Consider the following 56,075-nt stretch of genomic DNA (forward strand, 5'->3'; position numbering starts at 1 on the left):
TATGCTAACCGGTCAGAAGAGGACCAAAACCTGAACAGTGCTAACTTATAAACACGGACTCTCAGGGGAGCAGGTCAGTAACTGTCCGCTTACGTTCGCCCGGTCTGCGAATGGTTGCCCCTTGTTCGTGATAGAACCTGAACGCAAATCGATGGTTTCGGCGGAGCGCGTTATCATCAACGCCGATGAGTGAGATGAGACATGGGTAGCCCTTGATTTGCAATAAAGCTAGGTGCGCCAATTGCAGACTCATCAGGCGTGACGATACGGCGACCTGGGATCCAGAGCCAAACTGATCCACGCTGACAAGGTGGCCAAGTTTATCGAAGAATACGACCGGGAGCGAAGACGCTTGGCGCGAGAGGTGATGTCAGATCGAATGGCCTTCGAGGCGGGCCTGACAAAGGCGACCCAACAAATCGAACAGATCGTGACGAACATCACCGAGGGGGCGTTCGACAGTTCGATGAAAAATGATCTGGAAGTGCGCAAAGCACAGTCAGAGGGCGAACTTGCAGCCCTTCCTCCCGGGAACACCGCTATCCCGCATTCGGTGCTGGCCGCGATCTTGGAGTCATCAGGCCCAAAACGACGAACCCCGCCGTTTTACGGGCGGGGTGTCGGTTTTTGGTTGCGGGAGTAGGATTTGAACCTACGACCTTCAGGTTATGAGCCTGACGAGCTACCGGGCTGCTCCATCCCGCGCCAGTTGGTGGAGTGCGTTTAGTCCGAGTCGGAGGGGACTGCAAGGGGATCAAATCGGTTTGCGCCGCGAAAGTGATATTCTTCGTGGCTGAGGCGCTTGCGACTCTTGAAACCACCGATGGCTCAGGTTTGGGTTTCGCGGACCACCTCGGCGATCTCGCGCAGGGCGTTGCCCATCGGATTTGCCTTGCGCCAGATCAGCCCGATGGTGCGGGTTGGCGCAGGGGGGGCGAAGCGGGACACGTGTACCGACGTTGCGCGCGTTTCGACCCCAATGGCCATTTCGGGAATGAGCGTCGCCCCGATCCCGGCCCCCACCATCTGCACAAGTGTCGACAAAGAGCTGCCGTCCAGCCCGTCACGCCGCCGCGCCGCGTTTATGTTGCAAAATGACAGGGCTTGGTCGCGAAAGCAGTGTCCTTCTTCAAGCAACAGCAGGCGCATATCACTCAGTGCATCGGTACTGAGGGGGGTGGGCGGATCTGGTGCGCCGCTGCGGACCAACACCATTTCTTCGGTGAAAAGCGGTACTTCGATCAGGCTTGGTTCCTCAACGGGCAAGGCGACGATAGCGGCATCAAGGCGGCCATCCATCAGTTCCTCAAGCAGGCGGGGGGTGATCGTCTCGCGGACGTCGATGTCCATCTTGGGAAAGCGCGCAGTCAGATCGCCAATCAACCGCGGCAACAGATAGGGCGCGATGGTCGGGATAACGCCAAGGCGCAACCGCTCAAGCAGGCCGCCCCGCACGGCCTCGGCCCACTCGCCCATCTGCTGCACTTCATCCAGCACCACGCGGGCGCGCGCGGCAAAGGCGACCCCGGACGGGGTCAATCGCACCTGTTTCGGGGCCCGCTCAAAAAGTTGCAGGCCAAGCGTCTCCTCGAGCTCCCTGATCTGCACCGACAAGGCAGGTTGAGAGATGGCGCAACTGTCCGCAGCGTTGCCAAAATGGCCTTCGCGGGCGAGCGCTTCGAAATAGCGCAATTGCCGTAGGGTGATGTTCTTCATAATGCAAGGCTATCGATGCTATCGGAAAATGTAACTTAGATTTATCGCGCGAGATCGGTAACAATTGGCCAATGCGACAAAGCCAGAGCAAGATTCGGATAGAAACGAAGATGTTTCGGCGTGCATAAACGACCTATGATGCGCATCTGGAATGATTCCAATCTGGGCTCAATTCCAGCGCGGACAACCAATGATCGGAGATGATGATGGATGGAAATGATGGCGGCAAGTGCCCGGTGATCCACGGGGTAAACCTGCACACCTTTGGCGTGCAATCCAACAGCGATTGGTGGCCCAATCAGTTGAATCTGAAAGTCTTGCACCAGAATGCTCCGACCCTTGACCCGATGGGCGGCGACTTTGATTATGCGGAGGCGTTCAACAAGGTCGATCTAAAGGCCCTCAAAGCGGATATTTTTGCGCTGATGACCGACAGTCAGGACTGGTGGCCTGCGGATTACGGACATTACGGGCCGTTTTTCATCCGCATGGCGTGGCACTCGGCGGGAACATATCGTGTGGCGGACGGCCGTGGCGGAGCGACGTCCGGCACGCAGCGATTTGCGCCACTCAACTCGTGGCCCGATAACGGCAACCTTGACAAGGCCCGCCGCCTGCTCTGGCCGATCAAGGAGAAATACGGCAACGGCATCTCTTGGGCCGACCTCATGATTTTGACAGGTAACTGTGCGCTGGAGTCCATGGGGTTCAAGACCTTCGGCTTTGGCGGCGGTCGCCCCGACGTGTGGGAGCCCGAGGAAGACATCTATTGGGGTGCCGAAAAGGAATGGCTGGAAGAATCAGGCGGCCCCAACAGTCGCTACTCCGGCGACCGCGTTCTTGAAAACCCGCTGGCTGCCGTTGAAATGGGCCTGATCTACGTGAACCCCGAAGGGCCCGACGGCAACCCGGACCCGCTTGGCTCGGGCCGCGACATCCGCGAGACATTTGCCCGTATGGCCATGAATGACGAGGAAACCGTTGCCCTGGTTGCGGGTGGCCACACCTTTGGCAAGGCGCACGGGAATGGTGACGCGGCATTGGTCGGCACCGAACCCGAAGGCTCGCCCATCGAAAATCAGGGCCTCGGCTGGCTGTCCACCCACAAGTCCGGCAAGGGCGTGGATGCGATCACATCCGGCATCGAGGGGCCTTGGACCCCGACGCCAACGCAATGGGATATGTCCTATTTTGATGTGCTGTTTGGATATGAGTGGGAGCTGACCAAAAGCCCCGCAGGTGCAAACCAGTGGCAGGCCAAAGGGCTGTCCGAGGACGATCACGCCCCCCAAGTCGACGGCAATGGCAACGTCAAATTGATGATGACCACGGCAGACATGGCGATGCGTATGGACCCGGCCTACGAAAAGATCAGCCGCGATTTCCATGCCAATCCCGACAAGTTTGCGGATGCCTTTGCGCGTGCGTGGTTTAAGCTGACGCACCGCGATATGGGCCCGATCAAATGCTATCACGGCCCCGAGGTACCGGAGGAAACGCTGATCTGGCAGGATCCGGTGCCGACGCCCGATCACCCGCTGGTGGATGACGCGGATGTGGCGGCCCTCAAGGCGGCTGTGATGGATGCGGGTCTGAGCACGTCCGAACTGGTGGGTGCTGCATGGGCATCGGCGTCGACCTATCGTGGGTCGGATCGCCGTGGCGGTGCCAACGGTGCCCGTGTGCGCCTTGCCCCGCAAAAGGATTGGGACGTCAACCAACCTGCGCAACTGGCCAAAGTGCTGAGCGCGCTGGAAGGGATCAAAGCCGACTTCGACGCCAAGGGCGACAAGAAAATCTCGCTGGCGGACTTGATCGTGCTGGCAGGTGGTGCCGCGGTCGAGGCTGCGGCGAGGGCCGGTGGTCACGACGTGACTGTGCCCTTCACCCCCGGTCGTGGGGACGCCACGCAAGAGTGGACGGACGCCGACAGCTTTGAGCCGCTTGAGCCCAAAGCCGACGGTTTCCGCAACTACATGTCGCAGGATTTCAGCATGTCTGCTGAGGAATTGCTGGTGGATCGCGCGCAGTTGCTGACCCTGACCACACCGGAAATGACGGTACTTGTTGGTGGTCTGAGGATGATGGAGGCCAATCACGGCGGCTCGTCCCATGGTGTATTCACGGACACGCCCGGCGCGCTCAGCAACGATTTCTTCAAGGTTCTCATGGATATGGGGATCAAGTGGAAACCGAAAACCGACGATGGCAACACGTTCGAAGGTCGTGACCGTCAAACGGAAGAGGTCAAGTGGACCGGCACCCGCGTCGATCTCGTCTTTGGCTCGAACTCGCAGCTGCGCGCTGTGGCGGAGTTCTATGCGCAGGACGATGCGAAGTCGAAATTCGTGAACGACTTTGTAGCCGCATGGGTCAAGGTGATGGAGTTGGATCGGTTCGATCTGGCCTGAGCCTGACACAGTAATGTAGCAAAGCGCGGGGCATCACACCCCGCGCTTTCTTCATGCTCAGACGTCGAAAAAGATCGTCTCGTCGGGCCCCTGCAGGTGAATGTCGAACTTGAATGTGCCGGGTGTCGTTTCCTGCGCGATCAGGGTCGGCACACGGTTCTGATGCTCGATGCGGGTCAGCCATGGATCGTCGCCCAGCATCGGATCACCGGGAAAATACATCCGCGTTTGCAATCCGATATTGATGCCGCGCGCCACCAGCCAGATCGAGATGTGCGGGGCCATCATGCGCCCATCGGTGAAGGGCACCGGGCCGGGCCGGACCGTTTCCATCGACCATTGGCCCGTCTCCGCATCGCCAGCGGTGCGGCCCCACCCGGTGAAGGTCGGGTCAGCCCCATCACGGCCCGGATAGAGGCCTTGCGCGTCCGCTTGCCACAGCTCCATCATCGCATCGCGCAGGGGCGTCCCCGTGCCGTCAAAGACGGTGCCGGTGACGGTGATCCGCTCTCCCTTGGTGTTATCGGTGACCATCGCGGCGCCCAGATCTGCCTCATAGACATCCGTAATCCCTGCGAAATTCGGAACGCATCCGATGTGGACGTAAGGCCCTGCGGTCTGCGAGGGGCTTTCGTGCAAATGGGTCAGACGTTGCATCAGTTCCCCTCAATCCGGTTTTCAAACATGGTCGAACGCCGCCCGCGCAGCACGATGTCAAAGTGATAGGCGCGCGCATCCATCGGAACCGTGTTGTTCATATCAAGTGGCGCAACCAGCTGGCTGACGGCCTCCGCATCGGTGATCGTGCGCACAATGGGGCAGAGCGGGATCAGCGGATCGCCTTCGAAATACATCTGCGTGATCAACCGCTGGCCAAAGCTGTGACCGAAGACGGAAAAATGGATGTGGGCGGGTCGCCAGTCGTTGACACCGTTGGGCCAAGGATAGGCACCGGGCTTGATCGTGCGAAAGCTGTAGCCGCCCTGATCGTCGGTGATCGTGCGCCCGCAGCCCCCGAAATTGGGATCGAGCGGGGCGATGTAACCCTCCTTGGCATGGCGATAGCGCCCACCTGCATTGGCCTGCCACACCTCGATCAATGCGTTGGGCACCCCGCGCCCGTTCTCATCCAAGACGCGGCCATGCACGATGATCCGCTGCCCGATCGCCATCTCGCCAGCGGCTGCATAGTTCACGATCAGGTCGTTGTCGTGCGCGCCTATGATGTCATGGCCAAAGACCGGCCCCGCCTCTTCCGACAATGTGGTCGGCATCGACAGCAGCGCCTTTTGCGGGGACCGCACGACACTCGTTTTGTAGTCAGGCGTCAGCGCCTTGGGATGACGGTCGCGGTTGCGGTGAAACAGGGGGCCGTCGCTCATGCCTCGGCCTCCATCTCGGCAAAGGTTTGTTTCGCGAGTTTGAGCGCGTGGTTGGCGCGCGGGACGCCTGCGTAGATCGCCACGTGCTGAAACGCTTCGGCCACATCTTGCGGGGACGCTCCGGTCCGGGCACAGGCGCGGATATGCATGGGGATTTCGTCAAAATTGCCTGTCGCGGCGAGCAATGCCAGTGTCAGCATCGAGCGTTCACGCAACGAAATCGCGTCACTGGCCCAGACCGTGCCCCACGCGCCTTCGGTGATGAGGTCCTGAAAGGGGGCGTCAAACGGCGTTTTCGCAGCCTCCGCGCGGTCCACATGCGCGTCGCCCAAGACGGTGCGGCGCACGGCCATGCCCTTTGATTGTTTGTCGCTCATCACGCGCCCCTCGCTTTTTGCCCGTATTAGCATGGGTGCGCAGGCTTTGTCGCCTTGACTTTCCACCCCTCGCCCGGTGTATCTGCGCCGATCTTGACACGCCCGAAGGGACCATTCCGATGCATGCTTACCGCTCTCATTCCTGTGCCGCGCTGACCTCGGCCAATGTGGGTGATACCGTGCGCCTGTCGGGCTGGGTGCACCGGGTGCGCGACCATGGCGGCGTGCTGTTCATCGACCTGCGCGACCACTACGGCATGACGCAGTTGCTGTGCGACCCCGACAGCCCGGTCTTTGCCGAGGTGGAAAAGGTGCGCAGCGAGTGGTGCATTCGCATCGACGGGACGGTCAAGGCGCGCGATGCCTCGCTTGTGAACCCCAAGATCCCGACCGGCGAAATCGAAGTCTTCGTGCGCGATCTCGAGGTGCTGGGCACGTCGGCGGAATTGCCGCTGATGGTCTTTGGCGATCAGGAATATCCCGAAGAAACGCGGCTGACCTACCGCTATCTCGATCTGCGCCGTGAAAAGATGCAGGATAACATGAAGCTGCGCAGCGATGTGGTCGCGTCGATCCGCAAGCGCATGTGGGATCGCGATTTCCGCGAGTACCAGACGCCCATCATCACCGCCTCCTCGCCAGAAGGCGCGCGCGATTTCCTCGTGCCGTCGCGCCTGCATCCGGGCAAGTTCTATGCGCTGCCGCAGGCCCCACAGCAGTTCAAGCAGCTGTTGATGGTGTCGGGCTTTGACAAATATTTCCAGATCGCGCCCTGTTTCCGGGACGAAGACCCGCGCGCTGATCGCTCGCCCACCGATTTTTATCAGCTCGACCTCGAGATGTCGTTTGTCACGCAACAGGATGTGTTTGACACAATTGCACCCGTGCTGGCAGGCGTGTTCGAGGAATTCGGCGGTGGCAAATCCGTCGACGCGCCAGACAGTTGGGAGCAGATCAGTTACCGCGATGCGGCGCTCTGGTATGGGTCGGACAAGCCCGACCTGCGCAACCCGATCAAGATGCAGGTGGTGTCGGACCACTTCGCGGGCTCGGGCTTTGCGATCTTTGCCAAACTTCTGGAGCAGGACGGCACCGAAATCCGCGCAATTCCGGCCCCCGGTGGCGGGTCGCGCAAGTTTTGTGATCGGATGAACGCCTATGCGCAAAAGGAAGGGCTGCCCGGGATGGGCTATATCTTCTGGCGCGATCAGGGCGAGGGGATGGAGGCCGCAGGACCACTTGCCAAGAACATCGGCCCCGAGCGGACCGAGGCGATCCGCCTGCAACTGCGCCTGGGCGTGGGGGATGCCGCGTTCTTCCTTGGCGGCAAGCCCAAGACATTCGAGGCCATCGCGGGGCGCGCGCGCAACGTGATCGGCGAGGAATTGAAGCTGATTGACGAAAACCGCTTTGCCTTTGCATGGATCGTCGATTTCCCGATCTACGAACAGGACGCGGAAACCGGCAAGATCGACTTTGAGCACAACCCGTTTTCGATGCCGCAGGGCGGGATGGAGGCTTTGCAGGGCGATCCGCTCGACGTGCTCGGCTTTCAGTATGACCTCGCGTGCAACGGCTATGAACTGGTGTCGGGTGCGATCCGGAACCATCGGCCCGAGATCATGTTCAAGGCGTTCGAGATCGCAGGTTATGACGAGAGCGAAGTGCGCAAGCGGTTCGGCGGCATGGTCAACGCGTTCCAATACGGCGCGCCGCCCCACGGTGGTTGTGCGGCGGGGATCGACCGGATCGTGATGCTGCTGGCGGGCGAACAGAACATCCGCGAGGTGATCCTGTTCCCGATGAACCAGCGCGCCGAAGACTTGATGATGGACGCGCCCTCCGAGCCGACAAGCGATCAGCTGATGGAGCTGGGGCTGCGGGTCATTCCGCAAGACTAGGCGGGCAGGATTTCACGACATTTCAGGGGCGCGCCTTACCAGCAGGGCGCGCCCTTTGTCGTCGATCTGCTGATCGACTCTGCGTGCACCTCGAAAGCGCTTGGCGTTGCGCGGAACTCCGCCTAACGTCCGGCCATGACGGGAATTTACCAGATCAATGATGCGCCCGTGCCCAATTGGACGCCGCCACCTGTACCGGATGCGACCACGGTGCTGACAGGGCAGTACGCCACACTTGAACCGCTGGTGGCGGACACTCATGCCGCGTTGTTATATCAGCCCTTTGTCGGCCACGACCATGTCTGGAATTTCCTGCCCTACGGTCCTTTTTCGTCCTCTGCGCAGTATTATCGGTGGGTCCGCGAGATCGAGATGGGGAAAGACACGCAGTTTTACGCCATCAAGAACCATGACAGCGGCGCCTTCGAGGGTGTTGCGAGTTTTCTGCGCATCGCCCCCGAGGCGGGAAGTATCGAGGTCGGCCACATCAACTTCAGCCCGGCGCTGCAGAGAACGCGCGCCGCGACCGAGGCGCTGTATCTGATGATGGGCTGGGCCTTTGAGGCGGGTTATCGCCGCTTTGAATGGAAGTGCGATGCGATGAACGCAGGCTCGCGCCGGGCAGCGCAGCGCCTTGGGTTCAGTTACGAGGGCGTCTTTCGCCAAGCGGCAGTCGTCAAAGGGCGCAATCGTGACACCGCTTGGTTTGCGGCCATCGACGCGGAGTGGCCTGCGCTCAAGGAAGCGTTTGGCGTTTGGTTGAACCCGGCCAATTTTGATGTGCAAGGCCGACAGAATGAAAGCCTTGCCGACATGACTCAACTGGTCCGTGTGGCGGATGATCCGACCCTCGCCACCTCCTGACAAATCAGATCGCGATTTTCTCAGCCAACCGCTCCTGAACTAGCCCGGCCACCGTCGCGGCCTCTGACGCGGCAGAGTCGCCGCGTGCCCGTTTGGCCGCCAATGCAGCACTGGCCATCATCAGTTCGTCATCGTCTGCACTGCGCGCCACGCCGCTGAGGAATTGCGCAACGTAGTCAAGCGCACGCACATCGCTCGCCCCTTCGAGCACGTCAGCCACATGGGCCATGTCATCGCGGTAGGCAATCGGGTCAGGCTCGACCAAATCGTTGGGCACGGACCGCGGCCCGTTCGGGCGCCGATCCGGCGGCAGATGCGACAGGATCGTGTCCTGAAACACGCCCAACGAGACAACAGGCTTCGCCATAAAACCATCAGCGCCCGCGTCCAACGCGATCCCCTCGCGGTCAATGTCGCCAGACGTGCCCAGAATCACATCCGGGCGATTGCCCGACGCGGACAGCTCGCGGATCAAATCACTGCCGCTGCCGTCCGGCAGACCGATATCCACGATCACGACCGTTGGCCGGTAAACCTGCAAATGGCGGCGCGCCGAGCGCAACGTGTCGGCCCGCCGAATGCGCGCCCCACTGCGCAAACACAACAATCGCAGCGCCTCGCAAGCGAATCGACTGTCTTCGATGACCAAAACGGTCAGACCCAAAAGGGGGCGCATCGCGGTTGGGGCGGGGTAAATTGGCTTGAACGGGTCCGTCGTATCCATCACTTCCTCCGGCTGAACTCTGGACCTGACGTTACGGGCCCTTAGCTAACAGCAAGTTAACGCCTGCTCTTGCGTGATATTCCGTGCTTAGCGATAAGGGCGCAACGCCAAACCAAAGGAGTTCCAGATGATTGGTCGCTTGAACCATGTCGCGATTGCGGTCCCCGATTTGGACGCCGCCGCTGCACAATATCGGGGTGCTTTGGGGGCCGTCGTGGGCGCACCGCAGGATGAACCCGATCACGGCGTGACTGTCATTTTCATCGAACTGCCCAATACCAAGATCGAACTGCTGTATCCCTTGGGTGATGACAGCCCCATCAACGGTTTTCTTGAGAAAAACCCGACAGGTGGCATTCATCACATCTGTTATGAGGTCGATGATATTCTGGCTGCCCGCGATCACCTGCAATCAACCGGCGCGCGTGTTCTGGGGTCGGGTGAGCCCAAGATCGGGGCCCACGGCAAACCCGTTCTTTTCCTGCATCCCAAGGACTTCAACGGCTGCCTTGTTGAGCTTGAGCAAGTCTGATGGGTCTCACATCAGCCCTTGTCCTTTATGCCGTGATCTGGTGGATGTGTTTCCTGATCTCACTGCCCATCAAGGTGCAAACCCAGGGCGATCTGGGGCAGGTGGAACCGGGCACCCATGCGGGCGCGCCCGAACATCACCACACCAAGCGCAAGGCGTGGATCGTGACGTGGGTGGCGCTGGTTTTGTGGATCATCGTGGCCGGCATCATCCTGTCGGGGTGGATTTCCTTCAGCGATATGAGCTGGTTTGACCGGGCGCTTGAGCCTTTGTGATCTTGTGAAAAAGATGGGTGAATGTCGCTGCCCCAATGATCGGGATCAGTAAATTTATCAATGGGATAGACAGTGGAATCGCCATCAGCGTCCCTGCCAGCCAGATAGTGGCAATGTGAGCGCGCCGCAACTCTTTGGCGCGCGCCCGTCCGACCCGGCGCATTGCGGCGAGCGTGAAATATTCGCGGCCCAGCAGGAACCCGTTCAGGCCCCAAAAAATGAAGGGCGCAAGTGGGGCAAAGAACACGTAGAGGATCAGCGCCAGCAGGTTCGCGACGATCAGCACGCCGAGAAAATTGAGCGTGTCCACCACCGCATCGCTAATCGGTACGCTGTTGGCGGGGGCCAAGTGGGGGTAGTGTCGATCCTCGACGGCCTGCGCCACCTCGTCCAAAAACATCGAGGTGATGGCCGAGGCCACTGGCATCATCAGAAAGATCGACAGGCCAAAGAACAGAAAGAATGACCCCCAACTGACGATATCATCCAGCCACGTGATTGTGCCGACCCATGGCACGCTGACACTGTCTGCTGTCAGCGATCCGATCAGCCAGACAAGGCCGGAGGTTGCAGCGATCAACAGCGCAACGGTGAGTGCAACGCCCAGCAACAGCACACGGCGAAACCGGGCATCGCCGATCTGGCCGAGTGCGGCAAAGAAGGAGGTGATGATCATGCCTCGACCCATGTGGTGATGGCGTGGAGGTCGGGGCGTGGCCGATCCGGCGGAGTGCTTGTCTCGGTGCCGATATGGACAAACCCTGCGATCTTTTCGTGTGGCCCGAGGTCAAGCGCCTGCTCCATGAAATCACGATCATGGCTGGGCCAGCCGCTCAGCCAATTGGCCCCCCACCCCGCGGCAAGGGCGGCGTTCAGCAGGGCGAGGCAGACGGCCCCGGCGGAATAGGTTTGTTCCAGCGCCGGAATTTTTTCGGAGGGTTTCTGCACCTCGATCACAGCGATGGCGAGGTTGCCTTGGTCGAATTGCGTGCGCCCCTTGGTGATCTGTTCGTCGTCGAGTCCGAGGGCACGGCCACGTTGCTCTGCGACTTCGGCGAGTCGTGGCATCGCACCTGCGCTCAGGACGATAAAGCGCCATGGCTCCAGCTTGCCATGATCGGGGGTGCGCGCCGCGGCTGTCAGGATCTTCTCGACCATTGCGCGGTCTGGCACGGGTGTGGTCAGCGTCTTGGCCGGGCGCGAGCGGCGGCTGAGCAGGAAATCGAGCGCTTCGGGGTTCGGGCTGGGCATATGTTACGCCTTTTTACATGTTGAAGGTCATGTCGTGGCGATGGGCTGCGACGTCAAGAGGTTAGAGGCCAAGTTGCTCGGCCATGTGGTCGATTTCGCCGCGCAGGAACGCGTCAAAGCGTGGGCCCGGCTGGCGCGCGTCAAGGGCGCGCTTCATAGGGTCGGGCGCGGTGATCCCGCTGCCGGACAGCGCCTCGATCGTGGCGTGACCGCAGAAGGGCACGTAGACTTCGGAATAGCCGCCCTCGTGGCTCAGCACGAGCTTGCCGTCGCAGATGTCTTCGGCCAGTGCGTTGATCTTCAACGTCATTTGGCGGAACGTGTCGGCGGTGGCGAGCATCCGGGCGAGGGGGTCGATTGCGCCCGCATCAAATCCGCAAGCGACGATAATCAGGTCGGGATTGTAGGCCTTGATCGCCGGAACGATGACACGGTCCATCGCGTGCAGGTATGCCGTGTGACCGGCTCCGGCAGGCAGGGGCAGGTTGAGGTTGAACCCTTTGCCCGCGCCCGTGCCGCGATCCGCCAGCGCGCCCGTGTCGAGGGGATAGTTCCCCTCTTGGTGCATCGACAGGGTGAACACATCCGCCCGGTCATAGAAGATCGACTCGGTCCCGTTGCCGTGGTGGACATCCCAGTCGAGGACTGCGACCCGCAGGTCGGGGCGACTGGTCTTTGCGGTCTCAATCGCGATGGCGATGTTGGCCATCAGGCAGAACCCCATCGGCGCGTCCGCGCGGCAGTGATGCCCGGGCGGGCGGGACAGCGCGTAGGCGTTGTCGTGGGTGCCATCCAGGACGCTTTCCACCGCCGCTGTGGTCAGACCGGCAGACAGCGCCGCCAGTTCATAGCCACCTTTTGCGAACGGCGCGTGATGCCCGATCTCGCCGCCGTGGTCGTCGGACAGGGCCTTGAATTTCGACAAATAGCTTTCGGGATGAACGCGGCGCAATTGCGCGTGTGTCGCCTCATGGGCGGAGGATACGTGAAGATCGCCCATCAACCCCGTCACCTCCATCAGGTTCTTGAGGCGGCGCTTGGTTTCGGGGCTTTCCGGCAGACCACCGGCAGCGAGCGGCTGGACCAGACCGCCAAGCGGCACCGTAAAGGCATAGTCGCCGCCTGCATGCCACATGGTCCGTTCGTCATGGAAAAATCCTGTGCGCATGGCGGTCCTCGGTTCAGCCTGCGCGCAAGGTGGCTGAAATCAACGAGGTGGGCAAGATCAGGCCGCCTCGGCCAGCAGCGCCGCGACATCAAGCGGTGCGTTGACCATTTCAAGCGCGCCATCCGCATCGCGCGGCCACTCTGCCGGATCGCGGTCACGGTACAATTCGACCCCATTTCCGTCCGGGTCGCGGACATAGACGGCCTCGGACACGCCATGATCCGCCGCACCATCCAATGGCGTGCCATGATCCAGCACCCGTTGCAGTGCCGCCCCAAGCGAGGCGCGGTCGGGAAACAGGAACGCGCTGTGGTACAGACCCGCCGCCCGCTCGGGCGCAGGTCCAGCCCCCCGCGAGTGCCATGTGTTGAGACCGATGTGGTGGTGATAGTCACCCGCCGCCAGAAATGCCGCCTGATCGCCATAGCGTTGGGTCAAGGTGAAGCCGAGCACATTGCCGTAAAAGTGGATGGCCCGTTCGAGGTCCGTGACCTTGAGGTGGATATGGCCGACGCGCGTGTCGGTGGGAACTTTTGCGGTCATGATGGCCTCTTGCGTGCGAATGCGGCTGTGATCTGAAGGGTAGGTGTCCACAAACGACGCAGCAACATGCACAGGCGCGCATAATTTGTGCGTGTCTGTAGGGGCGTCGCAGAGGAGAGGCTGTGCCGCACCCGGACACTTTCGCCCAAAAGGTTTGCGTTTGACATCCGGGTCGGCCTGCGCCCCTCTTGGGCGCATGGCTCTCCTCATATCCAACCGCCCTTATCGTCTGCTATTCTCGGCCACTGCCATCTCGAACCTTGGCGACGGGGTGTCGGCACTGGCCTTTCCCTGGCTTGCAACGCTCATCACCCGTGACCCGGCGCTGATCGCACTTGTCGCCTTTGCGACCCGGCTGCCATGGCTGCTGCTGTCGATCCCGGCGGGTGTTGTGGTGGATCGCTATGATCGGCGGTTGTTGATGGTGCAGGCAGATGTGTTCCGGCTTTTGCTGACCGGCGCGGTGATCGCGCTGATCCTGTCGGTGCCTGTGCTGCCTCCACCGGGTGATCCGTTGCCATATATCTTGGCGCTGTCGGGTCTTGCGATGCTTTTGGGCTGTGCCGAGGTGATCCGCGACAATGCCGCCCAAACCGTGCTGCCCTCGGTGGTCGCCAAGACGGATCTTGAGGCGGCGAATGGTCAGATGTGGAGCGTTGAGCAGATCATGGGCTCGTTCGTCGGTCCACCGCTGGCCGGGATCCTGATTGCGTTTGCGGTGCCTGCGCCGTTTACGCTGGATGCGATCACCTTCGGGATTGCCGCATGGCTGGTCTGGTGCATCGCGATCCCGCGCCGTGTTGCCCCGCCCCGCAGACGGATCAGGCCCGAAGTGGTGGAAGGCTGGCAATGGATGCGCGGCCATTCCGTCATCTTTCGCCTCGCGATCATGCTGGGGCTGATCAACGCGATTTCGACGATGGCCGTCACCATCCTGATCCTGTTTTCGCAAGAGGTTCTGGGGTTAAGCGCGGTGGGCCATGGCATCCTGCTGACGGCCGGAGCTGCCGGCGGGGTGGTTGGCGGTATTGTCGGTCCGCTCGTCGTCGCGCGGATTGGCGGGCAGCGGGCGGTGATGCTGGCGCTTGCGCTGATACCTGTGCCGTTTCTGGTGATCGCCCTGACCTCAAACCCGTATGTAGTCGCCGTTGCGCTGTTTGTGGAGATGATCGCGGCGCTGCTTTGGAACATCGTGACGGTGTCCTATCGTCAACGGCTGATTCCGGATAATCTGCTAGGCCGGGTCAACTCGCTCTACCGGTTTTTTGGCTGGGGGATGATGCCCGTCGGCGCGCTGGCGGGTGGCTGGATGGTGTCGCTGGCCGAGCCGGAGTTGGGCCGGGAACTCGCCTTGCGCGCGCCTTACATCCTTGGCGCGGTGGGCTCTTGTCTGATGATGCTTTATGGGTGGCGCAAGTTGCGGCTATGACCTGTTGGGCGGGGGTTGCGGCACGGTAAAGGCGCCCCGTTCGGCCAAAGAGGGCGGGCGGAAATCGCAACCGTCAAAGTGGTCATTGATCAGCCCGCAACCTTGCAACACGCCGTACATTGACACGGGGCCGACGAACTTGAAGCCGTGCGCCTTGAGATCCTTAGCCAGCCGCTCGGAATAGACAGATTGGGTGTTCGCGCGCAGCGTTTCGGCTGTTACGGGATCGGGCCGGGTGGCCGGATCGGGTTCGTATTGCCACAGGAAGGCGGCCAGTGAGCCGTACCTTTCCACAAGATCAAGCGCGCATCGGGCGTTGTTGATCACTGCCCCGATCTTGACCTTGTTGCGCACAAGGCGGGCGTCCTGCATCAGCCGGTTCACGTCTGCATCGCCGTAATTGGCGATCACGTTCATATCGAAGCCATCATAGGCCTCGTCGAACATCTCGGCCTTGGTCAGCACGCCGTGAAACGACAGGCCCGAGGCGAAGATCTCGAAACAGATTTTCCGAAAGATATAGGTGTCGTCGGCGGTGGGTCGCGCGAAGGCCGTGTCGTGATAGTGGGTAAATATCGGATCATCGACGCGGAAATTGCACCGCACCTTGCCGTCCGCGCATGTCACCAGATCGCTCATGTGGCTTCCCTGGGGGCGGCACGTGCGTCTATCAGAATTTGGCCCAAAGGGTTATAACCTTTCTCATCGTGATCGCCGATCTTCCAATCGCGCACCTCTGCGCGTTTGGGTTTGCCATATTGGAACGCGTGCTCGGCACTCGGCAGCGTCACCCCGTCAAAGGTCACGTCGCAGGAATACAGCGGGCTGAACATGCCATGCGGCTTTCCATTGGCCTTGCTGAAGGTCATCGTATCCGCGTCCATGACCAGCAGCTAAGGCGGACAAGCGGCATGGCAAGTCAGCTGCCGACCATCCCAACGATCTCATAGGTCTTTTTCAGAATTGGCGCAGTGATCTCGCGCGCCTGCTCGGCACCGCGTGCCAGCACCTTATCGATCTCGCTCACATCATCCATCAGGCGCGCCATCTCGGCCGAGATCGGCGACAGCTTGGCCACGGCGAGATCGGCGAGCGCGGGTTTGAATGTGCCGAATTGCGCGCCACCATGTTCGGCCAGCACCTGATCGACGCTGATATCGGCAAGGGTGGCGTAGATGTTGACGAGGTTGCGGGCCTCCGGGCGATCCTCAAGCCCCTTGGCCTCGGAAGGCAGCGCGTCGGGGTCGGTCTTGGCCTTGCGGATCTTCTTGGCAATCGTGTCAGCATCATCGGTCATGTTGATGCGCGAGGCATCAGATGGGTCGGACTTCGACATCTTCTTGGACCCATCGCGCAGGGACATGACGCGGGTCGCCGCGCCCTCGATCACCGGTTCGGTGATGGGAAAGAAATCCACCCCAAAATCGTGGTTGAACTTGGTTGCGATGTCGCGGGTCAACTCAAGGTGCTGTTTCTGATCCTCACCCACTGGCACATGGGTCGCATGATAGACCAGAATATCCGCCGCCATCAGGGCCGGATATCCAAACAGCCCGAGCGAGGCGTTCTGTGCATTCTTGCCCGCCTTGTCCTTGAACTGGGTCATACGCTGCATCCAGCCCATGCGCGCCACGCAGTTGAAGATCCAGCCCAGTTGCGCATGTTCGGGCACCTGGGACTGATTGATCAGGATCGACTTCTCGGGGCTGATGCCGGACGCAATGAACCCGGCGGCCAACTCGCGCGTGTTGTGCATCAACGCTTTGGGGTCCTGCCACACGGTGATCGCGTGCAGATCGACCATGCAATAGACCGTCTCGTAGTCTTCGTCCTGCATGGACACGAACCGTTTGATCGCGCCCAGATAGTTGCCAAGGGTCAGCCCGCCGGACGGCTGGATGCCGGAAAAGACGCGGGGGATAAAACTGGTGTCGGACATGGGCAACCCTCTGGGCAAATCTGATGGGCTGGCTTACCCATGGGGGCAAGACCCGTCAAGCAGGCGACCTTTATGACCGACTACCACGATCCGAGCCCGATCAATCCCTTGCCGCCCACTGTGTGGCTGCTGTTCATTGCGATGGCGCTGCCCGAGCTCGCATTCTCATTGGGTGAGGCTGGGCTGGTCGGCGGCCCCGGTGCGGTGGGCTGGCGGCTCAATGCGCTCAACACCTATGCGTTTTCGGGTGAGGCGTTTGATTACATGGCCGAGAACGGGCGGCTCCTGCCCGAACACCTGCTCCGCTTTGTCACTTATCCGTTTGTGCATGGGTCCGTCACATCGACGGTCTTTGCCTGCGTCATCCTGCTGGCGATGGGCAAGATGGTGGGTGAGATCATGGGCGGGTGGGCCGTTATCCTGATGTTCATCCTCAGCGGCATTTTCGGGGCGCTGGTGTTCGCACTGCTGACGGATCAGCCATGGCTTATCGGGGCTTACCCGTGCGTCTACGGGCTGATCGGGACCTATACGTTTCTTTACTGGCAGCGGCAGGTGGCAAGCGGGGGGCCGCAAGGGCAGGCTTTCATGCTGATCGGGGTGCTGATGGGGCTGCAACTGATCTTTGGCGCGCTGTTTCAGGTGGGCTGGGCGTGGGTCGGGGAACTGGCAGGTTTTGTGGCGGGGTTTGCGCTGACGGCCTTTGTGATGCCGGGGGGCATGGGCCGCGTGCTGGCAAGTCTGCGCCGCCGTTAACGGCGTACGGCCTGGCGCAGGTCTGATGCACGCAGCGCACCGGTGACTTGGGCCGCTCCGAAATAGGCCGCAGCCCCGATCAGGATCAGCCCAAGCAGCGCGAGATAGCGGACATAATCCGTCCCAAGCGCGGGCTTGAGCATGATTTCCGCAATCCAGAGCACGGCCCCCATGATCAAGGCCGACAGGATGATCCGGGGCAGGCGACTGCGGTAGCGGGCGTCGAGTCGCACGACTTCACCCTTGTCGCGCAATCCCCAATAGAGCAGACCCAGCATAGCCCATCCGGCGACCGTTGTGGCAAGGGCGGGCGCGAGCCAACTCACGACCGGGGCCAAGCCGATTGCAATGGCGGCGTTGATGACCATCGCCGCAACTGCGAAATAGAACGGACGTTTGGTGTCGCCGCGCGCGAAATACTGGGGTTGCAGTACTTTTTGCAGCACAAAGGCGGGCAGGCCCAACCCATAGACCGACACGGCCACGGCAATCGCTGCGGCGTCATCCGCACCTGTGGCACCGCGTTGGAACATCACCGAGACCAAGGGCAGCGGGATCACGATCAGCGCAATCGCCGAAGGGATTGTCAGCGCCATCGCGAACTCAGACGCCCGCGAATAGGCTCCGCGCGCGCCTTCGCTATCCCCGGCCTTGAGCTTGCGGGACAGGTCCGGCAGCAGCACGATGCCCACCGCGATCCCGACCACCCCGAGCGGCAGCTGATACAGGCGATCGGCTGCGAACAACCAACTGACCGCATTGTCATATTGGCTGGCGACGATCTGACCCACGACCAGATTGATCTGCATCACGCCGGTTGCGAGCGCGGCGGGCAAGGCTGTGCGCACCATCTGGCGCATGTCCGGGCTCCACCGGGGCCATCCTGGGCGCAGTGCAAACCCGGCAGAGGCGGCTGCCGACCATGTCAGTGCAAGCTGCGCAATGCCGGCCAGTGGGACGGCCCAGATCAGCCATCGGATAACGTCCGCGCCCAGCACATGGGCTGTCGCCATCGCGCCAATCACCATTACGTTCAGCAACACAGGCGCGGCTGCCGCGGCTGCAAACCGGCCCGTCGCGTTCAGGATGCCGGAAAACAGCGCCGAAAGGGACATGAAGAAGATGTAGGGAAACACAATCCGCCCAAAGCCCACCGTCAGATCGAACCGTTCCTGATCAAAACCGCCCGCCGTCGCCCAGACAAGCGCGGGCATAAAGATCATCGCAAGTGCGGTCAGCATCAGCGTCATCAGCGCCAAGCCGTTCAGTGCGTCGCGGCCAAAGCGGGCGGGGTCTTCGTCGCCCTCCAGCTTGGTCGAAAACATCGGCACGAAGGCGGCGTTGAACGCACCCTCGGCAAAGAAGCGGCGGAACATGTTGGGCAGACGAAACGCCGCGACAAAGGCATCCATCAACGGCCCCGGCCCGATCAGCGACAGGATCATCACCTCGCGCACAAATCCCAGCACCCGGCTGGCCAATGTCCAGAAGCCGACCGTGAGAAATCCGGACATGAGGCGGATGGGTTTCATGGGCTTTGGCCTAGCCGCTGGCGGGCGGGGGCGCAACATCTGTTGGATGTGCGAGGTTCGCTATACGCTGCCTTATGGAACCAATCGGGGGGGCGGCTGGTTAGCACTGGACATATACAAGGGAGTTACCAGCCATGAACCGCCTCATTTACATTATCGGGTTAATCGTCGTCATCCTCGTTATCCTGTCTTTCCTCGGCTTGCGTTAAGCGTTCTTTAGAAATGGTGTTGCCCACTTGAGGCGACAGAGTGAGAGGCTGATTTGAAGGACGATGTCCGCGCCTTGCGGCACAGCGCCGCGATCCTGGCGACATTGGCAACATTCGTGGTCGTGTACTTTGCGCGCGATCTCATGTTGCCTGTATTGCTGGGATTTCTCATTTCCCTCACCCTCAGCCCGGTGAACCGGGCCATGCAGCGGTTCGGCCTGCCAGCCGCCTTGTCGGCGACCCTGCTGATTTCCGGCGCGGCGGCTGCGTTTGCGGCTGTATTTTACTTTGCCGGTGAGACACTGGCGTCCGGGACCAACGATGCCCCCGCCATCATGCGCGAGTTGCGAGACAAGCTGAGCGGCGTAGCCAGCACCATTGAGAAGGTCAAAGACGCCTCAAGCGAAGTCGAGGCGATGACGTCCGATACCGCAGGGACGAGCCAACCCGTAGTGGTCGAACAGCCCGGCTTGATGAGCTTTGCAGTCTCTGCGGCTGCGGGCACGATCACATCGGCCATCGTTGCCCTGACGCTGGCGCTGTTTCTGCTTGCGTCGGGCGACATGTTCTACATCAAGATCGTGCGCGCGTTCAAAACGATGACGGGGAAAAAGAGGGCTCTGACAACCGTTTACGATATTGAACGGCGGGTGTCGCATTACTTGCTGACGATCACCGTGATCAACGCGTGCTTGGGCGTTGTTGTGGGCTTTGCCATGTGGTTGATCGGTCTGGAATACGCCTACATCTGGGGCATTGCGGCGTTTTTGTTGAACTACCTGCCGATACTGGGCGGGCTGATCGGGTCAGTCCTGATCGGGGCCTATGCGATCATCTCGTTTGACAGCCTCTCCTACGCCCTGCTCGCACCGCTGGTGTACCAGACGCTCAGCTCGTCCGAAGCGCAGTTCGTGACGCCCTACCTGGTTGGCAAACGGCTAAAGCTGAACACGGTGGCCGTGTTTCTCACCGTCGTTCTGTGGGGCTGGTTGTGGGGCATTGCAGGCGCCCTCGTGGCGGTGCCGTTCCTGCTGGTGTTCAAGGTCATTTGCGACAATGTCGAGAACCTGCATACGATCGGCACGTTCCTCAGCGGGGCCGATCATGAAACACCTGACGAGCAAGAGGCGCTCTGAACCCGCTTGCCGAGGCTTGGGCCACATTTCCAACTTTCCTTTCGAATAAACGCCGCCCGTCGCGCGTTGGTATTGCACTGACGCATGACCGCTCAGGACGGCACAGAGATATTGAAAGGGACATTCAGGATGAGAACTCCGAAGGCATTGATGGATATCGAACGTAATCCCCGTTTGCGCAAGGCGTGGATAGCGTATCTGGAAAAACAGCAGTTGGACCGTGCCTATGTCATGGCGACCAGCGACGTCGAGGTGCACTATTTCGTGAATCATTTCATGGACCGGATGGTGCCCGGCGAGGCTCAGCATTTCTCGCAACATCACAAGGCTTACGTGAAACGTCACAACAGGCTGTTGGTCAAATCACGGCGGGTGATCGCGGCCAAATATGGGATCTCTGCGGCTGAGGCTGAAACCCGGATGGGACGTGACCGCGCCTTTCTCAATGAAGTCTACGCCGCGCTCTATGCGCATCGGCATTGGGCCAGGTTCATCCGCGTCGTGCAGCGACATATCCTGACCACCTGCAACACGCTGGCGGCGTCTGCGGTTGAGGGTGGCTTCAAGGCGTCCAACCCCTATCGAGCCTATCGGCAAGGGGCGCTTGATCCCAAGAAGACCGGTGCCAAGATGGACCTACTGGACATCGAAAAGGACCGGCTTTCTGACCCGCTGCCGCTCTTTGCAACCCGGGTGAAGGCGCGCACCAATTGGCGGTTTCGTTGGGTGATCGCAGATCGTTGGCTGCGCCCGGTCCTCTTTCCCGGCGTATTGGCCAAAGCGATGGGCCGGCCGCCAAGATGCTAAAGCCGGTCTGATACGAGGGGAGCCGGCGGTTAGACCTCCGCCCGCTCGACCCCTTCGGTGATCGCGGTGCGCAGCCGTTTCTCGAGCGTCTTTTGCTTGGCCTCGGAGTAGTATTTCAGCCCGAACATGTCCTTGACATAGAACGTGTCGACCACCTGTTCGCCGTATGTCGCGATGACTGCATTGGCGATATAGACATTCGAAGCCGCAAGCGTGCGCGTCAGATCATGCAGCAGGCCGGGGCGGTCGCGGGTGTCAACCTCGATGATGGTGTAGATGTCGGACCCTTCGTTGTCGAAGGTGATGTGGGTGGGGACCTTAAATGCCTTTTCGCGTTTTTTGACCTTGTCGCGGTCCTTGATGGCTTCGCGGGTGACGACTTCGCCAGCGAGCGTGCGTTCGATCATCTTGCGCAGGCGGGGCAGGCGGGACGCCTCGAATGGGTTGCCGTCCGCATCCTGGATCCAGAACGCATCCGTCACAAACCCGTCCTTGGTGGTGTAGCTGCGGGCATCGACCACGTTGGCTCCGACCAGCGCCAGCGCGCCCGTCAGTCGCGCAAAGATACCTGGATGGTCGGGCATCACAAAGCAGGCGCGGGTGGCATCGCGATCCTCGTCGGGGTGCAGATCTATGGCGATCTCGTTCTCGCCGATATTGCGGAGCAGCTCGGCAAAGACGACATGGGCCGTCACGTGCAACCCTTGCCAGTAGGGATCATAATGGCGCGCGGTTTCGGTCTGTATGTCCTTGCGGGGCCAGTCGACAAGTTCGGCGCGCAAGGCCTTTTTGGCCTCGACCCCGCGGTTGTCGCGGTTGAGCGCCTCCATCCCGTCCTCAAGCGCGCGCTTGGTCTGGCGATAAAGCGCGCGGATCAGCACGGCCTTCCAATTGTTCCACGTGTTCGGGCCGACCCCGCGAATGTCGCAAACCGTGAGCACGCAGAGCAATTCCAGCCGCTTGACCGTCTGCACCGCCTTGGCAAAGTCGCGCACCGTGCGCGGATCGGCGATGTCGCGTTTCTGGGCCATGTCGGACATCAACAGGTGATAGCGGACCAGCCATTCGACCGTATCGACGTCCTCTTGCTTTAGCCCCAGACGCGGGGCGATCTTGCGCACCATCTGCGCCCCGAGGATCGAGTGATCTTCGGCCCGCCCCTTGCCGATATCATGCAGCAGCAGCGCCACATACAGCACGCGGCGGTTCACCCCGCGTTTGAGGATGTTCGAGACGACCGGCAGGTCCTCGACCAACTCTTCTTTTTCGATCATGGCCAGTTGCGCGATGCACTGGATTGTATGTTCGTCCACCGTGTAGGCGTGATACATATTGAACTGCATCATCGCCACGATGGGCTCAAATTCGGGAATGAAGGCTGACAGGACGCCTAATTCGTTCATGCGGCGCAAGGCCCGTTCGGGATTGCCGTGTTTGAGCAGCAGATCAAGGAATATCCGCCGCGCTTCGGGCGTGGTGCGCAGGTCATCGTCGATCAGATCAAGGTTGGATTTGATCAAGCGCATCGCATCGGGGTGGATCAACATGCCCGTGCGCAATGCCTCCTCAAAGATGCACAACAGGTTCAGTTTGTCCGATAGGAACGCCGCTTCGTCTTTGACGGCGAGCCGGTTGTGGATCACCTCATAGCCCGACTTGACCCGCGGTTTACGTTTGAACAGCCGCTCGAGCAGGGGTTCAGCCTTGAGGTGGACAGCTTCGAGTTTTGTAAGGAAAATGCGAGTCAGATCGCCCACTTGAGTCGCATGAAGGAAATAGGCCTGCATGAACAACTCAACCCCGCGCCGCCCGGCCTTGTCCTCGTATCCCATGGCCTCGGCGACAGCGACCTGCATGTCAAAGGTCAGTTGTTCAGTGGCGCGGTTGGTCAGCAGATGCAAATGGCAGCGGGTCGCCCACAGGAAATCCTCGGCGGCGACGAAATCGGTGAATTCCTCGGGGGTGAACAGGCCCAAAGGCACTAGATCAGCGGCATCCTGCACCTTGTGGATGTATTTCCCGATCCAGAACAAGGATTGCAGGTCGCGCAGGCCGCCTTTGCCCTCTTTGACGTTCGGCTCCACCACATAGCGTTGCCCCTGGCGTTCGTGCCGGGCGTCGCGTTCGGCCAGTTTGGCTTCGATAAAGTCCTGCTCTGTGCCCTTGAACAGGTCCGCGCGCAGGCGGGTGTCCAGTTTTTTGGCAAGGGCGATGTCCCCGAACAGGAACCGGTGTTCCAGCATGGCAGTGCGGATGGTGAAGTCTTCGGCCCCAAGGCGCAGGCAGTCGCGTACGGTTCGGCTGGAATGGCCGACTTTCAGCTTGAGATCCCAAAGGATGTAAAGCGTCGCCTCGATCACGCTTTCGGCCCATGGTGTGATCTTGTGCGGGGTCAGGAACAGCAGATCGACATCCGAAAACGGGGCCATCTCACCGCGGCCGTACCCGCCCACGGCCAGCACGGCAAGCCGCTCGCCGGTGGTCGGAGTCGGGTTGGGAAACATCAGGTCCTGCGCCGTGCGCAGGGCCGCATCGACAAGGCAATCGGTCAGATAGGTATAGGCTTTGGTTGTGGGGCGGGATTGAAACGGGGCGGCGCGAAAGCTGTCTGCGATCTGCGCGCGCCCGGCCCTTTGGGTGGCCTTGAGGTGGGCGACAATGGCCGCGCGCGCCTCGGTTTGCGACATCTTGTGCGCTTGGGACAGGACCGCGTCGAAGGCGGTGCTGTCGAATATCTCACGCGGCGCGCAGATCAGCGCATCGGGCATCACGACAGGGGCACGCAGTGCAGATTGGGTCACGTCATGCTCCTGTCAGATGGGCGGTATCAGAAACCGCCGCCGCTAAAGCCGCGCGGGGCCGGGCTGACAATCGCAACCTGGTTGTTCTGCACGGTCGCAATAGCAAGCCCGCGTTCGTTGGTTCCATCGTTGCGCAGGCGGAAGATGCCTGTCGCGCCCTGAAACCCGGACCCTTGGGTAAGTGCCGCTCTGGACAAGGCGTTGCCCCGGCCACGGCTGGCCAAGGCCCCTACGGCTGCGATCCCGTCAAAGGCAAGGCCTGCCAAAGGGTGGGGCGCATCGCCGTAGGCGGCTTGGTACTGCGATCTGAAGGCTGCGGCCCGGCTTGGGTCGGGCAGGGCGAACCAGCCCCCCTGCACACCGGGTAGATCAAGGGTCTGGCGCGGAATGTCCCACCGGGTCAGCCCGAGGAATTGCGTCGTGTCAGGGGTCACACCGGCTTCGGGCAACAGCTGTGTCAGCAGCGGCAGTCCGGCGGCGGGTGCGGCCGTCAGAAAGACGCTGTTGGCCCCTGAACTGTCCACTGCTGCCTTTACCCGTGGCACCGCAGCGATCAGCCCCTGTTGGGACAGGGGATAGTCCACTGTACCTGCCAAGGTCGCCCCATTGCGCGAGATCGCCTGCTGGATCGCATTGCGCCCCAATTGTCCGGCAACATCCTGCGCATGCACCACCACGATGCGGTCGCGGCCTTGGGATTTCGAATAGTTCACCAAGCGGTTGGCTGTATTGGCAAAGGTCGACCCCAGTACGAACACGTTGCCCCCGGCGATGGTGGTGTTGTTCGAGAAGGCGAGGATGTTGACGTTCTGGGCGGCCACTGCCACGCCTGCCGCATTCGCCGCTTCGGCATAAAGCGGGCCAAGGATGATCTGGGCACCATCATTGACGGCCTGAACTGCTTGGGTGGCCGCCCTCTGGGCGTTGCCCGCAGTGCCATAGACGCGCAGATCGATCTGCACCCCGTTTAGGTCGCGGATCGCCAGGCGCGCCGCGTTTTCGAGGTTTCGAGCCAACAGCTCATCGCCGCCCTGACCTGATCCGCGTGGCACCAGCAGGGCCACCGGGATCGGCTGTGAGGCGTCGATGCGGGGCCCGTCATTGCCCCCCCCCGTAAGCCCGCCCAAAGCGGCCGGATCGCACCCGGCCAGCGCCAACGCGGCCACCGGCAGGATGAATGCACGACGGGTTGCCTTGCGCAAGGTTTTGAAAAACGCAAACATGATGACTGTCACTCCCAACATTTGGGGCATACCATAGGCCGCCCGCTTTTATGGGGCGGATAATAGACGTCACGAAAGGCGGGTCCAGCGTTGAATCATGTCAAACTCGCCTTGAGCCCGGGCATCTGGTTTGTCGGGGTGCCCATCGGGACGGCCCGTGACATCACATTGCGCGCGCTTGATGTGCTGGCATCCGCGGATGTGTTGGTGGCCGAAGACACGCGATCCTTGCGCAAGTTGATGGATATCCACGGCGTCCCGCTTGAGGGGCGACGCATTGAGGCGTTGCATGATCACTCGGGGGCCGGATTGGTTGAGCGGCTGGTGGCGCGTGCAGCGGGCGGTGAGAGCGTGGCCTATGCGTCCGAAGCGGGCATGCCGCTGATCGCGGACCCCGGATTTGAGCTGGGTCGGGCGGCGCGTGCAGCCGGGGTTGCGGTCACATGCGCGCCAGGCCCCTCCGCGGTTTTAACGGCCCTTGTTGTCGGCGGATTGCCGACGGATGCCTTTCATTTCGGAGGATTCTTGCCCAATGCGCGCGGTGCGCGGCAAACGGCACTGCGCGCGTTTATCGGCGTACAGGCGACCTTGGTGCTTTACGAGTCGCCCAAGCGGGTTGGGGCGTTGCTGCGGGACGCGGCAGAAGTGCTTGGCCAGGACCGCCCGGCAGTTGTGTGTCGCGAACTGACCAAGAAATTCGAAGAAAAGCGGCATGGCAGCTTGGCAGAATTGGCCGGAATTTATGATGGATTGTCGGTAAAAGGTGAGGTCGTGGTGCTGATCGGGCGACGTGAGGTCGAGGACATTAAGGAAACAGACATCGAATCGGCGCTAGAGTCAGCGTTGCAGGACATGTCGGTCAAAGATGCAGCGGCCTTTGTTGCAGAGACGTTTGGCCTGCCGAAACGAAAAATCTATCAGCAGGCGCTGGACGTGGCGCGCCGAAACTAGGGGTACGCAGATGACGAGACAGGCACATGCCGATTTTGCCGGGGCGACCCCAGTTGTGCAGGCGCGCATGGATCGCGGGCGACGGTCCTATCTGGCGGGGCTTGCCGCCGAGGATATTGTGAGGCGCGACTATGCCGCGCGCGGCTTTCCTTCGCGCGAAAGCCGGTGGCGCGGCAAGCGGGGCGAGATCGATCTGGTGATGAACGATGGCGATGGGATCGTGTTCGTCGAGGTCAAGAAAAGCCGTGATTTCGAGACTGCGATGTCGCATGTGACAGCCGCCCAAGTCCGACGGCTATACGCAACGGGCGAAGAATATCTGGCACAAATGCCCAATGGCAGTTTGACGGACGTGCGGTTTGACGTGGCGCTTGTGGACGGCACAGGTGCCGTGCAGATCGTGGAAAATGCGTTTGGGCACGTGTTTTAGCCATCGCCAACCGCGCCGTGCGCAGGCGCACAGTGCAATACCATTGCGTACAAGCGACGTGTGGGCCATCTAAGCTGGGACAAAGCCGGAGATGTGACCATGAAGATCGCCTTTCAGATGGACCCCATCGGGGCCGTTGATATCAACGCAGACAGCAGTTTTCGCCTCGCCGAAGAGGCGCAGGCCCGTGGACACAGCTTGTTTTTCTACACTCCTGATCATCTCGCCTATCAAGAGGGGCGCATCACCGCACGTGGCCATGATCTGAGCGTTCAACGTGTGCAGGGCGATCACGCCGACCTTGGCCCGGAACTCGAGGTTGATCTGGCCGAGTTCGATGTTGTGTGGCTGCGGCAGGACCCACCTTTTGACATGCACTACATCACCTCCACCCATCTGCTGGACCGTCTGGCACCGCGCACATTGGTGGTGAATGATCCGTTCTGGGTGCGCAATTTCCCGGAAAAGCTGCTGGTTCTGGATTTTCCTGACCTGACGCCCCCCACCACGATCGCGCGTGACCTCGACACGATCAAAGCGTTCAAGGCCAAGCATTCCGATGTGATCCTGAAACCGCTCTATGGAAATGGCGGGGCGGGCGTGTTCCGCCTCGATGCCAATGACCGCAATCTGACGTCGCTGCACGAACTCTTTGCCAGCTTTTCGCGCGAGCCTTTGATCGTTCAAAAGTTTCTGCCGGACGTGTCCAATGGCGACAAACGGGTGATCCTTGTTGATGGAGAACCGGCGGGCGCGATCAACCGTGTGCCGGCGGCGGGCGAAACACGGTCCAACATGCATGTGGGTGGCCGTCCCGAAAAGATCGGGCTGAGCGCGCGTGACCGTGAAATCTGCGCCGCCATTGGTCCGTTGTTGCGCGAAAAGGGTCAGATCTTCGTCGGTATTGACGTGATCGGCGATTACCTGACCGAGATCAATGTGACCTCGCCCACAGGCATTCAGGAACTTGAACGATTTGACGGTGTGAATATCGCAGGCAAGATCTGGGAGGCCATCGAGGCGAAACGTGCGTAAGCCTGCCGTGTCCTCGGCTGTAACAGGTCCGACCAGACGTCAGACCGGTGCAAGTGCGCCAACCCGGTAGCTGACAGCCTCGGCGATATGGGGTTTGCGCACATGCGTGGCCCCGTCGAGGTCCGCGATGGTGCGCGCGACCCGCAGCACCCGGTGGTAGCCGCGTGCGGATAATCCGAACCTGTCGGCCACCCGTGTCAGCAAGGCGCGCCCGTCCTCGTCCGGTGAGGCATGCTCGTCAAGCGCCGCCCCGGACAGGTCCGCGTTGCACTGCCCCGTGGTGTTGCCAAACCGCGTGGCCTGCACCGCGCGCGCCTCTGCGACACGTGCCGCGACGCTGGCGGAGCTGTCCCCCGAGGCGGGCAGGTCAAGGTCGCTGTAACAGACCGGGGGCACGTCGACGCGCAGATCAAACCGGTCCATCAGAGGGCCAGATATTCGGCCCATATAGTCGTCGCCGCATGCCGGCGCGCGCGCGCAGGCCCGCGCCGCATCGCTGAGATAACCGCATTTGCACGGGTTCGCGGCGGCCACCAACATGAACCGGCAGGGATATTTGATGTGATTGTTGGCGCGCGCGATCATCACTTCGCCTGTTTCAATGGGTTGGCGCAGCGTTTCGAGGACCGTGCGCGGGAACTCGGGGAATTCGTCCATGAACAGCACACCGTTGTGCGCCAGGGACGCTTCGCCCGGTTTGGCCCCTCGCCCGCCCCCGATGATGGCGGCCATCGAGGCGGTGTGGTGGGGTTCGCGAAACGGACGGTCCATCGAAATGCCACCCGCGTCCAACAGCCCGGCAAGCGAATGGATCATTGATGTCTCGAGCGCCTCCATCGCCGAAAGCGGTGGCAGGATGCCGGGTAGGCGCGCGGCCAGCATGGATTTGCCAGAGCCCGGCGTGCCCACCATCAGCAAGTGGTGTCGCCCTGCCGCGGCCACTTCGAGGGCGCGTTTGGCGCGTTCCTGTCCTTTGACGTCGGCCAGATCGGGGACGCCCGTGCCACGTGCAACATGGCCTGCCTTGGCGGGTTCCAGCGGCACTTGTCCGGTATAGTGACGGATCACGTCGCCAAGCGATTTGGCCGCGATCACTTTGGTCGCGTCCACCCATGCCGCTTCGGAGCCGGACCCGGCCGGGCACAGCAACCCGCGATCCTGTTCAGCGGCGGCCATCGCGGCGGGCAAAGCGCCCACGACCGGGACAAGCGTTCCATCAAGGGACAGCTCGCCGAGGGCCACGGTGCCTTCGACAGTGTCTTCGGGCAGAATCCCCAGGGCGGCCAGCATAGCCAGCGCAATCGGCAGGTCGAAATGCGAGCCCTCTTTAGGCAGATCGGCGGGGGACAGGTTGATGGTGATCCGTTTGGACGGCAGCGCGATGGACATCGCCGTCAGCGCGGTGCGCACCCGGTCGCGCGCTTCGGACACGGCCTTGTCCGGCAGGCCAACGATGGAAAACGCAGGCATGCCGGGGGTGAGCGCGCACTGCACTTCAACTTCGCGCGCCTCGACCCCTTGGAATGCAACCGTGTAGGCGCGTGCGACCATATCCTTGCCCTTTGCAGATGGTTCTTGGTTAAGGGCTACCGGGGGGTGGTTTAGGATTGGTTAACGCTTGGCTGCGCGCGTTGGACTTTGAGTATTTTTGGAACAATGAAAGGATCAGCTGGGCCAATCCGCAGTCTTGGTGCCCATGTCGTAAGGAAATGGGTCATATTTGGTTTTCAGCCCCTCAGCGCGCCATGCCTTGAAGGCCGCGTCATTGATCGTCGCCGTGCAATAGGCGCGCGCCGCCTCGCTGACGGGCAGATCATAGCCGACGATCCGCGCGCAGACTGGCGCGTAGAATACATCCGCCAGCGAGTAGGTCCCGAACAGCCACGGCCCCTCGGATTTGAAGGTGGCGGCGTGTGCCCACAGGGTTTCGAGCCGGGTGAGGTCCGCCTTGACCGCATCGGATACTGCAAAGCCCACATTGACGTGCTGCAATTGCATGGGGCAGGCGGTGCGCAACGCTTGAAATCCGCCCACCATCTCGGCGCAGAGCCAGCGGGCGGTGGCACGCGCACGGGCATCTTCGGGCCACATCCCGATACCCGGGTGGTCTTCGGCAAGCGTTTCGGCCATCGCGAGGCTTTCGCCAACAACTGTGCCATCTGGTGTGCGTATGGTGGGCACCAGTCGCGCCGGAGCCAATGAGGCCATGTCGTCCGCCATTGTCCCGCCATAAAGCCCGATCATGTGGACCCGGTGGCTGATGTTGAAATTCTCCATCATCAGCCAGCCCCGCAAGGACCAGCTCGAAAATGTGCGATCGCCGATATAAAGGTCATATGTCATGGCGCAGACGCTAAACCGTACATTTGTTATCAGGCCAACGCTGTTTTGTGTGGGCTGTTATCACGGACAGTGATTGATGACCGCCGCTTGCCCCGACGAGGGATGCAAGGTCGTCACTGACAGGTTGTCGATCTTTTGACCCAGGACCTCGTAGGCGGACTTGCCGAGCACCGCCTGCACTTGCGTCAGGATCACCCCGAAATGGGCCACCGCGATGATATGCGCATGGGGGTGGGCCGCTTCGATCCGCCTTACGGCCATGGCCACCCGCGCGGCCGATACGTTCCAGCTTTCGCCGCCGGGGGGCACGTGATCGCCGGGTGTTTCCCAATATGCCCGGCTGAGGGTTGGGTGTCTGTCCGCCACATCCGAGAAATGGACTCCGTCCCATGTGCCAAAGTGGAATTCCCGCAGCGCCGGGTCATCGGCCAGCCGCGTGCGACTGCCTTGCAGCGCGCTGGCGGTCTCAATGGATCGCTTGAGATCGGAGGAAATGACCAAGGCATCCGCGGGCAAGTGATCTGACAGCCGCGCAATCGCGGCCTGATCGGACAGGTCCGCGTCAACATCCCGCCATCCTGTGAAGGATTTTTGATGTGTCGGCCCGTGGCGCACCCAATGCCATGTGGTCATCGGGCCGTTCCTTTGAGTGTGCGGGGCAGGCCCGCAACCACATGTATGACGCACTCCGATTGGGCGGCGAGGGTGATGTTCAGCCGTCCTTGGGCCTCGCGAAACCTGCGCGCCAGTGCGTTGTCCGGCACGATGCCCTGACCCACCTCATTGCTCACAACGACCACGGGGGCGGCGCAGGCTGCGAGTGCCGCCAGCAGATCGGTCTGGGCCTGCGCAACATCCTGTTCGTCGAGCATCACATTGGTCAGCCACATGGTCGCGCAATCCAGCAAGACAGCCTGCGACGGGGTTGCCCGCCCGAGAGGGCCAGCCACGTCAATCGGGGCATCAATTGTCTGCCATTCGGGGCCTCGACGGGCGCGATGCAGATTTACTTTGGCCTCTACCTCGTCATCCCAGACTCGTGCTGTTGCTAGATAAACAGGTGTTAAGTCACTGTTAATAATTATATTTTCAGCTATCTGCGATTTGCCGGAGGCCGCACCGCCTAGTACAAACGTCATCGCTGGCAACATTTATTCGTCTTTCCGGTGAACCGTTTCCCAAGTTCGTGCGTAGTAATTGTAAGTGCGCAAAACAAGACCAACCATTCAGGGGGATGATGATATGCCATTGGACAACGTTCGGGACATGTCACTTTCGCGCATTGCGATGAAAGCGGAACTACTTGATGCAGAGACTGAGTTGCGTCTTGCCTATGCCTGGCGTGACGAACGGGACGAGGCCGCGCTGCATCGCCTGATCACAGCCTATATGCGGCTTGCCATCTCGATGGCGTCCAAATTCAAGCGCTACGGCGCGCCGATGAACGACCTGATCCAAGAGGCGGGTCTGGGTCTGATGAAGGCCGCTGACAAGTTTGACCCCGATCGCGGCGTGCGCTTTTCAACATATGCAGTGTGGTGGATCAAGGCGTCCATTCAGGACTATGTGATGCGCAATTGGTCAATGGTGCGCACCGGGTCCACATCCTCGCAAAAGTCGCTGTTTTTCAACATGCGTCGGGTTCAGGCCCGCTTGGAACGCGAAAGCGCGTCGGCAGGTGAAACCCTTGATCGTCACCAGCTCCGCCAGATGATCTCGACCGAGATTGGCGTGCCCCTGCATGATGTGGAGATGATGGAGGGGCGTCTGTCCGGCTCCGACTACTCCCTCAACGCCACCCAGTCCGTGGATGAGGAGGGGCGCGAGTGGATTGATGCGCTGGAAGATGACAGCGCGCAGGCCGCCGAAACGGTCGAACATGCCCATGACACTGAGCAATTGCGAGAATGGTTGTTGTCGGCCATGGCGGCGTTGAACGAGCGTGAGCGGTTCATCGTGCGCGAACGCAAGCTGCGCGATGCCCCGAGGACACTAGAGAGCCTGGGCCAGGAACTCAGCCTGTCCAAAGAGCGTGTCCGCCAGCTTGAAGCTGCTGCATTCGGCAAGATGCGCAAATCGCTTGAGCATCAGAGCCGCGAGGTCCACCATTTCCTCGCATGAGGTATGTGGTCACTCTGATTTTGGTACTGATGGGTCTGCCCGGTTGGGCGGACCTTTATAATGCCGATGTGATTATCATTGGCGAAGCCCACGACAACCCCGCCCACCACAGAACACAGGCCGATATTGTGGCCGAGGTGAAGCCCGCCGCCTTGGTTTTCGAAATGCTGACCGAGGCGCAAGCGGCCCGCCACGTGGCAGGTGCAGACCTTCAGACCTTGGCCGATGCGTTTGATTGGGAGGCGAGTGGGTGGCCTGATTTCGAAATGTACTATCCAATTTTTAGGGCGGCCCCGCAGGCACGTGTGTTCGGGGCCGGTGTGCCGCGTGCTGCTGCACGGCAGGCGATGACGGATGGGGTGGCAGCGGCCTTTGGCATTGGGGCGGGAACCTATGGGTTGACCACGGCCCTTGACCCCGACGCCCAAGCGACGCGCGAGGCCCTGCAAATGGCGGCCCATTGCGACGCACTGCCTGCGGATATGCTGCCTGCCATGGTGGACATTCAACGGCTGCGCGACGCGCAACTTGCCAAGATGGCGGTGCGTGCCTTTGATCTGACCGGCGGGCCGGTGGTGGTGATCACCGGCAACGGGCATGCGCGCACGGATTGGGGCGTGCCGGTCTATCTTGCCCGCGCCCCCGTCACGCTGTCCGTGCTGAGCATCGGGCAGGGCGAAGACCGTGTGCCGCCCGCCGGAACCTTCGATCTGATCAAGGACGCGCCGGGCGCGGTTCGCTCAGACCCCTGCGCGGCATTTCAGACATCGGACTGATTGCCCGTTCATTTCTGACCTAAAGTGCTCCGGCCTGCTCCCGAATGCAGCGGGGCTGGTTCTTGGCCAAGGCGCGGCCTATGGTCGGGCGATCTGAACGACCGGAGCCACGGCCCATGCTGCAAGACAAACGCATATTGTTGATCCTGACGGGGGGGATCGCGGCCTATAAGGGGCTCGACCTGATCCGTCGATTGCGCGAACGCGGCGCGCAGGTCACGCCGGTTCTGACCCGCGCCGCCGAGCAATTCGTGACCCCCCTGTCGGTGTCGGCCCTCGCCGGGCACAAGGTCTATCGCGACCTGTTTGACCTGACAGATGAGGCCGAGATGGGGCATATCCAGTTGTCCCGATCCGCGGACCTGATCCTTGTCGCGCCAGCAACGGCGGATATCATGGCCAAGATGGCGCAAGGACGGGCGGACGATCTGGCCTCGACCCTGTTGCTGGCGACGGACACGCCTGTGATGGTTGCCCCGGCGATGAATGTGCGCATGTGGGATCACGCCGCCACACAGCGCAACCTGGCGCAGATCAAACAGGATGGGGTCAGCGTTATCGGCCCCAATGACGGGGACATGGCCTGTGGCGAATTCGGGCCGGGCCGTATGTCCGAACCGCTTGAGATCGTCGCGGCGGTCGCGGCGCATTTCGGACCACGCCCTTTGAGTGGTAAGCGCATTGTCGTCACCTCCGGGCCAACTCACGAACCAATTGACCCTGTGCGCTATATCGCGAACCGGTCCTCTGGCGCGCAAGGCACCGCCTTGGCGCAGGCGTTGGTGGATTTGGGGGCCGAGGTGGTCTTTGTCACCGGTCCTGCTGAGGTGTCGCCGCCCCGTGGCGCGCATGTGGTGTCTGTTCAAACGGCGGCAGAGATGATGGCGGCGGTGGAAACCGCGTTGCCAGCGGATGCGGCTGTCTTTGCCGCCGCCGTCGCGGATTGGCGGGTCCGGGGTGCAAGTGCGCGCAAGTTGAAGAAACAGGCGGGTGATTTGCCAACGCTGAGCTTTGCCGAAAACCCAGATATCCTTGCCCATGTCGCCCAATTGGACAGCGGGCGGCCCGGGCTGGTTGTCGGCTTTGCGGCTGAAACGGATGATGTGATCGACAATGCGACAGCCAAGCGTCTGCGCAAGGGGTGCGACTGGATCGTGGCCAATGATGTCTCTCCCGAAACCGGCATCATGGGGGGGACCGAGAACGCGATTACGCTGATCACGGATGCAGGGGCGGAAACATGGCCGCGCATGTCCAAGACGGATGTGTCGGCCCAATTGGCGCAACGGATCGCGAATGCGCTGACCTGAACCGATTTGTCGGTGGTCAGGTGGGAATTTGAGTTTATTTGGCAAGATGAAGATGGATCAGATTGCACTGAAACTGATGCGGGTCGCGGGGTCGGACCCGGCAATCGAGTTGCCCGCCTACGCGACCTTTGGCGCAGCGGGGGCGGACCTGCGCGCGAATTTTCCGGACCGGGCAGGTTTTGTGCTTGATCCCAAAGCGCGGGCCTTGATTCCCACGGGGCTTGCCATGGCAATTCCGCATGGGTTTGAGGTTCAGGTGCGGCCCCGATCCGGCCTGGCCCTGAAACATGGGATCGCATTGGTCAACAGCCCCGGCACCATCGACAGCGACTATCGCGGCGAGGTTGGGGTGATCGTTCTGAACACGTCGGATTTGCCCTTTGAAGTGACCCATGGCATGCGCATTGCGCAGATGGTGATCGCACCCGTTGTGCAGGCCGACTTCCAGATCGTCGATGCGCTCGAGGACACAGCGCGCGGCGCGGGCGGCTTTGGTTCGACGGGGCGCAGCTGATGCTTTTGGTCTTTGCCTTGGCCGTGATGCTGTGGGGGTTCGGGGCCGCAATGCGGGTGCGCCGTCGGGCCCGATGGACGATGATCGCCCTTCTTTACGTTGTGGTGCTGGCCTTGCAGGTTGCGCTGCCGCCGTTTCATCCGGTGCGCATGGCAACGGGGGAAAGCCCTGCATTCTGGCTGATCCTTGGTGGGTTTGCGCTGATCGTGCTGGCCTATCGGATGGGGTTGCGCTGGTTGAGCGGGCGGGCACAGCCCGTGTCTGCTGCTGCCGCCCCGCAAGGAGACCCCGGCACGTTCAGTGATACGGAATTGAACCGCTATGCCCGCCACATCGTCCTGCGCGAAGTCGGCGGACCGGGGCAGAAGGCACTGCGCGACGCGTCAGTTCTGGTGATCGGGGCCGGTGGGCTTGGCTCGCCCGTGCTGCAATATCTGGCTGCTGCCGGTGTCGGAACCATTGGCGTGATTGACGATGACGTGGTCGAAAACGCTAACCTCCAGCGGCAGGTCATTCATACGGACGCCCATATCGGGATGCCCAAGGTTTTTTCAGCACAGGCGTTGATGGAAGCCCAAAACCCCTTTGTCACTGTGCGCCCCTACCACCGCCGCCTTGATGCCGATATCGCGGACGATCTGATTGCCGACTATGATCTGGTGATCGACGGAACCGACAATTTCGACACCCGCTATCTGGTGAATGCCGCCGCTTTTCGCGCGGGTGTGCCACTGATTTCAGGCGCGTTGACACAGTGGGAAGGGCAGGTCAGCGTATTCGATCCGGCCCACGGCGCGCCTTGCTATGCGTGCATCTTCCCAACACCGCCCGCGCCCGAACTGGCCCCAAGCTGTGCTGAGGCGGGCGTGATTGGCCCCCTGCCGGGCGTGGTGGGGTCGATGATGGCCGTCGAGGCGATCAAGATCATCACAGGTGCAGGCACCCCGTTGCGCGGTGAAATGGTCATTTACGACGCGCTGTATGGTGAAAGTCGCAAGATCGCCCTGACCTGCAACCCTGCATGCAAGACATGCGCCCCTCATACCCCTCCAAAGGAGACGACATAATGACCAACGTGCTTTTGCAAGACTGGGATACGGCGTTTCAGATCGTCCCCTTTGACCGGATTTCGGACGAGGATTTTGCGCCTGCTTTGGACATCGCTCTGGCCAATCACAGGGCCGAGATTGACGCCATTGCAGGCAATGCCGCGGCCCCTGATTTTGCCAACACGATCGAGGCGCTTGAGGCTGTGGGCCGGGATTTGGACAAGGTTTTGGGCACATTCTACACGGTTGCGGGCGCAGACAGTAACCCCGCGCGCGAGGCGTTGCAGCGTGATTTCTCGCCCAAGCTGGCGGCGCATTTTGCCGAGGTTTCAGGGAACAAGGCGCTGTTTGCCCGTGTGGCGGCGGTCTATGAGGCGCGCGACAGTCTTGACCTGACGCCCGAAAAGGCGCGGGTTTTGATGCTGAACCATCGCGGGTTCGTCCGCTCGGGTGCTGCGCTTGATGGTGCCGAAGAGGCGCGGATGAAAGTGATCAAGGGACGGTTGGCTGAATTGGGCACGTCCTTCACCCAAAACCTGCTGAAAGACGAGCGCGATTGGTTCATGGAACTGAGCGAAGGCGATCTGGCGGGCCTGCCTGATTTCGTGGTCAGCACCGCGCGGGCTGCGGGCACCGAAAAGGGGGTTGATGGCCCCGTTGTGACGCTGTCGCGTTCACTCATCGTGCCGTTCCTGCAGTTTTCAACCCGTCGGGACCTGCGCGAGATTGCGTACAAGGCGTGGACCGCGCGTGGCGCGAATGGGGGCGAGACGGACAACCGTGCGATTGCTGCCGAAATACTGGCGCTGCGCGAGGAACGGGCCAAACTGCTCGGCTACGAAAGTTTCGCCGCCTACAAGTTGGAAACCGAAATGGCCAAAAACCCCGAGGCGGTGCGTGATTTGCTGATGGCCGTGTGGGAACCGGCCAAGGCGCAGGCGGATGCGGACGCCTGGGCGCTCGAGCAGATGATGCAGGCGGACGGCGTCAACGGCCCGCTCGCGCCTTGGGATTGGCGCTTTTATTCGGAGCGTCGCCGCAAGGAGTTGCACGATCTGGATGAGGCTGAGGTCAAGCCGTACTTCCAACTGGATCGCATGATCGAGGCATCCTTTTCCTGCGCCTCTCGATTGTTCGGGCTCGCGTTCAGGCCGCTCGACATTCCGCTCTATCACGAGGATTGCCGTGCTTGGGAAGTGACCCGGGACGGCCAACATGTCGCTGTGTTTATTGGGGACTACTTTGCGCGCGGATCCAAGCGGTCGGGTGCATGGTGTTCGGCGATGCGGGCACAGGCAAAATTCCCCGAAGTACAGGCCCCGGTTGTCATCAACGTGTGCAACTTTGCCAAGGGCGATCCGGCGTTGTTGTCATACGACGATGCGCGCACGCTGTTTCACGAATTTGGCCACGCGCTGCATCAGATGTTGTCGAATGTGACTTACGAGTCGGTCAGTGGTACGTCTGTGGCGCGCGATTTCGTTGAACTACCGAGCCAGCTTTATGAGCACTGGCTGGACGTGCCCGAAGTGCTGCGCGAGTTCGCGGTCCATGCTCAAACAGGTGAGGCGATACCGCAGACATTGCTGGACAATGTCTTGGCCGCCGCAACTTACGACATGGGCTTTCAGACGGTCGAATACGTGGCCTCTGCGATGGTCGATCTGGCGTTTCATGATGGAGATGCACCGGCTGATCCGATGGCCAAACAGGCGGAGGTGCTGGCCGATCTGGGGATGCCTGACGCGATCGGGATGCGCCATGCCACCCCGCACTTTGCCCATGTCTTTGCAGGCGACGGGTATTCCTCGGGCTACTACAGTTACATGTGGTCCGAGGTGATGGATGCGGATGCGTTTGCCGCCTTTGAAGACGCAAATGGCCCGTTCGATGAGGAACGGGCCAAGGCACTCGAAACGCACATCCTCAGTACTGGGGGGAGTGTGGATGCCGCGGAACTTTATACCGCATTTCGAGGGCGTCTGCCTGGGGTCGAGGCACTGCTGAAAGGGAGGGGGTTGGCGGCCTGACGGCCACCAGCCTTAATGCCTATTCGGCAGGTTGGGCCACGGCTGCGGTGGTGTTTGCGCTATGCGCGCTGACAACAACCAGAACGGTCGCACCGAGCACCCAGAAGTAGAGGGCGTCGAGCCCCACGAACCCGAACAGGAACGGCGCGGCGACGAAAGTGGCCCCCACAACCGCATCAACGGCCAGATGGAATTTGTAGGACAGAACTGGCAGCAGCCCTGTTTCGTGATCGGTGAGAGCCGTGAGGACGAGGGCTGCAAGCCCTGTGACAACCGACAGGGCAAACGCCCAGGCGTTTGTCATCCCGACGCCCAGAACAAAGGGCATGACGATCAGGCCAAGGGCCACGGGATAGTCGATATAGGCGTGCATTCTTTGGGTCATGAAGCGGAACATCAGGGGATTTCCTTATCCTTGAGGGTGGTGGGCGTGACTGCCTTATGACCAGCACTTAGGGTGGGGAACCGCTTGGTACAAAACAACTGGGCGTGAGCGTTCTGTAACGTTAATATCCAGCGTCGCGGTCGACGAGATGTAGGAAGCGCTCGTCCGCTTCGCCGCGTCGGATGTTCTCTGCCACGGTCTTGGCCGAATAGGCCGCGCGGGTTTCCGAGGCAATGTGCGGCGTGACCGTGACCTGTGGATGCGCCCAATAGGGATCATCGGCGGGCAGTGGTTCAACACGGAACACATCCAGCGTGGCGTGATCAATGTGCCCGGAGTCCAGTGCCGCGCGCAGGGCCGCATCGTCGATCAACGGCCCGCGTCCGGGGTTCAGAATGCGCGCGCCCTTGGGCATCAACGCAAGCGTGCGCGCATTGATCGTGTTTTCAGTCTCGGGCGTTTTGGGCAACAGCAGCACACAGTAATCTGCGCGCGCCAAGGCGGCATCCAATCCTTCGGCACCGGACAGGCAGGTGATCCCGTCGATCTGCTTTTGCGATCTGCTCCACCCGGCCACATCGAACCCCAATGCGCTGAGTGCCCGTGCGCAGGCCGCCCCCAACTCGCCCAGCCCCAAAACGCTGACCCGTGTGTCAAATGCCAGCGGTGGCGCTTGTGGGGCCCAGGTGCCCGGGGCGGCCCCGATATGCGCATCCATGCCCAGATGCAGCCGCAGGATGTGCCCTGTGACCCATTCCACCATCCCCTGCGTCAGCGCCGGATCAACCATGCGGCACAGGGGCAGGCGCAAGGTGGGGTTGCCTACAATCGCCTCAACCCCGGCCCAAAGGTTCAGCACCGCCTTGGCGCGGGTATAGGGTGTGAAATCCTGCAGCTCGGAGTTCGGGGCGTAGACGATATAGTCGACCTGATCGGGGGTGATATCAGTCGCGATATGGGCGTCGATGCCTGCGGCGGAGACGGCGTTGCGCAGGGGTGCTTCATACTCTGCCCACCGATTTTCAGTGGCCGCGAAAAGGACGTTGACGGTCATGGGCAAGGAACTCCGAAAAGGGGGGCGTGTTTAGCGGGGGCGATGCACATGGGCGCTTTGCGCCAGGCCAAAGGCCAGCATCAGGACCAGCATCGCCGACCCACCATAGCTGACCAGCGGCAGCGGCACCCCAACCACAGGGGCCAGTCCCATGACCATCGACATGTTCACCGCAAAGAACAAAAAGAAGTTGAGCGCGATCCCAAGCGTCAGCAGGGAGGAAAACCGATCCTTGTTCGCCAGCGCTGAGGCCACGCAGAACACGATGATCAGCGTATAGAGCGCCAGCAGGGAAAAGGCGCCGATGAACCCGAATTCCTCGGCCAGTGTGGTAAAGATAAAGTCGGTATGCTTTTCAGGCAGAAAGTTCAGTCGCGATTGCGTGCCTTGCATGAACCCCCGTCCGGTCCACCCCCCGGACCCAAGCGCAATCTTGGATTGGGTAATGTGATAGCCGGCGCCAAGCGGATCCGAGGACGGGTCCAGAAACGTGTCGATCCGGCGGTATTGATAGTCCTTGAGCAGTTGCCAGCTTTCGCCCCGTGACTGAAACACGGTAGTCACAAGCCCGACCCCGGCTGCGATAACGGCAGCGAAATAGGCCCAGTGCACTCCGGCCAGAAACATCAGCCCGCCCCCCGCAGCCAGCAAAAGAATCGAGGTGCCAAGATCGGGTTGGCGCAGCACAAGGGCCGTCGGAATCAGGATCAGGATGACAGGCAGCAACACCCAGATGGGCCGCGATTTGCGATGTATCGGTAGCCAATCGTAGTAGGCGGCAAGCATCAGCACCAGCGTGACTTTCATCAACTCGGACGGTTGCAGACGCATGAACCCCAGATCAATCCAGCGCTGCGCCCCCATCCCGACCGAGCCAAAGAACTCGACCGCCAGCAGCAGCGCCAGCGAGGCCAGATAGGCGACACTCGCCATGTTGCGCCAGAACCACGCGGGCACCATGGCCACCATCATCATCAATGCGAAACCGACGGCAAACCGCTTCATTTGCGGCTCGGCCCAGGGCGAGAATGATCCCCCCGCCACGGAGTAGAGCATAAGGAACCCGACGCCCGCCACGGCGCTCAGTAGCACCGCGAGCGGCCAGTTTACGTACAGAATCTTGCGCAGCCCTGTCGGGACATACTTGGTGTTATACTCAAGATAGCTCATGCCTGATCCTTGCCTGTCACATTGGCAAGCGGCTCAATCCCGCGCAGCACGCGCTGTTGTTCCTTAATGCGATCACGATCCTTGGTTGGATAGGCTTCGAGCGAGGGTTCACCCCCCGAAAGGGCCTGCAAGGTCACATCGCGCGCAATCGGCGCGGCAGCCTTGGATCCGCCGCCGCCGTGTTCCACCACCACGGCTACCGCGTATTTCGGATTGTCGTAGGGCGCAAAGTTCACAAACAGTGCGTGATCGCGCCGTTCCCACGGCAGGTCTTCGTTGCGGATCACGCCTGCGCGCCGTTCGGCCGCGGTGATGTTGCGCACCTGACTCGTACCTGTCTTGCCCGCCATGCGCATGGCGTCGTCGATGATCCGGCTGCCATAGGCCGTGCCGCGACGGTCGTTGACGACCTCGAACATGGCCCGTCGCATCTTGCGCAGGTTGTTTTCATTCATCCCCATGCTGACGCCGCCGCCCGAAGGCTGTTCGATCCCGTCGATGGATTTGATCAGGCGCGGGGTCACGGTGTTGCCAGAGGCCAGACGCGCGGCCATGACAGCCAGCTGCAAAGGCGAGGCCAGCATGTACCCCTGCCCGATGGAGGCGTTGACTGTGTCCCCGATCACCCAATCCTGTCCGTGTGTGCTGGCCTTCCACGCCTTGGTGGGCGTCAGCCCCTGCGCCACGGCAGACATGGGCACATCATGGCGTTCCCCAAGCCCGAACCGGTTGGCCATGGCCGTGATCTTTTCAATGCCGACCTTCAGGGCGAGGTCGTAATAGTAAACGTCGCAGGATTGCTTGAGCGAGTTTTGCAGATCGACCCAGCCATGCCCCGCCCGTTTCCAGCAGTGGAACCGGCGGCCCGCGACCTCAAGGTGCCCCGGGCAATAGACTGTCTCGTCCGGCCCGATCAGCCCTTCCTCAAGGGCTGCCATGGCCGTGATCATCTTGAAGGTTGAGCCGGGTGGGTAGGTGCCTTGGACCGATTTGGAGGCAAGCGGGCGATACTTGTTTTCGGTCAGCGCGCTGTAATCGGCCGTCGATATGCCGCGCACGAACAGGTTGGGATCAAAAGTGGGCGCGGATGCAATCGACAGCAGGTCACCGCTTGTCACATCCATGATCACAGCGGACGCGCTTTCGCCGTTCAGCCGCGCCTGTACATAGCTTTGCAGCTTGGAATCGATGGTAAGTTGCAGGTCGGATCCGGCGGTGCCTTCGCGTCGGTCAAGTTCACGCATGACACGGCCTGTGGCATTCACTTCTACCCGTTTGGCCCCGCCCTTGCCGCGCAGCGGCCCTTCGGCTTTCGCCTCGACCCCGACCTTGCCGATCTGAAAGCGGGGGATGCGCAGCAATTGGTCCGGGTCTTCGAGCTTGTCGAGGTCGTAGTCGCTGACTGGTCCGACATAGCCCAGCACATGCGCATAGTCTGATCCGAACGGGTAGACGCGGCTGAGGCCTACTTCGGGAGTGACACCCGGCAGGGCAGGCGCGTTGACGCTCACCCGGCTAAGGTCGTCCCATGTGACCTCATCCGCAAAGGTGATCGGCAGGAACGGGGCCGAGCGTTTCATCTCGGCCATCGCCCGCTCGACCTCGTCCTCGTCGAGGGGGACAATCTTGCCAAGGCGGCTGACGACCTCTTCGACGTCGCCTGCATCCTCGCGCACAATGACGATCCGATAGCTGGGCACATTGCGCGCCAGCGCAACGCCGTTACGATCAAAGATTTCGCCGCGTGCAGGTGGGATAATGCGGATGTTGATCCGGTTTTCCTCGGCCAGCAAGCGGAACTGGTCGGCCTGATCGACTTGCAGGAACTGCATCCGCGCGCCCAATGCCCCAACAAAGGCCAGTTGCACGCCGCCCAGAATGGCGGCGCGGCGCGAGATCAGTTTGTGGTTGGCCTCAACATCAATGCGGGGACGTTTCATGAGCGCACCCCCTGGCCACCGACATCATTGGGCGTGGCCTTGCGCACCCCCATCACCAGATGTGTGATTGCAACAACCAGCGGATAGGCCATTACCGTCACCGCGGTCTGGATCACGTCCAGTCCGAAGGGTGGGACATTGACCAACAAGATTGCGAGGATGATCCGATAGGCAAGGCCCACCCCCACAATCCACGCTGCCACCGATACCATCTCGGCGGCAAAGGTTGAATCGCGCAGGGCCCGCGATTGCAGTTTGACCTGTTCACAGGCGATCAGGGCCAGCAGCGCCCACAGCCCCGGCGGACGCTGCAACAGCAGATCGGCCAGCAGGAAGGCCAGCGCCAGCAAGACCGTCGGCACATATTCGGGACGCCGCACCGACCATGCCAGCGCAAAGGCCAACAGCAGGTCGGGCCAGATCAACCCACCAGCGGAGGTCTGCAAAGGCAGCAGATGAAAGAACAGGATCGACAGCACCAGAGCCGCAAAGGCCGCGCGCATTGTCCACAGGCGAGAGGGGGCGAGGTCGCTCATTCCGCCACCTCCGGTGCCAGCAAAGCGGCAGGTTGCAGCACGTCGTTGGTGTCCGACACCGGCTCGTTCCCGTAATGGCGCAGCACCCGCAGAAATTCGAGCCTTTCGTAGTCTGCCGCTAGTCGCACACGCAGGCGCCCACCCGGATCAGCGGCGACTTGGCCAATCAGCAACCCGGCGGGAAAGACCCCCCCATCACCGCTGGTCACCACCCGGTCGCCGGGGCGCACAAGTTCGCGGTTTTCCAAGAAATCCAGCGGCGGCGCAGCAGAGTTGTCGCCCGCCACAATCGCTTTCTGCCCGGAAGGCTGAATGATCGCAGGAATACGGCTGGACGCATCGGTTGCAAGGATCACCCGCGCCGTGTTCTGCGCCACCCCCGAAATACGACCGACAAGGCCGATCCCGTCCATGGTCGCCCAGCCTTCGACAATCCCGTCGCGTGCGCCGACGTTCAGCAGGACCGACTGACGGAATGGCGATCCGGAATCGGCCAGCACAACGCCGGTGATATAGGTGAGACGCGGATCGAGCCGGACATTGTTCAGATCAAGCAGCCGGGCGTTTTCCTGTTCAAGTTGCAGTGCGGCCTCTTTCCACGCCTGCATCTGGCGCAATTCACGGCGCAGCTCGGTGTTTTGCTCCGCTATCCGTCGATAGCTTTGGAAATCGCGGGCCAGATTGATGGTGCCGGTGATCGGTGCCATCGCCCAGTCCATATTGGGCACGATGGTGTCCGTCACCTGGGCGCGGAACCGCTCGACCCGAGGGCTGTCAATGCGCCAGAGCAGGAAGATACCGGCCAGCACCAACACCAGCACAGCCAGAACAAGCCGCCTGAGCGGGCCTGCATAATCGACTTGTGCGCGGTCCTTGGCCAAGGCGGCTTCACCTCACTTTGGGTCACGTTGCGGGATGGTCCGACATTTGCCCCTGCGGGGCAAGTCAACACTTTGTTCCGGGGATCAGGCGGGCTTAGCTGTCGTAGTCAATCGCGTGACGCAGTTGTTTTTCGTATTCAAGCGCTTTGCCGGTGCCAAGCGCCACGCAGTTCAGCGACTCGTCTGCAATGGACACGGCAAGGCCGGTTTGCTCGCGCAAGGCCAGATCAAGGTCGCCAAGCAGTGCGCCACCGCCGGTCAGCATCACGCCGCGATCCACAATGTCGGCCGCCAGATCGGGTGGTGTGGTTTCAAGGGCCGTCATCACCGCTTCGCAGATTTGCTGGACGGGTTCGGCCAGGGCCTCGGCGATCTGGGCCTGGGTCACTTCGATTTCCTTCGGGACACCATTCAGCAGGTCACGCCCCCGGATCTGCATTGAGGTGCCGCGCCCGTCATCGGGCATCCGCGCTGTGCCAATAGAGGTCTTGATCCGCTCGGCTGTGGTTTCGCCTACCAGCAGGTTTTGTTGGCGGCGCAGGTAGGAAATGATCGCCTCGTCCATGCGGTCGCCCCCGACACGGACGGAGCGGGCGTAAACGATGTCGCCAAGGGACAGAACGGCCACTTCGGTTGTCCCGCCGCCGATGTCGACAACCATGTTGCCGGTGGGGTCCGTGATCGGCATGCCCGCGCCAATGGCCGCGGCAATGGGTTCGGCGATTAAGCCCGCGCGGCGTGCGCCTGCGGACAGAACCGACTGGCGAATGGCGCGCTTTTCTACCGGGGTCGCACCGTGGGGTACACAGACGATGATCTTGGGCTTGGAAAAGGTCGAGCGTTTGTGGACCTTGCGGATGAAGTGCTTGATCATCTCTTCGGCGGTGTCGAAGTCGGCGATGACCCCTTCGCGCATGGGGCGGATCGCCTCGATTGAGCCGGGAGTGCGGCCCAGCATCAGCTTGGCGTCTTCGCCCACGGCCAGCACTTTCTTGACACCATCCTTGATGTGGTAGGCGACGACAGAGGGTTCAGACAAGACAACGCCCTTGCCCTTGACGTAGACCAGCGTGTTGGCGGTGCCGAGATCAATCGCCATGTCGGATGAAAAAAGCCCACCCAGATTTCCGAATACTGACATTCTGCCCACCTAGCCCGCGCCTGACCTCAACAAGATCCGGCCCAAAATGAAATTGGGTCCGCGACTCGATATGAGGCGCAGACCGACCGCCTTATAGGCCCGCCTGTGCAGGGGCGAAAGGCCCCAATCGGCGTGAAAGTGGCGAGGTTTTGCCGCATGTCGCAAGGATGTGAAAAAACTTTCGGACCACTTCGAATAAAATTCAGACACGAGTTGTTAATCAGGTTCGGATCGCGCCGTGGTCGCGGCGTTTGGATTTTTCGGAGGATGATATGTTTTTCAAGCAGATTGCAGCAGTGGGGCTCGGTCTTGCGCTGAGTGTGAGTGTCGCGCAGGCCGACACCTGGACGCTGGACGGAGCCGCCTCGAACCTCGCTTTTGGCTCGATCAAGTTCAATGACACGGGCGAGGTCCACAGCTTTGGATCCGTGGACGGCACTGTCGCCGAAGATGGGACCGTGACGCTTGGCATCGATCTGTCATCGGTCGAGACGAATATCGACATCCGTAACGAACGCATGATCGAACATGTGTTCAAGAACGCGCCCCGCGCCGCGATTTCTGCGCAGATCGACATGACGGCGCTGGATGCTATGCCTGTGGGCGACAGCACGGTGATGGAGGTTGAAGGCACGCTCGAGTTGCTTGGCACCGAGATCCCGCTTTATGGCGATATGTTCGTGATGCGCCTGACGGAGGACAAGGTAATGGTCACAACCGACAGCATGATGTTCCTGTCGACGGCCGATGCCGGGATCGAGGCGGGCGTGGACAAGTTGATGGAATTGGCGAGCCTGCCCAACATCGTGCGCACCGTGCCTGTGACCTTGCGTCTGATGTTTGATGCGGACGGCACCAGCGGCTGAGGCTGGGCCGGGCGGACGACACGTCCGCCTTACGGGATGTCAAGCGGGCTGTTGCGCCCGCCTGTGTCGTCAGCTGACGTCCTTGTAGCTGATTTCGGCCTTGTCGCTGCCGGATTTTTCGCGCCGGACCAGCAGGCGATTGAGCGCGTGCACATAAGCCCGCGCCGAGGCCACGACGGTGTCCGTGTCGGCAGATTGGCCGGTCACGATCCGCCCATCTTCCTCCATCCGCACCGATACGGTGGCTTGGGCGTCGGTGCCTTCGGTTACGGCGTGCACTTGATAAAGCTGCAGCCGTGCTTCGTGCGGGAACAGCGCCTTGACCGCGTTGAAGGTTGCATCGACCGGCCCGTCGCCCGTCTGTGTCGTCATCTGCCGCTCGCCATTGATCGTCATCACGAGGTCAGCGACTTGTGGGCCGTCCGTGCCGCAGCGCACGGCCAGTTTTTCGATCTTGAGCCGTTCGTCTTCGGGGTCGGTGCTGGTGCGCATAAGCGCGATCAGATCGTCGTCAAAGATTTCCTTTTTGCGGTCGGCGAGCGCCTTGAAGCGGACAAACACGTCCTTTAGTTGGTTATCGCCCACTTCAAAGCCCAACTGTTCCAGCTTGTCGCGCAAGGCGGCACGGCCCGAATGCTTGCCCATCACGAGGTTGGTGGCCGACAGGCCCACATCCTCGGGGCGCATGATCTCGAAGGTCTCGGCGTTCTTGAGCATCCCGTCCTGGTGGATGCCGGATTCGTGGGCGAAGGCGTTCTTGCCCACGATGGCCTTGTTGAACTGCACCGGAAAGCCGCTGACGGTCGCAACACGGCGCGAGATATTCATGATCTTGGTCGAGTCGATGCCCGTTTGATAAGGCATGATGTCGTTGCGTACCTTCAGCGCCATCACGACCTCTTCCAAGGCCGTGTTGCCTGCGCGTTCACCAAGCCCGTTGATGGTGCATTCGATCTGGCGCGCACCGGCCTCGACGGCGGCGAGGCTGTTGGCGGTCGCCATGCCGAGGTCGTTGTGGCAGTGGGTGGCAAAGATGATCTCGTCCGCGCCGGGCACGTTTTCCAGCAGCTTTCGAATCAAATCCGCGCTTTCGCGTGGGGCAGTGTAGCCGACCGTGTCGGGGATGTTGATCGTGGTCGCCCCCGCCTTGATCGCGATTTCGACCACCCGGTAGAGGTAGTCGAGTTCGGTGCGGGTCGCATCCATCGGCGACCACTGCACATTGTCGCAGAGGTTCCGCGCGTGGGTGACGGTCTGTTCGATCCGCTCGGCCATTTCATCCATGCTGAGGTTGGGGATGGCGCGGTGCAGCGGCGAGGTACCGATGAAAGTGTGGATGCGTGGTTGGCGGGCATGTTTGACCGCCTCAAAGCAGCGGTCGATGTCGCCGATCTGGGCGCGGGCCAGCCCGCAGATCACCGAATTGGTCGCGTTTTTGGCGATGTCCGAGACAGCGTTGAAATCCCCCTCAGAGGCGATGGGAAACCCGGCCTCGATGATGTCGACGCCCATATCATCGAGCAGGCTCGCGATTTCGAGCTTTTCGGTGTGGGTCATCGTGGCACCCGGGGACTGTTCGCCGTCGCGGAGCGTTGTGTCGAAAATTACGACTTTATCTTGTGTCATGGTGGTATCTCTTTTGATCTGATCCTGAAGCCTTTTGACGCGCGAGCGATCCTCTGAGCGGGCGCGCCGACGGGCTGCGCTCAGAGGCGAATTAGGAGCAGTAGGCCACGCGAAATAGCACCGGAAAGATGCAGCGTTTGGATATGCGAGGCTCGTGTCATGGCCCTAATTATATCGCGGCTGTCTCAAATGGGAAGACTGAAATACGAGCGTTGAGGCGCGTGGCTGTCCGGCCCTCCGGGGGCGGTTTTTTGGCGAAATGAAGTTGATGGATCGTGAATGCCATCTAGTTTGGCTTTGATGAGCAGTGTATTGATTATTGGGGCGTCGGGCGGCATTGGCTCCGCTTTGGCAGATGGGTTTGTTGCGCGGGGGTCGCAGGTGGATCGCCTGTCGCGTTCGGCTGACGGGTTTGATGTGACGGATGCCGGGTCGATTGCGCAGCATTTGTCGGGTCGGGGTCCGTATGAGCGCGTGGTCGTTGCGACCGGCGCGTTGGAGATTGGCGGGGCGGCCCCTGAAAAAACCATCAAGGGGTTGGATGCGCGTGCGATGGCCGATCAGTTTGCGCTGAATGCCATCGGGCCTGCCTTGGTGCTATCCCATGCCCATGCGTTGTTGCACCGGGACCGGCCTTGCGTGTTTGCGGTACTGTCGGCCCGTGTCGGGTCGATTGGCGACAATCGAATAGGGGGCTGGATCAGTTATCGCAGTGCCAAAGCGGCGGTGAACCAGATCGTGCGCACTGCATCCATTGAGCTTGCCCGCACGCACAAGGAGGCTGCTGTTGTCGCCCTGCACCCGGGTACTGTGGAAACTCCGTTTACCGAGAAATATCTGAGCCGCCACCCGGCCGTGCCAGCATCCGAGGCCGCACAGAACCTGATTGGTGTGATGGACGGGCTTGGGCCCAGACAGACGGGCAGCTTCTTTGACTATTCCGGTGCGGAGGTGGCGTGGTGAGCCGGTTGATCCTTGTGCTTGGGGACCAGTTGAGTTTGGACGTGGCCGCACTGGCGGCTGCGGACAAGGCGACCGACGTGGTTGTTATGGCCGAGGTCGCCGAGGAGGGCAGTTATGTGCCCCACCACCCCAAGAAAATCGTGCTGGTACTGGCGGCGATGCGCAAATTTGCGGCCCGTTTACGCGATGACGGGTGGCAGGTCGCCTATACCGAGTTGGACGATACCGACAATACCGGGTCTATCGTGGGGGAGTTGATCCGGCGCGCCGATCAGTTTGGGGCCAGCGAAGTGATCGCCACCAAGCCCGGCGAGTTTCGCCTGATTGCCGCGCTTGAGGATGCGCCGTTGTCTTTGACGATGCTGGAGGACGACCGTTTCATCGCGTCCCATGCGATGTTTGAGGGCTGGGCCGAAGGGCGCAAGGCGCTGCGGATGGAGTATTTCTATCGCGAGATGCGCCGCAAGACCGGCCTTCTGATGGAAGGTGATGAGCCTGCGGGTGGCAAGTGGAATTACGACCATGAAAACCGCAAACCGGCACCCAGTGATGTCGCGTTTTCAGGGCCGATGCAATTTACGCCGGATGATGTGGTTGAGGACGTCCTTGATCTGGTGGAGGCCCGCTTTGGCAATCATTTTGGCGATGTGCGCCCGTTCTGGTTTGCCACCGATCAGGGGCAGGCGCGCCGCGCGCTCGCGCATTTTGTGAAATACGGGTTGGCCAAGTTTGGTGACTTTCAGGATGCGATGCTGGCGGACAATCGGTTCCTTTATCACGCGCTGGTATCGCCCTACCTCAACATCGGTCTGCTTGACCCGCTCGAGGTGTGTCGCGCGGTCGAGGACGCGTGGAAAGCCGGCGATGCGCCCATCAACGCGGCCGAAGGGTTCATTCGTCAGGTCATCGGCTGGCGCGAATATGTGCGCGGGATCTACTTTCACGAGGGGCCGGACTATGCGGGCCGTAACGGGTTGGGTCACACCCGCGATCTGCCGGACTTCTTTTGGGGGTCCGAAACCCGGATGCATTGTGTGTCCAAGGCCGTCGAACAGACGGGGGCCGAGGCCTATGCCCACCATATCCAGCGTTTGATGGTCACGGGCAACTTTGCCCTGCTCGCTGGTCTTGATCCGGGGCAGGTGTCCGAGTGGTATCTGGCCGTTTATGCAGATGCGTTTGAATGGGTCGAGGCCCCTAATGTCGTGGGCATGTCGCAATTTGCGGATGGGGGCGTGATCGCCTCAAAACCCTACGTGAGTTCAGGGGCTTACATCAATCGCATGTCGGATTACTGCAAGGGATGTGCCTATAAGGTCAGCGTCAAGACGGGTGAGGGGGCGTGCCCGTTCAACCTGCTCTATTGGCATTTCCTTGACCAGCACCGGGACCGGTTTTCGAACAATGCGCGCATGGGCAACATGTACCGGACGTGGGATCGGATGAGTGATGAGAAACGCGCGACCGTCCTGCAAGAGGCCGATGCGTTTTTGGAACGGATGGAGGCGGGCGAGGTGGTTTAGGCGCTGTTTGCGTGATCTGAACCCCGGCAGGTCTGGTCCCTATGGGTCTTGCGTCACGCAGCTCTCGAAACCTTCGATATCGCGCGTTTCGCTGATTTTGGCGCTGCATGCCGACACCTTCTGCACGCATTCCACATCCAGCTTAGGGAACTGACAGGCCGTCATCGCGGCCAGCAATGCTTGAGAGGCCGCGTCCTCCCACTCGGCCCCGGCAGGTGTGCCGTTCATCGAAATCCCAAGCGCCTGGGCAACGGCCTGTTCAGCCCCGGCCATGGCCCAGGATGTTGTGATCCGGGTGTCGTCTGCCTGCGTGAGTGTCACGGACAGGGTGGGCGCTTCGAGAATGTCATGGAAGGTGCCAAAGGCGGGCGCTTGCCCTTCGCCGTGCCAGAGCCGGTCGCGCATTTGGCGTCCGTTGCTCAGCGCATATTCCACGACCCGGCCCCGTTCGTCGCGGGCCTCGATCAGCTTGGGGTCAGCGCCTTCGGGGGTCAGTGTGGCAATCGCTCCGGTCGTGACCAGATCGGGGGCACCCTCGGGCAACGAGATCAGCACATAGACCCGTCCGACGGGGTTGCGGTAAAGGTGGAGTTGGTAGCCATCCGCGTTGCTGGTGGTCGCTGCGCGTGTGTCATAGCCGTCAAACGGGTCCGTCCATGTCGGCACATAGGTCCAGTCCGCAAAGGCAGGCCCGGCGATCAGGCACAGTATCCAGATCAGGTGCCGCATCACCCTCAGCTTTCGTCGTTGAGCGCGCCGCTCTCCCATTCGCCGGTGGCCTCTTCGCCCGTGGCATAGCGCATGGTGCCGACGCCCTGGCGTTTGCCGTTCTTGAAGGTGCCTTCATAGATGTCGCCATTGGCATAGGTGGCGATGCCTTGGCCGTCGATCTCGCCGCGTTGCCATTGGCCTTCATAGATGAAGCCCGAGGCCATTTCGATTCTGCCGGTGCCATGGCGCTGTCCGGACTCGAACTGGCCCACATAGATGGTGCCGTCCGGGTAGGTGGCGGTGCCCTGACCATGGCGCTGCCCGTCCAGCCAGTTGCCCTCATAGCGGTATCCATCGGCATAGGTCATGACGCCTGTGCCGTGGTTTCGCGCGTTCTTGAACCCGCCCTCGTAGACAACGCCGTTGGGGTAGGTCGCGCGCCCGGTGCCTTCGATTACGCCTGCAACCCAGTCCCCGTCGTAGGTTGAGCCATCGGTATAGGTGATCTTGCCCTTTCCATTGGCCAGATCATCCTCGAACGCCCCTTCATAGACAGCCCCATCGGGGTAGGTGACGCGGCCTGCACCATCAATCTGCCCTTCGGCCCATTGCCCGATATAGGTATAGCCATCGTTGCCGATGAACGTGCCTTGGCCGTGGCGTCGGTCGTCTGCGAATTGCCCTTCGTAGACGTCACCATTGGCGTAGGTGACCCGGCCTTTGCCTTCGCGGCGGCCTTCGACCAGGTTGCCCTCGTAGACGTCGCCATTGGGTTGGGTCAGGGTGCCGGTGCCGTCGATCTGTCCGTCTTTCCACAGGCCGACATAGACAAGGCCATCGGGCATCGTCAGCGTGCCGTTGCCTTCGCGTTTGCCCGCCTCGATCTGCCCGTCATAGACCGCCCCATCCGGGTAGGTGATCACGCCAGTGCCCTGTTTGATCCCATCGATCCAATCGCCTTTGTATTCGTAGCCACCGGGGCTTTGCATCACGCCTTTGCCGTGGTGCTTGGCATTGCGGAACTGTCCCTCATAGCGCACCCCGTTGGCATAAAGAGCCACACCCTCTCCAATGATCGCGCCTGCTTCCCATTCGCCTTCATAGGTGCCGCCATCTGCGAAAGTAATCTTGCCGAACCCGTCAGGTTTGCCCTTTGAGAAGTTGCCCTGATAGACCGAGCCATTGGGAAAGCGTGCGGTGCCTTCGCCCTTGATCTCACCGTCCACCCATTCGCCGGAATATTCATAGCCGTTGGGCAGCCGGTAGGTGCCTTGCCCATGTTGCAGCCCACCGCGAAACGCGCCCTCATAGATACCGCCATCGTCATATTGTTTGGTCTGCACGTTCCCCGATTGGGCCAGCGCCCCGCTGGCGAGGGCTGGAACCAGAACAAGGCCGACGATCAGGCTGCGCAACGACATGGAGTACCCCTTGGAGTTAGGTCAGCTTGCCCACCCATGGCCAAGCCCGCCAAAGCGTAAGACAGGGCGCGGCAGGGGGCAATGGGGTTAACCAAATGGTGTTGGACGGCGCGGGTTGGGTCAGGGTGCGCCCGTCTTGGTCTTTTGGCGCTATCCTCGCGGTGCCACTGTAAGTGGGGGACGCCTCGCGCGCATGTTGGGTTTCCTTGGCCCCGCTTTCTGCTACATCACCCGCAACGGTGAAGGAGCGCCCCATATGGCTGAGACATTCCGCATTACGTTGGGCCAGTTGAACCCGACAGTGGGCGATATTGAGGGCAATGCCGCCAAGGCGCGCGCCGCATGGGAAGCGGGCCGCGATGCCGGTGCTGATCTTGTTGCGCTGCCCGAGATGTTCATCACCGGCTACAATGCACAGGATCTGGTGCGAAAACCCGCCTTTTTCACCGCCGCCATGCAGGCGGTCGAGGGCTTGGCCGCGGCTTGTGCGGATGGCCCTGCGCTTGCGATTGGCTGCCCCTGGGCCGAAGGCACCGAGTTGTTCAATGCCTATCTGATTTGCAAGGGCGGCAAGATCGCCAGCCGTGTGCTCAAGCATCATCTGCCCAATGAGACCGTGTTTGATGAGGTTCGGATCTTTGATGCCGGGCCTTTGGGTGGCCCCTATTCCGTGGGCAATACGCGCGTTGGCAGCCCCATCTGCGAGGATGCTTGGCATGGCGACGTGGCCGAAACGCTGGAAGAAACAGGCGCTGAATTTTTGCTCGTCCCGAACGGCTCGCCCTATTATCGCGACAAGTTCGAGACCCGCCTGAACCACATGGTCGCCCGCGTTGTCGAAACCGGGTTGCCGCTGATTTACCTCAATATGGTCGGGGGGCAGGACGATCAGGTCTTTGACGGGGGCAGTTTTGCGCTGAACCCGGGCGGCCAGTTGGCGGTGCAATTGCCCGTGTTCGACGAAATCGTCGCTCATGTCGATCTTGAGCGGGGCCCCGAAGGGTGGCGTGTTGTAGACGGCCCCAAGGCCCACCGCGCCGACGAGTGGGAGCAGGATTACCGCGTGATGGTCACCTCCGTGCGCGACTATTGCGCCAAGACGGGGTTCAAGAAGGTGTTGCTGGGCATGTCGGGCGGTGTGGACAGCGCGCTGGTGGCCACCATTGCGGCGGACGCCCTTGGCCCCGACAACGTGCGCTGCGTGATGTTGCCCTCTGAATATACCTCGCCCCATTCGCTTGAGGATGCTGAGGCCTGCGCCAAGGCACTTGGTTGCCGCTATGACTATGTGCCCATCACCCAGACCCGCGCGGCTGTGACCGACACGCTTGCGCCGCTGTTTGAGGGGCTGGACGAGGGCCTGACCGAGGAAAACGTGCAAAGCCGCATTCGCGGCCTGCTGCTGATGGCGCTGTCCAACAAGTTTGGCGAGATGCTGCTGACCACCGGCAACAAGTCCGAAGTCGCGGTGGGCTATGCGACGATCTACGGCGATATGGCGGGCGGCTATAATCCAATCAAGGATCTTTACAAGACGCGCGTGTTCGAGACCTGCCGCTGGCGCAACGCCAATCTGCGCGACTGGATGATGGGCCACGGGGGCGAGGTTATTCCCTACCGGATCATCACCAAACCGCCCTCGGCCGAATTGCGCGATGACCAGAAAGACAGCGACAGCTTGCCGGACTATCCCGAGCTTGATGCGCTGCTTGAGATTCTGGTGGATCAGGACGGGTCGATTGCCGATTGCGTGGCCGCCGGGTTCGATCGGGATGTGGCGCGCAAGATCGAAAAGCTGATTTATCTCAGCGAATACAAACGCTTTCAATCCGCCCCCGGCGCGCGGCTGACCAAGCGGGCCTTCTGGCTGGATCGACGATACCCAATCGTGAATCGGTGGCGCGATCCCAGTTGATTTGCGGAAAATTGCGTTGATTTTTTTGCAAGGCGAGGCGCGCATTTAAGGAGGCGTCAGGATATTTGCGGCATGCAGGACCCCAAGAAGGGGGGCCTATGCCGACGACGTTTTATGCCGAAGATTCTGAGTTTGGAACCGCGACCGGGCGGGATGCATCTGCAGGCGATGGCACGGCTGTGTTTGACGAGCGGATGGCGGGTTGCCGCAACTTGGTGATCACCTCGCATGGCGAGGATGACAGTGGGCAGTTTCGTGTGGGCGACAGATATGCGCTTTCACTCAATCGCGCAGCCGTTGAGGATGCGGTGGTGGTTCACTGCGAGATGCGACTGGGGCGTCCGAGTGCGATCGTCTTTGAGGGGACAAAGCCGCAAGGCACGGTGATGCGCGTCGTGTGGACCCCGGATTTCGATCTGACCGGATGGCATGAGGCGCATAAGGCGGCGGGCCGGTCCACCGGCTTCTACAGCGCTTACCAAAGTGAGGCACAGCACCGGTTTGCCTGCTTTGCCCAGGGGTCCCTGATTGACACTTTTGCAGGGCCACAACGGGTCGAGGATTTGAAACCGGGCGTGTTGATCAAAACCCGTGACAGTGGCCCGCAGCCGCTGTTGTGGATGGCCCACTCGAACGTGCCGGGGATGGGCCGGGCCGCCCCGGTGACGATCCAGACAGACACGCTTGGTGCGACGGCACCCGTCCGGGTGTCTGCGCGCCACCGGTTGCTGATCTCGGACATGCGATGTGAGGCCAGTTTTGGAACGTCCGAGGTGATGATCGCCGCCCGCCATCTGGTTGACGGGCACCGGGTGACGCGGGAAAGCACTGGCAGGATCACATATTACCATCTGCTGCTCGAACGGCATGAGGTGATCCGCAGCAGCGGTGTGTTCAGCGAAAGCATGTTGCTTGGCGATGACCTCGAAGGGGTGATGGGGGCCGAAAGCCACCGTAAATTCGTGTCGGTGTTTGACGGCTCATATCCGCGGCAACGCATCTACAAACCGGCGCGCCGGATATTGGACCCGTCCGACGCGCCCGTGATCCGAGACATTCTTGGACTTGCGCCCAAAGACACAACACCGGCCCCGCCCGCCCCGCTGTTCGCAGCCTAAGGCACAAGCAAAAAAGGCGAAGGATACCTCCGCCTCTCATGCTCAATCTCGTAAGGCGGAGGTGTCCTCCGCCCCGTTGGATTACAGCATCAACTGATAGCTGTGCGCGACATATCGATAGCCGCCATCGCCGCTCTTTTCGACATAGCCGATGCCGGGCCACGGCATGTGGTATCCGATAAACGCCGTCTTGTCGGCGGCCATCATGTCCAGCAGCCGTTTGCGCGTGGCTGCGGCCGCCTCTTTGTCCATGTCAAAGCGGACCTCCCAATCGGGATGGGCCAGCGACCAGACATAGTGGTTGGCAAAGTCGGCACCGATGACCAACTGCGTGCCCCCATCCTCAACCATATAGGTCATGTGACCGGGGGTGTGCCCAAAGGCGGCCATGGCCGTGATCCCGGAGGCCGGTGATCCGCCATCGTCCAGCATCGTCATCTGTTCGGCCAAGGGGCGCACTTTGCCTTCGAAGTTTTCGTTGTCGGCCTTCGCCCATGCATCAAATTCAGTGCTGCCGGTCACATAGGCGGCGTTGGCGAATGTCGGCGTGCCATCGGTCGACAGGCCGCCGATGTGATCGCCGTGCATGTGGGTGATGACCACCTTGTCGACCTGATCGGCGGTGTATCCGGCGGACTCAATCGCCTGCACTGTGGTCGCACCTTGCAAGCCCGTGTCAAACAGCACCAGTTCGGAGCCGTTGTTCACCAGCGTTGGCGTGAAAAAGAACTGAGCGGCGGTTGTCGACAGGCCAGCCTCGGCGGACACGTCATCAAAGGTCTCTTTATCGACGTTCATCCCGAAAATTTCGTGCGGGTTTTCGACGGGCCGGGTGCCGGCCAACAATGTGGTGACTTCGAAATTGCCCACCTTTACGCGGCGAAAGTTGGACTGTGCGACGCCCAGCATCGGGGCGGCGGCACGGGCCGACGTGACGCTTGCAGCGGCCAAAGGCAGTGCGGCGGCCCCCAACAGGGCGGTGCGGCGGGAAAATTTTGAGGAATGGGACATGGGTGCTATCCTTGCATATGAGACTCTCAAGATAGCCCAATTTTGCGACTGTCACGGGCTTTCACGCAAAAATTATCGACCGGTGAGGGGGCACTCATGGGCGACGACCCCGATCTTGCGTTTCAGGTGTGGCTTGAAAACCTGTCACCCGCGCGCCGCCAGAGTGACGCGCGCACCCTGGACGGACTGTTTCGGCGAGCCACCGGATTTGATCCGCGCCTTTGGGCAAATGGGGTCGTGGGTTACGGTGCCTATGACTACACCTACGCGTCGGGCCGG

At 61.2% G+C, this 56,075-nt stretch carries 55 protein-coding genes and 1 tRNA gene (1 of these 56 running past the window's edge); 25 read left to right on the forward strand and 31 right to left on the reverse strand.

Annotated elements, in window-relative coordinates; genetic code table 11:
• The first annotated feature begins 310 nt into the window (after window positions 1-310).
• On the forward strand, window positions 311-643 hold the full coding sequence (locus Q0908_RS16550; protein ID WP_299287049.1) for a hypothetical protein: 333 nt from the start codon (window positions 311-313) through the stop codon (window positions 641-643).
• Here the strand turns inward: Q0908_RS16550 and Q0908_RS16555 are convergent.
• Both Q0908_RS16555 and Q0908_RS16560 read right to left on the reverse strand, forming a co-directional pair.
• A tRNA-Met gene (locus tag Q0908_RS16555) sits at window positions 629-705 on the reverse strand. The two genes, Q0908_RS16550 and Q0908_RS16555, sit on opposite strands and share 15 nt — an antisense overlap.
• 123 nt (window positions 706-828) lie before the next feature.
• Window positions 829-1,716 carry a hydrogen peroxide-inducible genes activator gene (locus tag Q0908_RS16560; RefSeq protein ID WP_299287051.1) on the reverse strand — a complete coding sequence of 296 codons (888 nt, stop codon included), beginning with the start codon at window positions 1,714-1,716 and terminating at the stop codon, window positions 829-831.
• 206 nt (window positions 1,717-1,922) lie between these two features.
• Between Q0908_RS16560 and katG the strand changes: the two genes are divergently transcribed.
• Window positions 1,923-4,127, forward strand: coding sequence for a catalase/peroxidase HPI (gene katG, locus Q0908_RS16565; RefSeq protein ID WP_299287055.1), 2,205 nt, complete (start codon window positions 1,923-1,925; stop codon window positions 4,125-4,127).
• A gap of 57 nt (window positions 4,128-4,184) precedes the next feature.
• Here the strand turns inward: katG and pcaG are convergent, their stop codons facing one another.
• Genes pcaG through pcaC form a run of 3 tightly spaced genes read right to left on the reverse strand, consistent with a single transcriptional unit; the run spans window position 4,185 to window position 5,886 of the window.
• A complete protein-coding gene (pcaG, locus tag Q0908_RS16570; protein ID WP_299287058.1) occupies window positions 4,185-4,784 on the reverse strand; it encodes a protocatechuate 3,4-dioxygenase subunit alpha in 600 nt (199 codons plus the stop codon).
• The gene (gene pcaH, locus Q0908_RS16575; protein WP_299287061.1) at window positions 4,784-5,509 is read right to left on the reverse strand and encodes a protocatechuate 3,4-dioxygenase subunit beta; all 726 of its coding nucleotides are present in this window, start codon (window positions 5,507-5,509) and stop codon (window positions 4,784-4,786) included. Before pcaH ends, pcaG begins: the two co-directional genes overlap by 1 nt.
• Complete coding sequence (pcaC, locus tag Q0908_RS16580; protein WP_299287064.1) at window positions 5,506-5,886, reverse strand: 4-carboxymuconolactone decarboxylase; 381 nt, start codon at window positions 5,884-5,886, stop codon at window positions 5,506-5,508. The genes pcaH and pcaC overlap by 4 nt, the downstream gene beginning before the upstream one ends.
• Window positions 5,887-6,005: 119 nt before the next feature.
• Here pcaC and aspS point away from each other — a divergent pair, with 119 nt between their 5' ends.
• Both aspS and Q0908_RS16590 read left to right on the forward strand, forming a co-directional pair.
• Window positions 6,006-7,787, forward strand: coding sequence for an aspartate--tRNA ligase (gene aspS / locus Q0908_RS16585; RefSeq protein ID WP_299287066.1), 1,782 nt, complete (start codon window positions 6,006-6,008; stop codon window positions 7,785-7,787).
• 135 nt (window positions 7,788-7,922) lie between these two features.
• The gene (locus tag Q0908_RS16590) at window positions 7,923-8,651 is read left to right on the forward strand and encodes a GNAT family protein (RefSeq protein ID WP_299287069.1); all 729 of its coding nucleotides are present in this window, start codon (window positions 7,923-7,925) and stop codon (window positions 8,649-8,651) included.
• Between the two features lie 4 nt (window positions 8,652-8,655).
• Here the strand turns inward: Q0908_RS16590 and Q0908_RS16595 are convergent, their stop codons facing one another.
• The gene (locus tag Q0908_RS16595) at window positions 8,656-9,375 is read right to left on the reverse strand and encodes a response regulator (protein ID WP_299287072.1); all 720 of its coding nucleotides are present in this window, start codon (window positions 9,373-9,375) and stop codon (window positions 8,656-8,658) included.
• A 127-nt stretch (window positions 9,376-9,502) separates the two neighbouring features.
• Between Q0908_RS16595 and mce the strand changes: the two genes are divergently transcribed.
• Complete coding sequence (gene mce, locus Q0908_RS16600) at window positions 9,503-9,907, forward strand: methylmalonyl-CoA epimerase (protein ID WP_299287075.1); 405 nt, start codon at window positions 9,503-9,505, stop codon at window positions 9,905-9,907.
• On the forward strand, window positions 9,907-10,182 hold the full coding sequence (locus tag Q0908_RS16605) for a DUF1467 family protein (RefSeq protein ID WP_299287078.1): 276 nt from the start codon (window positions 9,907-9,909) through the stop codon (window positions 10,180-10,182). The genes mce and Q0908_RS16605 overlap by 1 nt, the downstream gene beginning before the upstream one ends.
• Here Q0908_RS16605 and Q0908_RS16610 read toward each other — a convergent pair.
• The 4 genes from Q0908_RS16610 to Q0908_RS16625 form a co-directional block, all read right to left on the reverse strand.
• Window positions 10,139-10,858: an EI24 domain-containing protein gene (locus tag Q0908_RS16610; RefSeq protein WP_299287081.1), complete on the reverse strand. Its 720-nt coding sequence runs from the start codon at window positions 10,856-10,858 to the stop codon at window positions 10,139-10,141. The two genes, Q0908_RS16605 and Q0908_RS16610, sit on opposite strands and share 44 nt — an antisense overlap.
• Window positions 10,855-11,433 (reverse strand): nitroreductase, encoded by a 579-nt coding sequence (locus Q0908_RS16615; RefSeq protein ID WP_299287084.1) that lies wholly within the window; start codon window positions 11,431-11,433, stop codon window positions 10,855-10,857. Before Q0908_RS16615 ends, Q0908_RS16610 begins: the two co-directional genes overlap by 4 nt.
• A gap of 61 nt (window positions 11,434-11,494) precedes the next feature.
• Window positions 11,495-12,601: a class II histone deacetylase gene (locus Q0908_RS16620; protein WP_299287087.1), complete on the reverse strand. Its 1,107-nt coding sequence runs from the start codon at window positions 12,599-12,601 to the stop codon at window positions 11,495-11,497.
• A gap of 57 nt (window positions 12,602-12,658) precedes the next feature.
• Entirely contained in the window at window positions 12,659-13,144 is a 486-nt protein-coding gene (locus Q0908_RS16625) for a VOC family protein (RefSeq protein WP_299287090.1), read from the reverse strand.
• A gap of 196 nt (window positions 13,145-13,340) precedes the next feature.
• Between Q0908_RS16625 and Q0908_RS16630 the strand changes: the two genes are divergently transcribed.
• Window positions 13,341-14,573, forward strand: a complete 1,233-nt coding sequence (locus tag Q0908_RS16630; protein ID WP_299287093.1) for an MFS transporter — start codon at window positions 13,341-13,343, stop codon at window positions 14,571-14,573.
• On the opposite strand, the gene Q0908_RS16635 is transcribed toward Q0908_RS16630, so the two are convergent.
• Genes Q0908_RS16635 through trpS form a run of 3 tightly spaced genes read right to left on the reverse strand, consistent with a single transcriptional unit; the run spans window position 14,568 to window position 16,512 of the window.
• Entirely contained in the window at window positions 14,568-15,212 is a 645-nt protein-coding gene (locus Q0908_RS16635) for a DNA-3-methyladenine glycosylase I (protein WP_299287096.1), read from the reverse strand. The two genes, Q0908_RS16630 and Q0908_RS16635, sit on opposite strands and share 6 nt — an antisense overlap.
• A complete protein-coding gene (locus Q0908_RS16640; RefSeq protein WP_299287099.1) occupies window positions 15,209-15,442 on the reverse strand; it encodes a hypothetical protein in 234 nt (77 codons plus the stop codon). Before Q0908_RS16640 ends, Q0908_RS16635 begins: the two co-directional genes overlap by 4 nt.
• A gap of 50 nt (window positions 15,443-15,492) precedes the next feature.
• Window positions 15,493-16,512: a tryptophan--tRNA ligase gene (trpS, locus tag Q0908_RS16645; RefSeq protein WP_299287102.1), complete on the reverse strand. Its 1,020-nt coding sequence runs from the start codon at window positions 16,510-16,512 to the stop codon at window positions 15,493-15,495.
• 72 nt (window positions 16,513-16,584) lie between these two features.
• On the opposite strand from trpS, the gene Q0908_RS16650 reads away from it, so the two are divergent.
• Window positions 16,585-17,268, forward strand: coding sequence for a rhomboid family intramembrane serine protease (locus Q0908_RS16650; protein WP_299287105.1), 684 nt, complete (start codon window positions 16,585-16,587; stop codon window positions 17,266-17,268).
• On the opposite strand, the gene murJ is transcribed toward Q0908_RS16650, so the two are convergent.
• Window positions 17,265-18,800, reverse strand: coding sequence for a murein biosynthesis integral membrane protein MurJ (murJ, locus tag Q0908_RS16655; protein WP_299287108.1), 1,536 nt, complete (start codon window positions 18,798-18,800; stop codon window positions 17,265-17,267). The genes Q0908_RS16650 and murJ overlap by 4 nt on opposite strands.
• Window positions 18,801-19,062: 262 nt before the next feature.
• On the opposite strand from murJ, the gene Q0908_RS16660 reads away from it, so the two are divergent.
• Both Q0908_RS16660 and Q0908_RS16665 read left to right on the forward strand, forming a co-directional pair.
• Window positions 19,063-20,145 carry an AI-2E family transporter gene (locus Q0908_RS16660; protein WP_299287111.1) on the forward strand — a complete coding sequence of 361 codons (1,083 nt, stop codon included), beginning with the start codon at window positions 19,063-19,065 and terminating at the stop codon, window positions 20,143-20,145.
• Window positions 20,146-20,274: 129 nt separating this feature from the next.
• Window positions 20,275-20,952 (forward strand): hypothetical protein, encoded by a 678-nt coding sequence (locus Q0908_RS16665; protein ID WP_299287114.1) that lies wholly within the window; start codon window positions 20,275-20,277, stop codon window positions 20,950-20,952.
• A 29-nt stretch (window positions 20,953-20,981) separates the two neighbouring features.
• Here the strand turns inward: Q0908_RS16665 and Q0908_RS16670 are convergent, their stop codons facing one another.
• The gene (locus tag Q0908_RS16670; protein WP_299287324.1) at window positions 20,982-23,720 is read right to left on the reverse strand and encodes a [protein-PII] uridylyltransferase; all 2,739 of its coding nucleotides are present in this window, start codon (window positions 23,718-23,720) and stop codon (window positions 20,982-20,984) included.
• 59 nt (window positions 23,721-23,779) lie between these two features.
• On the reverse strand, window positions 23,780-24,976 hold the full coding sequence (locus Q0908_RS16675) for a penicillin-binding protein activator (protein ID WP_299287117.1): 1,197 nt from the start codon (window positions 24,974-24,976) through the stop codon (window positions 23,780-23,782).
• 90 nt (window positions 24,977-25,066) lie between these two features.
• Here Q0908_RS16675 and rsmI point away from each other — a divergent pair, with 90 nt between their 5' ends.
• The 3 genes from rsmI (at window position 25,067) to gshB (ending at window position 27,392) form a co-directional block, all read left to right on the forward strand.
• Complete coding sequence (gene rsmI / locus Q0908_RS16680) at window positions 25,067-25,927, forward strand: 16S rRNA (cytidine(1402)-2'-O)-methyltransferase (RefSeq protein ID WP_299287122.1); 861 nt, start codon at window positions 25,067-25,069, stop codon at window positions 25,925-25,927.
• Between the two features lie 10 nt (window positions 25,928-25,937).
• Window positions 25,938-26,357, forward strand: a complete 420-nt coding sequence (locus Q0908_RS16685) for a YraN family protein (RefSeq protein WP_299287125.1) — start codon at window positions 25,938-25,940, stop codon at window positions 26,355-26,357.
• Between the two features lie 99 nt (window positions 26,358-26,456).
• Window positions 26,457-27,392 carry a glutathione synthase gene (gshB, locus tag Q0908_RS16690; protein ID WP_299287128.1) on the forward strand — a complete coding sequence of 312 codons (936 nt, stop codon included), beginning with the start codon at window positions 26,457-26,459 and terminating at the stop codon, window positions 27,390-27,392.
• Window positions 27,393-27,431: 39 nt separating this feature from the next.
• On the opposite strand, the gene Q0908_RS16695 is transcribed toward gshB, so the two are convergent.
• The 4 genes from Q0908_RS16695 to cobU form a co-directional block, all read right to left on the reverse strand.
• On the reverse strand, window positions 27,432-28,943 hold the full coding sequence (locus Q0908_RS16695) for a YifB family Mg chelatase-like AAA ATPase (RefSeq protein WP_299287131.1): 1,512 nt from the start codon (window positions 28,941-28,943) through the stop codon (window positions 27,432-27,434).
• Window positions 28,944-29,057: 114 nt separating this feature from the next.
• On the reverse strand, window positions 29,058-29,735 hold the full coding sequence (locus tag Q0908_RS16700; RefSeq protein WP_299287134.1) for a glutathione S-transferase: 678 nt from the start codon (window positions 29,733-29,735) through the stop codon (window positions 29,058-29,060).
• A gap of 60 nt (window positions 29,736-29,795) precedes the next feature.
• Window positions 29,796-30,368, reverse strand: a complete 573-nt coding sequence (locus tag Q0908_RS16705) for a histidine phosphatase family protein (protein WP_299287137.1) — start codon at window positions 30,366-30,368, stop codon at window positions 29,796-29,798.
• Complete coding sequence (gene cobU / locus Q0908_RS16710; RefSeq protein ID WP_366869381.1) at window positions 30,365-30,874, reverse strand: bifunctional adenosylcobinamide kinase/adenosylcobinamide-phosphate guanylyltransferase; 510 nt, start codon at window positions 30,872-30,874, stop codon at window positions 30,365-30,367. Before cobU ends, Q0908_RS16705 begins: the two co-directional genes overlap by 4 nt.
• Window positions 30,875-30,977: 103 nt before the next feature.
• Here cobU and Q0908_RS16715 point away from each other — a divergent pair, with 103 nt between their 5' ends.
• From Q0908_RS16715 to Q0908_RS16740, 6 genes are all read left to right on the forward strand, one after another.
• Window positions 30,978-31,856 carry an RNA polymerase factor sigma-32 gene (locus tag Q0908_RS16715; RefSeq protein WP_299287143.1) on the forward strand — a complete coding sequence of 293 codons (879 nt, stop codon included), beginning with the start codon at window positions 30,978-30,980 and terminating at the stop codon, window positions 31,854-31,856.
• Window positions 31,853-32,632, forward strand: a complete 780-nt coding sequence (locus Q0908_RS16720; protein WP_299287144.1) for a ChaN family lipoprotein — start codon at window positions 31,853-31,855, stop codon at window positions 32,630-32,632. The genes Q0908_RS16715 and Q0908_RS16720 overlap by 4 nt, the downstream gene beginning before the upstream one ends.
• Window positions 32,633-32,748: 116 nt before the next feature.
• On the forward strand, window positions 32,749-33,942 hold the full coding sequence (coaBC, locus tag Q0908_RS16725) for a bifunctional phosphopantothenoylcysteine decarboxylase/phosphopantothenate--cysteine ligase CoaBC (protein ID WP_299287146.1): 1,194 nt from the start codon (window positions 32,749-32,751) through the stop codon (window positions 33,940-33,942).
• Between the two features lie 52 nt (window positions 33,943-33,994).
• Entirely contained in the window at window positions 33,995-34,456 is a 462-nt protein-coding gene (gene dut / locus Q0908_RS16730; RefSeq protein WP_299287149.1) for a dUTP diphosphatase, read from the forward strand.
• On the forward strand, window positions 34,456-35,523 hold the full coding sequence (locus Q0908_RS16735; RefSeq protein ID WP_299287152.1) for a HesA/MoeB/ThiF family protein: 1,068 nt from the start codon (window positions 34,456-34,458) through the stop codon (window positions 35,521-35,523). Before dut ends, Q0908_RS16735 begins: the two co-directional genes overlap by 1 nt.
• The gene (locus tag Q0908_RS16740; protein ID WP_299287154.1) at window positions 35,523-37,535 is read left to right on the forward strand and encodes a M3 family metallopeptidase; all 2,013 of its coding nucleotides are present in this window, start codon (window positions 35,523-35,525) and stop codon (window positions 37,533-37,535) included. Before Q0908_RS16735 ends, Q0908_RS16740 begins: the two co-directional genes overlap by 1 nt.
• A 19-nt stretch (window positions 37,536-37,554) precedes the next feature.
• On the opposite strand, the gene Q0908_RS16745 is transcribed toward Q0908_RS16740, so the two are convergent.
• The 7 genes from Q0908_RS16745 to Q0908_RS16775 form a co-directional block, all read right to left on the reverse strand.
• Complete coding sequence (locus tag Q0908_RS16745) at window positions 37,555-37,932, reverse strand: hypothetical protein (protein ID WP_366869385.1); 378 nt, start codon at window positions 37,930-37,932, stop codon at window positions 37,555-37,557.
• Between the two features lie 109 nt (window positions 37,933-38,041).
• Window positions 38,042-38,974, reverse strand: a complete 933-nt coding sequence (locus Q0908_RS16750; protein WP_299287157.1) for a glyoxylate/hydroxypyruvate reductase A — start codon at window positions 38,972-38,974, stop codon at window positions 38,042-38,044.
• A 30-nt stretch (window positions 38,975-39,004) separates the two neighbouring features.
• Window positions 39,005-40,144 (reverse strand): rod shape-determining protein RodA, encoded by a 1,140-nt coding sequence (gene rodA / locus Q0908_RS16755; RefSeq protein WP_299287160.1) that lies wholly within the window; start codon window positions 40,142-40,144, stop codon window positions 39,005-39,007.
• On the reverse strand, window positions 40,141-42,084 hold the full coding sequence (mrdA, locus tag Q0908_RS16760) for a penicillin-binding protein 2 (RefSeq protein ID WP_299287162.1): 1,944 nt from the start codon (window positions 42,082-42,084) through the stop codon (window positions 40,141-40,143). The genes rodA and mrdA overlap by 4 nt, the downstream gene beginning before the upstream one ends.
• Entirely contained in the window at window positions 42,081-42,620 is a 540-nt protein-coding gene (locus Q0908_RS16765) for a rod shape-determining protein MreD (RefSeq protein WP_299287165.1), read from the reverse strand. Before Q0908_RS16765 ends, mrdA begins: the two co-directional genes overlap by 4 nt.
• Complete coding sequence (mreC, locus tag Q0908_RS16770; RefSeq protein ID WP_299287168.1) at window positions 42,617-43,501, reverse strand: rod shape-determining protein MreC; 885 nt, start codon at window positions 43,499-43,501, stop codon at window positions 42,617-42,619. Before mreC ends, Q0908_RS16765 begins: the two co-directional genes overlap by 4 nt.
• 94 nt (window positions 43,502-43,595) lie before the next feature.
• Window positions 43,596-44,642: a rod shape-determining protein gene (locus tag Q0908_RS16775; protein ID WP_299152195.1), complete on the reverse strand. Its 1,047-nt coding sequence runs from the start codon at window positions 44,640-44,642 to the stop codon at window positions 43,596-43,598.
• A gap of 272 nt (window positions 44,643-44,914) precedes the next feature.
• Between Q0908_RS16775 and Q0908_RS16780 the strand changes: the two genes are divergently transcribed.
• A complete protein-coding gene (locus tag Q0908_RS16780) occupies window positions 44,915-45,508 on the forward strand; it encodes a YceI family protein (RefSeq protein WP_299287171.1) in 594 nt (197 codons plus the stop codon).
• Window positions 45,509-45,577: 69 nt separating this feature from the next.
• Here Q0908_RS16780 and Q0908_RS16785 read toward each other — a convergent pair whose 3' ends face one another.
• Window positions 45,578-47,134, reverse strand: coding sequence for a 2-isopropylmalate synthase (locus Q0908_RS16785; protein ID WP_299287174.1), 1,557 nt, complete (start codon window positions 47,132-47,134; stop codon window positions 45,578-45,580).
• A gap of 300 nt (window positions 47,135-47,434) precedes the next feature.
• On the opposite strand from Q0908_RS16785, the gene Q0908_RS16790 reads away from it, so the two are divergent.
• Window positions 47,435-48,097 carry an SDR family NAD(P)-dependent oxidoreductase gene (locus Q0908_RS16790; RefSeq protein ID WP_299287177.1) on the forward strand — a complete coding sequence of 221 codons (663 nt, stop codon included), beginning with the start codon at window positions 47,435-47,437 and terminating at the stop codon, window positions 48,095-48,097.
• Entirely contained in the window at window positions 48,094-49,620 is a 1,527-nt protein-coding gene (locus Q0908_RS16795) for a cryptochrome/photolyase family protein (RefSeq protein ID WP_299287180.1), read from the forward strand. The genes Q0908_RS16790 and Q0908_RS16795 overlap by 4 nt, the downstream gene beginning before the upstream one ends.
• 39 nt (window positions 49,621-49,659) lie before the next feature.
• Here the strand turns inward: Q0908_RS16795 and Q0908_RS16800 are convergent, their stop codons facing one another.
• Window positions 49,660-50,349 carry a hypothetical protein gene (locus tag Q0908_RS16800; RefSeq protein WP_299287183.1) on the reverse strand — a complete coding sequence of 230 codons (690 nt, stop codon included), beginning with the start codon at window positions 50,347-50,349 and terminating at the stop codon, window positions 49,660-49,662.
• A gap of 5 nt (window positions 50,350-50,354) precedes the next feature.
• Complete coding sequence (locus Q0908_RS16805; protein WP_299287186.1) at window positions 50,355-51,752, reverse strand: 2-isopropylmalate synthase; 1,398 nt, start codon at window positions 51,750-51,752, stop codon at window positions 50,355-50,357.
• 256 nt (window positions 51,753-52,008) lie between these two features.
• On the opposite strand from Q0908_RS16805, the gene Q0908_RS16810 reads away from it, so the two are divergent.
• A complete protein-coding gene (locus Q0908_RS16810; RefSeq protein WP_299287188.1) occupies window positions 52,009-53,667 on the forward strand; it encodes an NAD+ synthase in 1,659 nt (552 codons plus the stop codon).
• A gap of 98 nt (window positions 53,668-53,765) precedes the next feature.
• On the forward strand, window positions 53,766-54,785 hold the full coding sequence (locus Q0908_RS16815; RefSeq protein ID WP_299287191.1) for a Hint domain-containing protein: 1,020 nt from the start codon (window positions 53,766-53,768) through the stop codon (window positions 54,783-54,785).
• An 81-nt stretch (window positions 54,786-54,866) separates the two neighbouring features.
• Here Q0908_RS16815 and Q0908_RS16820 read toward each other — a convergent pair whose 3' ends face one another.
• Window positions 54,867-55,796 carry an MBL fold metallo-hydrolase gene (locus Q0908_RS16820; RefSeq protein ID WP_299287194.1) on the reverse strand — a complete coding sequence of 310 codons (930 nt, stop codon included), beginning with the start codon at window positions 55,794-55,796 and terminating at the stop codon, window positions 54,867-54,869.
• A gap of 96 nt (window positions 55,797-55,892) precedes the next feature.
• Between Q0908_RS16820 and Q0908_RS16825 the strand changes: the two genes are divergently transcribed.
• A protein-coding gene (locus tag Q0908_RS16825) for a DUF1801 domain-containing protein (RefSeq protein ID WP_299287197.1) crosses the window boundary here: on the forward strand, window positions 55,893-56,075 show its start. It continues 237 nt past the right edge of the window; 183 of the gene's 420 nt are visible here — the first part of the coding sequence; it begins with the start codon at window positions 55,893-55,895; the stop codon falls past the right edge of the window.

This window comes from uncultured Tateyamaria sp. (assembly GCF_947494755.1).
In the GTDB taxonomy this organism is placed as follows: Bacteria; Pseudomonadota; Alphaproteobacteria; order Rhodobacterales; family Rhodobacteraceae; genus Tateyamaria.

Bases quoted from the DNA above. Each gene is read 5' to 3' on its own strand.
- Q0908_RS16560 (WP_299287051.1), bottom strand. From the start codon at position 1,716: ATGAAGAACATCACCCTACGGCAATTGCGCTATTTCGAAGCGCTCGCC.
- katG (WP_299287055.1), top strand. From the start codon at position 1,923: ATGGATGGAAATGATGGCGGCAAGTGCCCGGTGATCCACGGGGTAAAC.
- pcaG (WP_299287058.1), bottom strand. From the start codon at position 4,784: ATGCAACGTCTGACCCATTTGCACGAAAGCCCCTCGCAGACCGCAGGG.
- pcaH (WP_299287061.1), bottom strand. From the start codon at position 5,509: ATGAGCGACGGCCCCCTGTTTCACCGCAACCGCGACCGTCATCCCAAG.
- pcaC (WP_299287064.1), bottom strand. From the start codon at position 5,886: ATGAGCGACAAACAATCAAAGGGCATGGCCGTGCGCCGCACCGTCTTG.
- aspS (WP_299287066.1), top strand. From the start codon at position 6,006: ATGCATGCTTACCGCTCTCATTCCTGTGCCGCGCTGACCTCGGCCAAT.
- Q0908_RS16590 (WP_299287069.1), top strand. From the start codon at position 7,923: ATGACGGGAATTTACCAGATCAATGATGCGCCCGTGCCCAATTGGACG.
- Q0908_RS16595 (WP_299287072.1), bottom strand. From the start codon at position 9,375: ATGGATACGACGGACCCGTTCAAGCCAATTTACCCCGCCCCAACCGCG.
- mce (WP_299287075.1), top strand. From the start codon at position 9,503: ATGATTGGTCGCTTGAACCATGTCGCGATTGCGGTCCCCGATTTGGAC.
- Q0908_RS16605 (WP_299287078.1), top strand. From the start codon at position 9,907: ATGGGTCTCACATCAGCCCTTGTCCTTTATGCCGTGATCTGGTGGATG.
- Q0908_RS16610 (WP_299287081.1), bottom strand. From the start codon at position 10,858: ATGATCATCACCTCCTTCTTTGCCGCACTCGGCCAGATCGGCGATGCC.
- Q0908_RS16615 (WP_299287084.1), bottom strand. From the start codon at position 11,433: ATGCCCAGCCCGAACCCCGAAGCGCTCGATTTCCTGCTCAGCCGCCGC.
- Q0908_RS16620 (WP_299287087.1), bottom strand. From the start codon at position 12,601: ATGCGCACAGGATTTTTCCATGACGAACGGACCATGTGGCATGCAGGC.
- Q0908_RS16625 (WP_299287090.1), bottom strand. From the start codon at position 13,144: ATGACCGCAAAAGTTCCCACCGACACGCGCGTCGGCCATATCCACCTC.
- Q0908_RS16630 (WP_299287093.1), top strand. From the start codon at position 13,341: ATGGCTCTCCTCATATCCAACCGCCCTTATCGTCTGCTATTCTCGGCC.
- Q0908_RS16635 (WP_299287096.1), bottom strand. From the start codon at position 15,212: ATGAGCGATCTGGTGACATGCGCGGACGGCAAGGTGCGGTGCAATTTC.
- Q0908_RS16640 (WP_299287099.1), bottom strand. From the start codon at position 15,442: ATGACCTTCAGCAAGGCCAATGGAAAGCCGCATGGCATGTTCAGCCCG.
- trpS (WP_299287102.1), bottom strand. From the start codon at position 16,512: ATGTCCGACACCAGTTTTATCCCCCGCGTCTTTTCCGGCATCCAGCCG.
- Q0908_RS16650 (WP_299287105.1), top strand. From the start codon at position 16,585: ATGACCGACTACCACGATCCGAGCCCGATCAATCCCTTGCCGCCCACT.
- murJ (WP_299287108.1), bottom strand. From the start codon at position 18,800: ATGAAACCCATCCGCCTCATGTCCGGATTTCTCACGGTCGGCTTCTGG.
- Q0908_RS16665 (WP_299287114.1), top strand. From the start codon at position 20,275: ATGAGAACTCCGAAGGCATTGATGGATATCGAACGTAATCCCCGTTTG.
- Q0908_RS16670 (WP_299287324.1), bottom strand. From the start codon at position 23,720: ATGCCCGATGCGCTGATCTGCGCGCCGCGTGAGATATTCGACAGCACC.
- Q0908_RS16675 (WP_299287117.1), bottom strand. From the start codon at position 24,976: ATGTTTGCGTTTTTCAAAACCTTGCGCAAGGCAACCCGTCGTGCATTC.
- Q0908_RS16685 (WP_299287125.1), top strand. From the start codon at position 25,938: ATGACGAGACAGGCACATGCCGATTTTGCCGGGGCGACCCCAGTTGTG.
- gshB (WP_299287128.1), top strand. From the start codon at position 26,457: ATGAAGATCGCCTTTCAGATGGACCCCATCGGGGCCGTTGATATCAAC.
- Q0908_RS16695 (WP_299287131.1), bottom strand. From the start codon at position 28,943: ATGGTCGCACGCGCCTACACGGTTGCATTCCAAGGGGTCGAGGCGCGC.
- Q0908_RS16700 (WP_299287134.1), bottom strand. From the start codon at position 29,735: ATGACATATGACCTTTATATCGGCGATCGCACATTTTCGAGCTGGTCC.
- Q0908_RS16705 (WP_299287137.1), bottom strand. From the start codon at position 30,368: ATGACCACATGGCATTGGGTGCGCCACGGGCCGACACATCAAAAATCC.
- cobU (WP_366869381.1), bottom strand. From the start codon at position 30,874: ATGACGTTTGTACTAGGCGGTGCGGCCTCCGGCAAATCGCAGATAGCT.
- Q0908_RS16715 (WP_299287143.1), top strand. From the start codon at position 30,978: ATGCCATTGGACAACGTTCGGGACATGTCACTTTCGCGCATTGCGATG.
- Q0908_RS16720 (WP_299287144.1), top strand. From the start codon at position 31,853: ATGAGGTATGTGGTCACTCTGATTTTGGTACTGATGGGTCTGCCCGGT.
- coaBC (WP_299287146.1), top strand. From the start codon at position 32,749: ATGCTGCAAGACAAACGCATATTGTTGATCCTGACGGGGGGGATCGCG.
- dut (WP_299287149.1), top strand. From the start codon at position 33,995: ATGGATCAGATTGCACTGAAACTGATGCGGGTCGCGGGGTCGGACCCG.
- Q0908_RS16735 (WP_299287152.1), top strand. From the start codon at position 34,456: ATGCTTTTGGTCTTTGCCTTGGCCGTGATGCTGTGGGGGTTCGGGGCC.
- Q0908_RS16740 (WP_299287154.1), top strand. From the start codon at position 35,523: ATGACCAACGTGCTTTTGCAAGACTGGGATACGGCGTTTCAGATCGTC.
- Q0908_RS16745 (WP_366869385.1), bottom strand. From the start codon at position 37,932: ATGTTCCGCTTCATGACCCAAAGAATGCACGCCTATATCGACTATCCC.
- Q0908_RS16750 (WP_299287157.1), bottom strand. From the start codon at position 38,974: ATGACCGTCAACGTCCTTTTCGCGGCCACTGAAAATCGGTGGGCAGAG.
- rodA (WP_299287160.1), bottom strand. From the start codon at position 40,144: ATGAGCTATCTTGAGTATAACACCAAGTATGTCCCGACAGGGCTGCGC.
- mrdA (WP_299287162.1), bottom strand. From the start codon at position 42,084: ATGAAACGTCCCCGCATTGATGTTGAGGCCAACCACAAACTGATCTCG.
- Q0908_RS16765 (WP_299287165.1), bottom strand. From the start codon at position 42,620: ATGAGCGACCTCGCCCCCTCTCGCCTGTGGACAATGCGCGCGGCCTTT.
- Q0908_RS16775 (WP_299152195.1), bottom strand. From the start codon at position 44,642: ATGTCAGTATTCGGAAATCTGGGTGGGCTTTTTTCATCCGACATGGCG.
- Q0908_RS16780 (WP_299287171.1), top strand. From the start codon at position 44,915: ATGTTTTTCAAGCAGATTGCAGCAGTGGGGCTCGGTCTTGCGCTGAGT.
- Q0908_RS16785 (WP_299287174.1), bottom strand. From the start codon at position 47,134: ATGACACAAGATAAAGTCGTAATTTTCGACACAACGCTCCGCGACGGC.
- Q0908_RS16790 (WP_299287177.1), top strand. From the start codon at position 47,435: ATGAGCAGTGTATTGATTATTGGGGCGTCGGGCGGCATTGGCTCCGCT.
- Q0908_RS16800 (WP_299287183.1), bottom strand. From the start codon at position 50,349: ATGCGGCACCTGATCTGGATACTGTGCCTGATCGCCGGGCCTGCCTTT.
- Q0908_RS16805 (WP_299287186.1), bottom strand. From the start codon at position 51,752: ATGTCGTTGCGCAGCCTGATCGTCGGCCTTGTTCTGGTTCCAGCCCTC.
- Q0908_RS16810 (WP_299287188.1), top strand. From the start codon at position 52,009: ATGGCTGAGACATTCCGCATTACGTTGGGCCAGTTGAACCCGACAGTG.
- Q0908_RS16815 (WP_299287191.1), top strand. From the start codon at position 53,766: ATGCCGACGACGTTTTATGCCGAAGATTCTGAGTTTGGAACCGCGACC.
- Q0908_RS16820 (WP_299287194.1), bottom strand. From the start codon at position 55,796: ATGTCCCATTCCTCAAAATTTTCCCGCCGCACCGCCCTGTTGGGGGCC.